51 protein-coding genes and 1 pseudogene (2 of these 52 cut by a window edge) are annotated in these 57,671 nt (G+C 71.6%); 27 read left to right on the top strand and 25 right to left on the bottom strand.

The features are described 5' to 3' along the window. A protein-coding gene (locus ACFOX0_RS11520) for a UvrD-helicase domain-containing protein (RefSeq protein ID WP_377544593.1) crosses the window boundary here: on the top strand, positions 1–1,065 show its 3' portion. The gene continues 2,211 nt to the left of window position 1, outside the view; the window shows 1,065 of its 3,276 coding nt (coding positions 2,212–3,276); its start codon lies off the left edge, out of view; the stop codon is at positions 1,063–1,065. Positions 1,066–1,138: 73 nt separating this feature from the next. On the opposite strand, the gene ACFOX0_RS11515 is transcribed toward ACFOX0_RS11520, so the two are convergent. After that, positions 1,139–1,942 carry a prepilin peptidase gene (locus ACFOX0_RS11515; RefSeq protein WP_377544591.1) on the bottom strand — a complete coding sequence of 268 codons (804 nt, stop codon included), beginning with the start codon at positions 1,940–1,942 and terminating at the stop codon, positions 1,139–1,141. A gap of 516 nt (positions 1,943–2,458) precedes the next feature. Here ACFOX0_RS11515 and ACFOX0_RS11510 point away from each other — a divergent pair. The 3 genes from ACFOX0_RS11510 to ACFOX0_RS11500 all read left to right on the top strand — a co-directional run bounded on the left by ACFOX0_RS11510 (position 2,459) and on the right by ACFOX0_RS11500 (position 5,327). Next, positions 2,459–2,974, top strand: coding sequence for an LppU/SCO3897 family protein (locus tag ACFOX0_RS11510; protein ID WP_377544890.1), 516 nt, complete (start codon positions 2,459–2,461; stop codon positions 2,972–2,974). 45 nt (positions 2,975–3,019) lie between these two features. Further along, complete coding sequence (locus tag ACFOX0_RS11505) at positions 3,020–3,946, top strand: LppU/SCO3897 family protein (RefSeq protein WP_377544589.1); 927 nt, start codon at positions 3,020–3,022, stop codon at positions 3,944–3,946. A 130-nt stretch (positions 3,947–4,076) separates the two neighbouring features. Continuing rightward, positions 4,077–5,327 (top strand): ATP-binding protein, encoded by a 1,251-nt coding sequence (locus tag ACFOX0_RS11500; RefSeq protein WP_377544587.1) that lies wholly within the window; start codon positions 4,077–4,079, stop codon positions 5,325–5,327. Positions 5,328–5,370: 43 nt separating this feature from the next. On the opposite strand, the gene ACFOX0_RS11495 is transcribed toward ACFOX0_RS11500, so the two are convergent. Beyond that, positions 5,371–5,910, bottom strand: coding sequence for a GNAT family N-acetyltransferase (locus ACFOX0_RS11495; protein ID WP_377544585.1), 540 nt, complete (start codon positions 5,908–5,910; stop codon positions 5,371–5,373). A 124-nt stretch (positions 5,911–6,034) separates the two neighbouring features. Here ACFOX0_RS11495 and ACFOX0_RS11490 point away from each other — a divergent pair, with 124 nt between their 5' ends. Both ACFOX0_RS11490 and ACFOX0_RS11485 read left to right on the top strand, forming a co-directional pair. Next, positions 6,035–6,580: a DoxX family protein gene (locus ACFOX0_RS11490; protein WP_377544582.1), complete on the top strand. Its 546-nt coding sequence runs from the start codon at positions 6,035–6,037 to the stop codon at positions 6,578–6,580. A 273-nt stretch (positions 6,581–6,853) separates the two neighbouring features. Further along, positions 6,854–8,290, top strand: a complete 1,437-nt coding sequence (locus ACFOX0_RS11485) for a glycosyltransferase 87 family protein (protein WP_377544580.1) — start codon at positions 6,854–6,856, stop codon at positions 8,288–8,290. 18 nt (positions 8,291–8,308) lie between these two features. Here the strand turns inward: ACFOX0_RS11485 and ACFOX0_RS11480 are convergent, their stop codons facing one another. The 4 genes from ACFOX0_RS11480 to moaC form a co-directional block, all read right to left on the bottom strand. After that, entirely contained in the window at positions 8,309–8,749 is a 441-nt protein-coding gene (locus ACFOX0_RS11480) for a molybdenum cofactor biosynthesis protein MoaE (RefSeq protein ID WP_377544577.1), read from the bottom strand. Continuing rightward, positions 8,746–9,993 (bottom strand): molybdopterin molybdotransferase MoeA, encoded by a 1,248-nt coding sequence (locus ACFOX0_RS11475; RefSeq protein ID WP_377544575.1) that lies wholly within the window; start codon positions 9,991–9,993, stop codon positions 8,746–8,748. Before ACFOX0_RS11475 ends, ACFOX0_RS11480 begins: the two co-directional genes overlap by 4 nt. 116 nt (positions 9,994–10,109) lie before the next feature. After that, positions 10,110–10,580, bottom strand: coding sequence for a MogA/MoaB family molybdenum cofactor biosynthesis protein (locus tag ACFOX0_RS11470; protein ID WP_377544573.1), 471 nt, complete (start codon positions 10,578–10,580; stop codon positions 10,110–10,112). After that, positions 10,577–11,071: a cyclic pyranopterin monophosphate synthase MoaC gene (moaC, locus tag ACFOX0_RS11465; protein WP_377544571.1), complete on the bottom strand. Its 495-nt coding sequence runs from the start codon at positions 11,069–11,071 to the stop codon at positions 10,577–10,579. The genes ACFOX0_RS11470 and moaC overlap by 4 nt, the downstream gene beginning before the upstream one ends. Positions 11,072–11,569: 498 nt before the next feature. Between moaC and ACFOX0_RS11460 the strand changes: the two genes are divergently transcribed. The 6 genes from ACFOX0_RS11460 (at position 11,570) to ACFOX0_RS11435 (ending at position 17,627) form a co-directional block, all read left to right on the top strand. Next, positions 11,570–11,737: a hypothetical protein gene (locus ACFOX0_RS11460; RefSeq protein ID WP_377544569.1), complete on the top strand. Its 168-nt coding sequence runs from the start codon at positions 11,570–11,572 to the stop codon at positions 11,735–11,737. 67 nt (positions 11,738–11,804) lie between these two features. Further along, positions 11,805–14,330: a putative bifunctional diguanylate cyclase/phosphodiesterase gene (locus ACFOX0_RS11455; RefSeq protein WP_377544568.1), complete on the top strand. Its 2,526-nt coding sequence runs from the start codon at positions 11,805–11,807 to the stop codon at positions 14,328–14,330. Beyond that, positions 14,327–15,649, top strand: coding sequence for a glycosyltransferase 87 family protein (locus tag ACFOX0_RS11450; RefSeq protein WP_377544566.1), 1,323 nt, complete (start codon positions 14,327–14,329; stop codon positions 15,647–15,649). The genes ACFOX0_RS11455 and ACFOX0_RS11450 overlap by 4 nt, the downstream gene beginning before the upstream one ends. 60 nt (positions 15,650–15,709) lie before the next feature. Continuing rightward, a complete protein-coding gene (locus ACFOX0_RS11445) occupies positions 15,710–16,345 on the top strand; it encodes a phosphoribosyltransferase (protein WP_377544564.1) in 636 nt (211 codons plus the stop codon). Between the two features lie 66 nt (positions 16,346–16,411). After that, complete coding sequence (locus ACFOX0_RS11440; RefSeq protein ID WP_377544562.1) at positions 16,412–16,858, top strand: TFIIB-type zinc ribbon-containing protein; 447 nt, start codon at positions 16,412–16,414, stop codon at positions 16,856–16,858. Positions 16,859–16,937: 79 nt separating this feature from the next. Then, positions 16,938–17,627, top strand: a complete 690-nt coding sequence (locus ACFOX0_RS11435) for a maleylpyruvate isomerase N-terminal domain-containing protein (protein ID WP_377544560.1) — start codon at positions 16,938–16,940, stop codon at positions 17,625–17,627. A gap of 39 nt (positions 17,628–17,666) precedes the next feature. Here the strand turns inward: ACFOX0_RS11435 and ACFOX0_RS11430 are convergent, their stop codons facing one another. Then, positions 17,667–20,363 carry a replicative DNA helicase gene (locus ACFOX0_RS11430; RefSeq protein WP_377544557.1) on the bottom strand — a complete coding sequence of 899 codons (2,697 nt, stop codon included), beginning with the start codon at positions 20,361–20,363 and terminating at the stop codon, positions 17,667–17,669. Between the two features lie 1,201 nt (positions 20,364–21,564). Between ACFOX0_RS11430 and ACFOX0_RS11425 the strand changes: the two genes are divergently transcribed. After that, positions 21,565–22,905 (top strand): hypothetical protein, encoded by a 1,341-nt coding sequence (locus ACFOX0_RS11425; RefSeq protein WP_377544555.1) that lies wholly within the window; start codon positions 21,565–21,567, stop codon positions 22,903–22,905. A gap of 89 nt (positions 22,906–22,994) precedes the next feature. Here ACFOX0_RS11425 and rplI read toward each other — a convergent pair whose 3' ends face one another. From rplI to ACFOX0_RS11400, 5 genes are all read right to left on the bottom strand, one after another. Beyond that, positions 22,995–23,444, bottom strand: a complete 450-nt coding sequence (rplI, locus tag ACFOX0_RS11420) for a 50S ribosomal protein L9 (RefSeq protein WP_377544553.1) — start codon at positions 23,442–23,444, stop codon at positions 22,995–22,997. 14 nt (positions 23,445–23,458) lie between these two features. After that, positions 23,459–23,698, bottom strand: a complete 240-nt coding sequence (rpsR, locus tag ACFOX0_RS11415) for a 30S ribosomal protein S18 (RefSeq protein ID WP_377544552.1) — start codon at positions 23,696–23,698, stop codon at positions 23,459–23,461. Positions 23,699–23,739: 41 nt separating this feature from the next. After that, a complete protein-coding gene (locus ACFOX0_RS11410; RefSeq protein ID WP_377544550.1) occupies positions 23,740–24,282 on the bottom strand; it encodes a single-stranded DNA-binding protein in 543 nt (180 codons plus the stop codon). 86 nt (positions 24,283–24,368) lie between these two features. Continuing rightward, positions 24,369–24,659, bottom strand: coding sequence for a 30S ribosomal protein S6 (gene rpsF, locus ACFOX0_RS11405; RefSeq protein WP_377544888.1), 291 nt, complete (start codon positions 24,657–24,659; stop codon positions 24,369–24,371). A 290-nt stretch (positions 24,660–24,949) separates the two neighbouring features. Continuing rightward, entirely contained in the window at positions 24,950–25,369 is a 420-nt protein-coding gene (locus ACFOX0_RS11400) for a hypothetical protein (protein ID WP_377544547.1), read from the bottom strand. 440 nt (positions 25,370–25,809) lie between these two features. On the opposite strand from ACFOX0_RS11400, the gene ACFOX0_RS11395 reads away from it, so the two are divergent. Both ACFOX0_RS11395 and ACFOX0_RS11390 read left to right on the top strand, forming a co-directional pair. After that, positions 25,810–26,586 carry a deoxyribonuclease IV gene (locus ACFOX0_RS11395; protein ID WP_377544544.1) on the top strand — a complete coding sequence of 259 codons (777 nt, stop codon included), beginning with the start codon at positions 25,810–25,812 and terminating at the stop codon, positions 26,584–26,586. Between the two features lie 10 nt (positions 26,587–26,596). Continuing rightward, the gene (locus tag ACFOX0_RS11390) at positions 26,597–28,669 is read left to right on the top strand and encodes a hypothetical protein (RefSeq protein WP_377544541.1); all 2,073 of its coding nucleotides are present in this window, start codon (positions 26,597–26,599) and stop codon (positions 28,667–28,669) included. A 182-nt stretch (positions 28,670–28,851) separates the two neighbouring features. On the opposite strand, the gene ACFOX0_RS11385 is transcribed toward ACFOX0_RS11390, so the two are convergent. The 3 genes from ACFOX0_RS11385 to ACFOX0_RS11375 all read right to left on the bottom strand — a co-directional run bounded on the left by ACFOX0_RS11385 (position 28,852) and on the right by ACFOX0_RS11375 (position 33,937). After that, on the bottom strand, positions 28,852–30,339 hold the full coding sequence (locus ACFOX0_RS11385) for a glycosyltransferase family 87 protein (RefSeq protein ID WP_377544539.1): 1,488 nt from the start codon (positions 30,337–30,339) through the stop codon (positions 28,852–28,854). Between the two features lie 104 nt (positions 30,340–30,443). Further along, positions 30,444–33,263, bottom strand: coding sequence for a transglycosylase domain-containing protein (locus ACFOX0_RS11380; RefSeq protein ID WP_377544538.1), 2,820 nt, complete (start codon positions 33,261–33,263; stop codon positions 30,444–30,446). A 197-nt stretch (positions 33,264–33,460) separates the two neighbouring features. Then, positions 33,461–33,937 (bottom strand): DUF5318 domain-containing protein, encoded by a 477-nt coding sequence (locus ACFOX0_RS11375; RefSeq protein WP_377544536.1) that lies wholly within the window; start codon positions 33,935–33,937, stop codon positions 33,461–33,463. 191 nt (positions 33,938–34,128) lie between these two features. Between ACFOX0_RS11375 and ACFOX0_RS11370 the strand changes: the two genes are divergently transcribed. Together ACFOX0_RS11370 and ACFOX0_RS11365 are read left to right on the top strand one after the other, a co-directional pair. After that, a complete protein-coding gene (locus ACFOX0_RS11370) occupies positions 34,129–34,779 on the top strand; it encodes a PadR family transcriptional regulator (RefSeq protein WP_377544533.1) in 651 nt (216 codons plus the stop codon). Between the two features lie 23 nt (positions 34,780–34,802). Next, on the top strand, positions 34,803–35,882 hold the full coding sequence (locus ACFOX0_RS11365) for an inositol-3-phosphate synthase (protein ID WP_377544886.1): 1,080 nt from the start codon (positions 34,803–34,805) through the stop codon (positions 35,880–35,882). Positions 35,883–35,934: 52 nt separating this feature from the next. On the opposite strand, the gene ACFOX0_RS11360 is transcribed toward ACFOX0_RS11365, so the two are convergent. The 3 genes from ACFOX0_RS11360 to ACFOX0_RS11350 are packed head-to-tail and all read right to left on the bottom strand — an operon-like array spanning position 35,935 to position 37,042. Further along, the gene (locus ACFOX0_RS11360) at positions 35,935–36,321 is read right to left on the bottom strand and encodes a hypothetical protein (protein ID WP_377544530.1); all 387 of its coding nucleotides are present in this window, start codon (positions 36,319–36,321) and stop codon (positions 35,935–35,937) included. Beyond that, positions 36,318–36,524, bottom strand: a complete 207-nt coding sequence (locus ACFOX0_RS11355) for a ribbon-helix-helix protein, CopG family (protein ID WP_377544528.1) — start codon at positions 36,522–36,524, stop codon at positions 36,318–36,320. The genes ACFOX0_RS11360 and ACFOX0_RS11355 overlap by 4 nt, the downstream gene beginning before the upstream one ends. A gap of 38 nt (positions 36,525–36,562) precedes the next feature. Continuing rightward, positions 36,563–37,042 carry a methylated-DNA--[protein]-cysteine S-methyltransferase gene (locus ACFOX0_RS11350; protein WP_377544526.1) on the bottom strand — a complete coding sequence of 160 codons (480 nt, stop codon included), beginning with the start codon at positions 37,040–37,042 and terminating at the stop codon, positions 36,563–36,565. A 194-nt stretch (positions 37,043–37,236) separates the two neighbouring features. On the opposite strand from ACFOX0_RS11350, the gene ACFOX0_RS11345 reads away from it, so the two are divergent. After that, positions 37,237–37,767: an NfeD family protein gene (locus tag ACFOX0_RS11345; RefSeq protein WP_377544524.1), complete on the top strand. Its 531-nt coding sequence runs from the start codon at positions 37,237–37,239 to the stop codon at positions 37,765–37,767. 9 nt (positions 37,768–37,776) lie between these two features. Further along, positions 37,777–39,297: a flotillin family protein gene (locus ACFOX0_RS11340; RefSeq protein ID WP_377544522.1), complete on the top strand. Its 1,521-nt coding sequence runs from the start codon at positions 37,777–37,779 to the stop codon at positions 39,295–39,297. A gap of 79 nt (positions 39,298–39,376) precedes the next feature. Here ACFOX0_RS11340 and ACFOX0_RS11335 read toward each other — a convergent pair whose 3' ends face one another. Beyond that, positions 39,377–40,951, bottom strand: coding sequence for a CCA tRNA nucleotidyltransferase (locus ACFOX0_RS11335; RefSeq protein ID WP_377544520.1), 1,575 nt, complete (start codon positions 40,949–40,951; stop codon positions 39,377–39,379). A gap of 124 nt (positions 40,952–41,075) precedes the next feature. Between ACFOX0_RS11335 and murJ the strand changes: the two genes are divergently transcribed. The 7 genes from murJ (at position 41,076) to ACFOX0_RS11300 (ending at position 49,729) form a co-directional block, all read left to right on the top strand. Then, the gene (gene murJ, locus ACFOX0_RS11330; protein ID WP_377544518.1) at positions 41,076–42,833 is read left to right on the top strand and encodes a murein biosynthesis integral membrane protein MurJ; all 1,758 of its coding nucleotides are present in this window, start codon (positions 41,076–41,078) and stop codon (positions 42,831–42,833) included. A gap of 312 nt (positions 42,834–43,145) precedes the next feature. Continuing rightward, entirely contained in the window at positions 43,146–44,759 is a 1,614-nt protein-coding gene (locus tag ACFOX0_RS11325; protein WP_377544516.1) for a protein kinase family protein, read from the top strand. Positions 44,760–44,832: 73 nt separating this feature from the next. Continuing rightward, a complete protein-coding gene (gene sigM / locus ACFOX0_RS11320) occupies positions 44,833–45,660 on the top strand; it encodes an RNA polymerase sigma factor SigM (protein WP_377544884.1) in 828 nt (275 codons plus the stop codon). Next, the gene (locus ACFOX0_RS11315) at positions 45,657–46,748 is read left to right on the top strand and encodes a hypothetical protein (protein WP_377544514.1); all 1,092 of its coding nucleotides are present in this window, start codon (positions 45,657–45,659) and stop codon (positions 46,746–46,748) included. The genes sigM and ACFOX0_RS11315 overlap by 4 nt, the downstream gene beginning before the upstream one ends. A 183-nt stretch (positions 46,749–46,931) precedes the next feature. Continuing rightward, complete coding sequence (trxB, locus tag ACFOX0_RS11310; protein WP_377544512.1) at positions 46,932–47,888, top strand: thioredoxin-disulfide reductase; 957 nt, start codon at positions 46,932–46,934, stop codon at positions 47,886–47,888. Positions 47,889–47,924: 36 nt separating this feature from the next. Further along, complete coding sequence (gene trxA / locus ACFOX0_RS11305) at positions 47,925–48,248, top strand: thioredoxin (protein ID WP_377544511.1); 324 nt, start codon at positions 47,925–47,927, stop codon at positions 48,246–48,248. 317 nt (positions 48,249–48,565) lie between these two features. Next, positions 48,566–49,729: an N-acetylmuramoyl-L-alanine amidase gene (locus tag ACFOX0_RS11300; protein ID WP_377544509.1), complete on the top strand. Its 1,164-nt coding sequence runs from the start codon at positions 48,566–48,568 to the stop codon at positions 49,727–49,729. A gap of 97 nt (positions 49,730–49,826) precedes the next feature. Here ACFOX0_RS11300 and ACFOX0_RS11295 read toward each other — a convergent pair whose 3' ends face one another. Continuing rightward, positions 49,827–50,486: a GNAT family N-acetyltransferase gene (locus ACFOX0_RS11295; protein ID WP_377544507.1), complete on the bottom strand. Its 660-nt coding sequence runs from the start codon at positions 50,484–50,486 to the stop codon at positions 49,827–49,829. 358 nt (positions 50,487–50,844) lie between these two features. On the opposite strand from ACFOX0_RS11295, the gene ACFOX0_RS11290 reads away from it, so the two are divergent. After that, entirely contained in the window at positions 50,845–52,161 is a 1,317-nt protein-coding gene (locus tag ACFOX0_RS11290; protein ID WP_377544505.1) for an aminotransferase-like domain-containing protein, read from the top strand. 686 nt (positions 52,162–52,847) lie between these two features. Here ACFOX0_RS11290 and ACFOX0_RS11285 read toward each other — a convergent pair. The 5 genes and pseudogenes from ACFOX0_RS11285 to ACFOX0_RS11265 form a co-directional block, all read right to left on the bottom strand. After that, positions 52,848–53,445, bottom strand: a pseudogene (locus ACFOX0_RS11285) (hypothetical protein); the annotation flags it as partial. 388 nt (positions 53,446–53,833) lie between these two features. Further along, positions 53,834–54,862, bottom strand: coding sequence for a ParB/RepB/Spo0J family partition protein (locus tag ACFOX0_RS11280; protein ID WP_377544503.1), 1,029 nt, complete (start codon positions 54,860–54,862; stop codon positions 53,834–53,836). Between the two features lie 27 nt (positions 54,863–54,889). Further along, positions 54,890–55,996, bottom strand: coding sequence for a ParA family protein (locus tag ACFOX0_RS11275; protein WP_377544882.1), 1,107 nt, complete (start codon positions 55,994–55,996; stop codon positions 54,890–54,892). Positions 55,997–56,858: 862 nt separating this feature from the next. Then, positions 56,859–57,629, bottom strand: a complete 771-nt coding sequence (rsmG, locus tag ACFOX0_RS11270) for a 16S rRNA (guanine(527)-N(7))-methyltransferase RsmG (RefSeq protein WP_377544501.1) — start codon at positions 57,627–57,629, stop codon at positions 56,859–56,861. A 7-nt stretch (positions 57,630–57,636) separates the two neighbouring features. Further along, a protein-coding gene (locus ACFOX0_RS11265; protein WP_377544880.1) for a Jag family protein crosses the window boundary here: on the bottom strand, positions 57,637–57,671 show its 3' end. 484 nt of this gene lie beyond the right edge of the window; the window shows 35 of its 519 coding nt (coding positions 485–519); its start codon lies off the right edge, out of view — the gene reads right to left on this strand; its stop codon occupies positions 57,637–57,639.

Raw genomic sequence — 57,671 nt, 5'->3', positions numbered from 1 at the left:
GACCAGGCGATCTACTCGTTCCGCGGCGCGGACGTGACGTACTTCCTGCGGTTCTCCCAGGACTTCGTGGACGCCCGACTGGTCCGGCTCACCCGGAATTACCGCTCGTCGGCGCCGATCCTGGCCGCCGCCGTGCAGGCCATCGCCCCGTCCTCGCTGGTCCGCGGTCGCCGGTTGGACCCGGCCCGGCTGGACCTGGAGGCACCGCTGGTCGGGCTCTACCCGGCGGGTTCGGTGGCGGACGAGGCGGACTTCGTCGTCCGTACGGTCGACGATCTGGTCGGCGGGCTCTCCCACCGGTCGATGGACGCCGGCCGGGCCGACGGCCGGACCAGCACCGTCTCGTTCGCCGACATCGCGGTGCTGTACCGGACCGACGCGCAGGCCGCGCCGATCGTCGACGCGCTGCACCGGGCCGGCGTCCCGGTGCAGAAGCGGTCGCACAACCGGTTGCGGGACCGGCCCGGGGTGGCCGCGATCGCCCGGGAACTGCGGCACGCCGACGGTCTGTCCGGCTCGCTGGCTGCCCGGGTCCGGCTGACCGGGCAGGTGCTCGCCGAACGGTTCTCCGCGCCCACCCTGGACGCGACCGGCGGGGTCGGACCGGACGACATCTGGTCGGCGGTCGAGGTGCTCACCCCGCTGGCCCGGCGCTGCGGCGACGACCTGCCGGCGTTCCTCGGCCAGTTGGCCACCGGCGCCGAGGTGGACGCCCTGGACCCCCGGGCCGAGGCCGTCACGCTGCTCACCCTGCACGCCGCGAAGGGTCTGGAGTTCCCCGTGGTGTTCCTGGTCGGCTGCGAGGACGGCCTGCTGCCGTTGCGGTTCCCCGGCACGGACAACGACGACGAGCAGGTGGCCGAGGAGCGGCGGCTGTTCTTCGTCGGGATGACCCGGGCCCAGGACCGGCTCTACCTGAGCCATTCCCGGCGCCGGTTGCGGCACGGGCGGGACGCCGACTGCGTACCGACGCCGTTCCTGTCCGCCATCGACGCCGGCCTGCTGGAACGGCTCGGCGAGAGCGAACCGCGTCGCCCGAAGGACCGCCAACTCCGCCTGCTCTGACTGCTCGTGTCGTGGCCTCCCAACCGCTCCTGTCGCGGCCGTGGCCCGGTCGACCGCCGTACCCCGGACCCGGTCAGCGGCCGAGCGCCACGGCGAGCAGGGCGCCGGCGAGCAGCGCCGGGCCGAGCGGCAGCGGCTGGTCCCGGCGCGACCGGCCGGTCGACAGCAGCACCACGGCGGCCACCCCGGCCAGCAGGTGCGGCAGCAGCAGGCCGAGCAGCAGCACGTCCCAGCCCAGCCAGCCGAGCAGCAGGCCGAGCACCCCGGCGAGTTTCACGTCGCCGAACCCCAGCCGGGAGCCGGGCGCCAGCGCCAGCACCAGGTGGCCGGCCGCGCCGGCCAGGCCGGCGAGCAGTCCGCGCAGCGCCGGGCCGGTCGCGCCCGACCACCCGGCCGCACCGGCCAGTCCCCCGGCGGCCAGCACCAGCGCGCCGCCGACCAGCGGATCCGGCAGCCGCAGGCAGGCCAGGTCGACCCCGGCCAACGGCACGCCGACGGCGGCCACCGCGAGGAACGCCGGCAGCGCCGGCTCCCCCGGCAGTACGGCGGTGAGCACGCCGAACGACAGCCCGCCGGCGAGACACGTCACCCCGCTGGACGGGCCGGCCCGGACCCGGCAGGCGGGACACCGGGAACCCACCCGGAGCCACCCGGACGGGCCGGGCCGGAAGCGGTGGGCGCAGCGCGGGCACCCGGACCGGGGCGGCGTCCCGGCCGGCACCGACAGCCGGAACACAACCACCGGGGCGAGCGCCCCGAGGACGACCCCGAGCGCGACGGCGGCGGCGAGTGCCACGAGTGTCCCGGCCGGGACCGGTGCGGTCGGCCAGTCCGTGAGCGGTACGCCGGCTGCGGCCGGCGGCGTGACACGCGGCACAGTCGCGGACAGGATGACGGGCTGCGCGACGACCACGGGACGGCAGACTAGCGCCCCCGCGCAACACCCGGCGACGACTCCGATCCGGACGGTGATCCGGGTGGGCCGTTGCCCCACCGGAGAGGGCTTGAGCGGGGGTGAGCGGAGTAGCCCGGCCACGCTACGGTGACCTGAGCGCTGTCCACCTTCGGGTGGCTGAACCTCACCTCGTGCGGGAGAACGTTCATGTCGAACTACGGTCCGCCCGGCGGGCGGTACTCCGGCGAGCCTCCGGAGCCGTACCCGGGAGCGTCCGGGCAACCGTGGACCGGGCGGCACTCCGACGACCCGTACGGGCAGCCGGCGGACCCGTGGGGCGGCCGGGAGCGGGGGAACACCACCGACGACCGCTGGGACCAGGGTGACTGGGCGGCGACGGCGGGCGGCGAACCCGACCCGCCGGACGATCACCGTTCCTACCCGCCGGTCGGTCACGCCGGCTACGGAGCGAGCCACCGCTACGAGCCGCAGTACCCGGTGGAGCCGGATCCGGACTGGCAACCGGACGAGCGGGAGCGCGCCGGCCGCCGACGCCGGGCTCCGCTCGTCGCGTCGGTGGTGGCGTTGGCCCTGCTGGTCGTCGGTGGCGGTGCCGCCGCGGTCTACTTCGTCGGCCGCCGGGCCAGCCCGGACCGGACCGCCGGCGGGGCCACCGGTACCACCGGCGAACCGGCGACGACGGCGGGTGCCAGCAATCCCGCGCCGGAGCAGTCGCCGGCGAACACCCCGACGCCGGAGCGGTCGACCGACGCCCGGTTCGTCACGGTGGGACAGTGCGTCCGGAACGCGGGCGGCGCGGACGGCAAGCCCAAGCTCGCCATCACGCCGTGCGGACCGAAGACGTACGAAGTGCTACGGCGTTTTGACGGAGCGACCACCGGCAAGCAGGATGCCACGACGAAGTGCTCGAAGGTCGAGGGCTACACGGACTGGTACTTCTTCAACAGCGAACTCGACACGCTCGACTTCGTACTCTGCCTGAAACAGCGCTGATCTCTTAACCCCTCAGTCTGGTCCAACCCCTCAGTCTGGAGAATCATGTCGAGCTACGGACCGCCCGGCCCGAGCCAACCCGAAGACCCGTACAACCCGCAGCAGGGCGGTTACCCACCCCCGCCACCGCCGGGCGGTGGCTACCCGCCGGCGCCGCCGCCCTCGTCGGGTGGGGGTTACCCGCCGCCACCCCCGTCGTCGGGTGGGGGTTACCCGCCGCCACCCCCGCCCGGTGGCGGCTACCCGCCGCCGCCCGGTGGCGGACCGAACGATCCGCAGTGGGCGCAGCAGCCGACCACCCCGTTCAGTACGCAGCCCCCGTCGAGCGGGGTACCGGCCAGCGGCGCGCCGTCGAGCGGGGCACCCAACCCGTACGGCAGTCAGCCCAGCAACCCGTACGGTCAGCCACCGAACCCCTACGGTCAGCCGAGCAACCCGTACGACCAGCCGGCCAATCCGTACGGCGCGCCGGGCGTCCCGGATCCGTACGGCGCGCCGGCGGCACCGCCGAAGAAGTCCGGCGGCGGCAAGATCGCCCTGATCATCGGCCTGGTGGTGCTGGTGCTGCTCTGCGGTTGCGGCGGGATCGGCGTCTGGGCCTACAACAAGTACTCGGCCGAGGGCCCGGACCCGCGGCCCACGCCCAGCTCGTCCTACTCGCCGAGCCCGGAGCCGTCGGCCAGCGACGAGCCGACCCCCAGCCCGAGCGCGGACGACGACAGCAGCTCGGTCACCTTCAAGAAGGGCGACTGCGTGGTCAACGAGGGCAGCGACAGCGACGCCAAGCTGAAGAAGGTGCCCTGCGGTCCGAACACGTACGAGGTGCTGTCCCGGATCCCGTTCACCGCGGACAAGGAGAAGTGCAAGACCGACCCGCTGTTCGGGAACAAGGCGACGGACACCACGTACACCAACGACTCGTCGAAGGACTACCTCGACTTCGTACTGTGCATGAAGAAGCGCACCAAGTAGTCGGTAGCTGAAACTAGGGCCGTCTAGCGAGAACGCTAGACGGCCCTAGTTTTTTGTCGACATGCGACACGCCTTGCCGGATCTACCTGTCTCTAGCCGCACGGCTAGACCGCCCGATACGGTGCGAGACGTGGATCCGGTCCGCAACCCGTACGCGCCCGGCGCCGGCCAGCGCCCGCCCGAGCTGGCCGGCCGCGGCCGGGAACTCGACGTGTTCGACATCGTCCTGGAACGCGTCGCCCGCAGCCGTCCCGAGCGCAGCCTGATGCTCACCGGCCTGCGCGGCGTCGGCAAGACCGTGCTGCTCAACACGCTGCGGTCGCAGGCCATCGGACGGCTCTGGGGCACCGGCAAGATCGAGGCCCGGCCGGACCAGTCGCTGCGCCGGCCGATCGCCGGCGCGCTGCACATGGCGGTCCGGGAACTGGCACCCCGGCACCGCGCCCCCGACCGGATCGAGGAGTTCCTCGGCGTGCTGAAGGCGTTCGCGCTGCGGTCCGGGGAGGGCACCACCGGCCGGGGCAGGACCGCGCCGCGGCTGCGGGACCGCTGGCAGCCCGGCATCGACGTACCGGCGGCCGTCGGCCGGGCGGACTCCGGCGACATCGAGATCGACCTGGTCGAGCTGCTGACCGACGCGGCCGGCATCGCCACCGACGTCGGCACCGGCATCGCCGTGTTCATCGACGAGATGCAGGACGTCGGCCCCGAGGACGTCTCCGGGCTCTGCGCCGCCTGCCACGAACTGTCCCAGCTGGGTGCCCCGCTGATCGTCGTCGGCGCCGGCCTGCCGCACCTGCCCGCGGTGCTGTCGGCCGCCAAGTCGTACTCCGAGCGGTTGTTCCGCTACCAGCGCATCGACCGGTTGGACCGGATCGCGGCCGACCAGGCGCTGTGCGCGCCGGCCGCCCGGGAGCAGGTCGAGTACGAGCAGAAGGCCCTCGACCTGCTGTACGAGAAGTCGGGTGGCTACCCGTACTTCGTGCAGGCGTACGGCAAGGCGACCTGGGACCACGCCCCCCGTACCCCGATCGCGGCGGCGGACGTACGGGTGGCCGCCCCGGAGGCCGAGGCGGAACTGGCTGTGGGCTTCTTCGGTTCCCGCTTCGAGCGGGCCACCCCGGCCGAGCGGGAGTACATGCGGGCGATGGCGGCACTGTCCCTGGTGGATGGCGGGCCGGAGAACCCGGAGCACCGCGACGACATGGACGCCGCGGTGCCCACCGCCGAGGTCGCCCGCTCGCTGGGCCGCAAGCCGGCCAGCCTGTCCCCCGCCCGGGACGCGCTGATCAAGAAGGGGCTGATCTACTCGGGGGAACGCGGGACGGTGGCGTTCACCGTGCCGCACTTCGGTCGCTACCTGCGTACCCAACCGGTCTGACCGCCGCCGGACCGTCCGCCCGGACCCGCCGGGCCGGCCGGCGTCAGACGAGCGACCAGGGGGACGGGTAGGTGACCTCGCCGACGGGTGGCGGCGGCGGGTCGCTCACGTCGGGTGGCAGCACCAGCGCCTGCCACGGTGCGCCGAGGCCGGCCCAGGGGCTGACCAGGCCGAACCGGCTGGCCGGCTGGAAGCCGAAGCGTCGGTAGAAGGCCGGGTCACCGAGCACCACCACCAGCCGTTCGCCGAGGTCGGCCGCGGCGTCCAGGGCGGCCTGGACCACGTCGGTGCCGTAGCCGAGGCGTTGCCGTTCGGGGAGCACCGCCACCGGGCCGAGCGCCAGCGCCGGCACCCGGCCGGGTTCCACGAACACCCGGCTGAGCAGCGCGTAACCGACGATCTCACCGGCCGCCTCGGCCACGATGGACAACTCGGGCAGCCACGCCGGCGTGGCCCGCAGGGCGTCGACCAGCCCCGGCTCGGCCGGCTCGCCCGCGTCGGGGCGGGCGAAGGCCCGGGCCACCACGCGTCGGATCGCCGCACCGTCAGCGGGTCCCTCCGGACGCAGCCGCACAGTCGTCACGCTTCGCGACGGTACCCGTACCGGCCGGTTCCGTGGGGGCAACCTGCCGACGCGGGTCGATCCGGTCCCGGGCAGAACGCGGGTTGCCGGGGTGAACTCGGCACGGACGGGGTATGACTGACCCATGAGACCCGTACGCGCCGCCGCTCGCGTCATGCTGAGCGGCATCTTCGTGATCAGCGGGGCACGCGCCGTGTCCAACCCGGAGGCCCTGGTGGCCAAGGCGAAACCGGTGACCGACCGGGTCTCGCCGCTGCTGGCGAAGGTCGACCCCCGGTTGCCCACCGAGCCCGCGAGCCTGATCCGGGCCAACGGCGCGGTCCAGCTCGTCGCGGGGCTGCTGCTGGCCACCGGCCACGTCACCCGACCGGCGGCCGCCGCCCTGGCCGGCACGTTGGTCCCGACCACGCTGGCCGGTCATCCCTACTGGACCGTCGACGACCCGGCGGAGCGGGCCCAGCACCGGATCCACTTCCTGAAGAACCTCGGGATGCTCGGTGGCCTGCTGCTCGCCGCGGCGGACACCCAGGGTCGGCCGGGTCTGGGCTGGCGGGCCAGCCACGCCGTCGGCAGCGGCCGCCGCTCGGTCCGCCGGGCCGTGCGCTCCGCGAAACGGGACGCCCGCATCGCGGTACGTTCGGCGGCCACCGCACGCCGGCTGCCCGGCTGACCGTACCCGGCGACCCCCGTCACCGGCCCGCGCCGGGCGCTCGAGCCGTTGCGCTGACCTGCGTCTATATCAGGCTGTTGCGGTCCGTTCACCCACCGAGGCCGCGAATCATCTGCAAATACCCGCCGTACGGTAACGCGGTTGAAATGTCGCGAACTAGTGTGGGATCGGACACGGTCGGATAACGCGGGAGGCGGTTCAGTGGCGCGCCGTTCTAGGCTCCCTGCAGGACCTGGGCGGGCAAGACGACATCGGTACGGGGGTGGCCATACCATGCCGGCGACCGTCGGGAGACGGAATGACCGTGTTATCGCCGTACCGGGGGGTGGTTGGTCCCTCGACCGGGTGACCCTCGTCCGGATCGGCATCGTCGCCGGGGCCTGCTGGGCCGCCTGGCTCGCGATCGGCGTCTTCGGCCGGCCGTACAACTTCTTCGACATGAAGGTCTACCACGGTGCGGTCGCCTGGTGGGCCAGCGGCCACGACCTGTACGCCTTCGTCGCGCCCCGGACCACGCTCGGCTTCACCTACCCGCCGTTCGCGGCGCTGGCCATGCTGCCGATGGCGCCGCTCCCGGTCGGCCTCGCCGGCCTGCTCAACGTGCTCGCCAGCGTCGCCGCGCTGACGGTGGTCCTCGGCGCGCTGCTCCGGCCGGTCGCCGCGCGGCTGGACTGGCCGCTCTGGTTCACCGTCGGCCTGGCCGTACCGCTGGCCGCCGCCCTCGAACCGGTCCGCGAGACGCTCGGCTACGGGCAGGTCAACCTGCTGCTCTTCGCGCTGATCATGATGGATCTGATGGCGCTGCGCCGGCGTGCCGGCCGGGTGGGCCGGAGCGACGGGCCGCTGCGCCGGCTGTGGTTCAGCGGCGGTTGGGCGGGCGTCGGCATCGGCCTGGCCACCGCGGTCAAGCTCACCCCGGCGCTGTTCATCTTCTACCTGCTGGTGACCCGGCAGTGGCGGGCGGCGATGACCGCGATCGGCACCGCGGTCGGGGTCACCCTGGCCACCTTCGCGATCGCCGGCCGGGAGTCGACGGAGTACTTCAGCACGATCATCTGGGAGACCGACCGGGTCGGTGCGGCGGACATGACGCCCAACCAGTCACTGGCCGGCGTGCTGGCCCGCCTCTACGACTCGGTGGAGACGCCCGGCCTGCTCTATCTCGCGTTCGCGGTGCTGATGCTCGCGGTCGGGCTGACCCGGGCCGCCAACGCGCACGCCGACGGCGACGAGCTGACCGCCTTCACCCTGGTCGGGCTCACCGCCAACGTGATCAGCCCGATCTCCTGGACGCACCACCTCGTCTTCGTGGTCCCGGCGGTGGTGGTGCTGGTGGACGCCACCCTGCGGCGTCGGGGAGCCAGCCGCGCCCCGGTTCGTCGGGCCGGCGGGTTCGCCGTCGGCTCCGGCGTCAACGGACTACCCGGCCTGCGGGCGCCGATCTGGTTCCCGATGCTGACCGGGCTCCGGCACGCGGTCGCCGCGCTCGGGCTCTACCTGCTCTTCCTGGTCGCCCCGATCTGGGCGTACGAGCACCAGCTACCGGCGGTGTCCCACTACCAGGACGGGCTGTTCGGTGCGCTGATGGAGAACTCGCTGGCCCTCGGGCTGATCGTGCTCGTCGCCGCGCTGCCCTGGCGGCCGGGCGCCGAGCCGGCCTTCTACGCCGAGAGCGCCCGGCTGGACCGCCGGCTCCTGCTGGGCCGCTGAGCCCGGGCCGGCCGCGCGTCAGGGGCAGTTGACCCATTCCTCGCCACCGTCGGCGAAGATCTGGTGCTTCCACACCGGCAGTCGCGCCTTGACCTCGTCGACCAGCCGGGCGCAGGCGGCGAACCCGGCGGCCCGGTGGGCGGTGCTCACCGCGGCGACCAGGGCCACCTCACCGATCGCCAGCGGGCCGAGCCGGTGGGACACCGCGACGGCGTACACGGCCGGGTCGGCGGCCACCTCGGCGGCGACCTGGCGCAGCACCTCGTCCGCGCTGGGGTGGCCCTCGTACTCCAACCGGGTGACCTGCCGGCCGTGGTCGTGGTCGCGGACCACACCCTGGAAGGAGACCACGGCGCCGGCCCGTCGATCGGCCACCGCCGCCTCGTGCGCGGCCAGGTCCAGCGGTTCGGTGGTGACCGCGACGAGCGGCGCGCCGGGTGTCCCGGTCCGCTCGGTCACGTCCGCTCCCCGGGCAGCAGCGGCAGCGGTACGACCGGGACCCGTTGGCCCACCTCGCCCCGCTCGCCGGGTCGGATGACGGCGAACCCGTCGGCGCCGGCCAGGCCGCGCAGCATCGCCGAACCGACGTGCCGGACCGGACGGGCGGTGTTGTCGGCCGGGTCGATCCGAACCAGGGCCAGGTGGGTGTAGTCGCCGCGGCCCGCGATCGGCTCGGCGAGCGTGGCACCCGGCAGGACCGGTGGGCGGCGCCCCTGCAGCCCGGCCAGCAGGGGGGCGACCAGGGAGACCAGGGCGACGACCGCCGACTGCGGGTTGCCGGGCAGCCCGGCGACGAACCGGGCCCGTCCGTCGGTGCCGCGGACCCGGGCCAGCAGCATCGGGAAGCCCGGCCGGACGGCCACGGTGTTGATCACGTAGTCGGCGTCCAGTTCACGCAGTGCCGGATGCAGGTGGTCGACCGGGCCGTGCATCGTGCCACCGGTGGTGCAGACCAGGTCGGCGACGCTCAGCGCCCGCCGCAACGCGTCGACGTGCGCGGGCAACGTGTCGGTCACCGGGCCGAGCACGTCGTCGCCGGTGACCACGCAGCCGTACCGACGCAGCCAGGCCGGCACGGCCGGACCGAGCGCGTCCCGTACCCGGCCGGCGCCGGGCGGGCCGGCGGTGAGCAGTTCGTCACCGAAGACCAGCAGGGCCGCGCGCGGGCCGGGCCGCACGCTCAGCACGTCGTGACCGCAGGACGCCGCGAGGCCGAGCAGCCCGGGGTCGACCGGGGTGCCGGCGGGCACCAGTTCCTCGCCGGCCCGGGCCTCCTCGCCGGGTGAACGCCACTCCGGGGCCGCCCGCAGCGTGCCGGCGACCCGGCCGTCGGCGCCGCCCGTCGACTCCTCCACCCGCAGCACGCCGGTCGCGCCGGTCGGCAGCATCGCCCCGGTCGCGATCTCCACGGCCGTCCCGTCCTCGGTCAGCGGGGCGGGCGTTCCGCCGGCGAGCACCCGGCCCACCGGGCGCCACGGCCCGTCGCCCCGCACCGCCCAACCGTCCACGCTGGAGGTCGGAAAGGCGGGCAGGTCGGTACGGGGGGACAGCGGTTCGGCCAGGGTGGTGCCGTCCGCCTCGGCCAGCGGCAGCACGACGGGGGCGGGCGCGTCCGCCCGACCGACGGCGTACACCCGGGCCCTGGCTTCCGCCCAGGCGACGGGCGCCTCGACGGCCGGCGCGACGGCGGGTTGGGCGCTCACCCGGTGAGCCTACTGGAGGGCGCTCGGTGAACCTTTCTCAACCTCCCCTTGCCGGCCGTCGTCGGCCGAGGTCGGAGGCGGCGCCTGCGCGCCGCGCGGTTCAGGTTGGAAGAGGCTCAGTGGTCGCCGCCGCGCACCTGGTCGACGGCGTGCGCGAGGATCGGTCCGAGCACGGCCAGCCCGTCGCGCGCCCCGCCGGTGGAGCCGGGCAGGTTGACCACCAGCATCCGGCCGACCACGCCGGCCAGGCCCCGGGACAGCGCCGCCGCCGGCACCTTCTCCCGACCGTACGCGCGGATCGCCTCGGCGATGCCGGGGATCTCGTAGTCGAGTACGGCCCGGGTCACCTCGGGCGTACGGTCGGTCGGGTTGATCCCGGTGCCGCCGCTGGTGAGGACGACGTCCACCCCGTCCGCCAGGGCCGTACGCAGCGCCTGACCGACCGGGTCGCCGTCCGGCACCAGCACCGGGTCGTCGACCTCGCAGCCCAGCTCGCGCAGCCCCGCGACCAGCAGCGGACCGCTGGTGTCGGCGTACACCCCGGCGGACGCCCGGTTGGAGGCGACCACGACCCGGGCGCGGATCACGACCGGTCCGCCGGACGGGTCCAGTCGCCGGTCTTGCCGCCCTCCTTGCGGAGCACCCGGACGGCCTCGACGGAGGCGGCCGGGTCGACTGCCTTGACCATGTCGACCAGGGCCAGGCCGGCGACGGCGACGGCGGTGAGCGCCTCCATCTCGACCCCGGTCCGGTCCGCGGTGCGGACCGTCGCGGTGATCTCCACCGTCGTCTCGGCCGGGTCCAGGTCGACGGTCACGCCGTGCAGGGCGATCGGATGGCAGAGCGGGATGAGGTCCGGGGTCCGCTTGGCGCCCATGATGCCGGCCAGCCGGCCGACGGCCAGCGCGTCCCCCTTGGGCAGGCCGTCCCGGCGGAGCAGGTCGACCACCTCGGCGGTGGTGCGCAGCCGACCGGCGGCCACCGCCCGGCGGGTCGACACCGGTTTGCCGGAGACGTCCACCATCCGGGCCGCCCCGGCCGGGTCGACGTGGGTGAGCTCTGCCGCGGAGTCCGTCACGACGGCGAGCCTATCGCCGATCCGACGGGCGGGACGGCCGCCGGTGGGTGGGCGACGCCCGCGGGTGCCGCACCGGCGGTCCACCGGTTGACGTCCCACCCTTCGTATGGGGGAGACTATTCGGCATCCACGCACTTCGCGGTACTGCCGCGGACAAAGAGGAGTACCACCTTCTCCACTTTGAGTGGCCATGGCACGACGGAATGCTTTCACCATAACGGGTAATCGAACCCGAGCCGGTTGCGTGTTCGGTGGGCGATCAGATGGCCACGGGAAAGGGAGCGTCGTCAAGCGCCGTGAGTTCCCATATCGGGACAGAGCGTAGCGATTCCTATTAAGCTTTCTGAATAATGCGCATAGCGACATTTATCGGCGACAAACGGACGCTCCGCGCCCTACTCTTCTCCGTATCGGCACGACCGCAAGGCGCCGATAAAGAGCCGGCCAGGAACACAAAGCCCGGCTCCACCCCCGGAACCAACCAGGAGGAGGCAGGACATGCGCGGCAGCGAGTGGCAGCGGACCAACACCGGAGCTCGGGGCAGCGAGTGGCAGCGGGCCCGCGGAACGCGCGGCAGCGAGTGGCAGCGGAACGCCACCGGAACGCGCGGAAGTGAATGGCAGCGGAACGCCACCGGAACCCGCGGCAGCGAGTGGCAGCGCTGACACTCCGCATTCATCGGGGTACGCTACGAGCGCGAATCAGTACCGCCCGCCAGCGGCGAGGAGGCGCGTGGTCCGGACAGCGCGACGCGACAACGAGACCGATAGGCGCCTGGTGGCGCTCATCGGTCTCGTCGTGTTAGCCGCGGGAGCCTTCGGTGTGCAGGCCGTCGTCGACATCGCGACCAACCCGCCCACCTCCGTCTACGACCTGGCCACCATCGCCGCCCTGGTCTTCCTGGTCGCCGTCGGTACGACCGTCAAGGCCACCATCCGCATCCGGTCGACCAACCACGCTCTCACCTGGACCGAAGCGTCGATCATGGTCGGCGTCGCGGTCGCCCCGGTGTCCTGGGTCGTGCTGTGCACCGGCCTCGCCCTGGCCGTCACGACGGCCAGCCTCCGCCTCTCGGCGGCCAAGACCGCCTTCGGCATCGGCAAGAACATGATCGTGGCGGGGATCGCCGGCGCGGCCCTCGGCCTCACCGGATGGCACTGGGAGCCGGCCAGCGTCAGCCAGATGATCGGCCAACTCGGCGCCACCTACCTGGTCGTGGTGCTGCTGGACGACGTGATCGCCATCCCGGTGATCGCGATCGCCGCCGGCAACCGGATCCGGCACCAGTTCCTCGCCGACCTCGACCTGCGGCTCGCCGGCTTCGCCGTACGGTTCGTCGTCGTGGTCTGCACCCTGGCCATCGTGCGCGTCGACAACCGCCTGCTGCTGGCGGTCCCGCCGCTGGTGCTGAGCCTGCATCTCGCGTACTCGACCCGGGTGCGTTCGCGCGCCGAGCGGCAGGCCTGGCAACGGCTGGCCCGCACCACCGACGCGTTGAACGTCGTGGACATGGATCTCGTGCTGGCCACCGCCGTCGCGCAGGCCGCCGAACTGTTCTCCGCCGACGAGGTCGAGGTCGAGCTGACCGACCCGCCGCGGATGGTCCGCGGCAACAGCGCCGGAGTCAGCTACGACGGTCCGCCGGAACAGGCCCCCCGCAGCGGTCACCTGACGATCCCGGCCCCCCTCGAAGGGCACGACGACCGGGCCGACATCGGCGCCGTCCGGCTCCGGTTCCGGTATCCGGTCAAGCTCTCCGAGCGGGAGCGGTACACCCTCCGGACGTTCGCCTCGTCGCTGTGCACCGCCGTCCGCAACGCGTCCGCGTACGCCGAACTGGCCCGGGTCGCCGCCGAGCACGCCCATGCCGCGACCCATGACGCGCTGACCTCGCTGGCCAACCGGCGACACCTGCTCAGCTGGGGTAACGAGCAGCTCCGGCACCAGCACGCGGACGGCGTGACCGCCCTGCTCCTGGTCGACCTCAACCACTTCAAGGAGGTCAACGACACGCTGGGGCACGCCGCCGGGGACCGCGTACTGATCCAGGTCGCCGACCGGTTGCGGGCCGCGACCCGACCCGGCGACCTGGTGGCCCGGCTCGGCGGCGACGAGTTCGCGGTGATCTTCCGCGGCCTGCCCGCACCCGCGGTGGCCACCCACCGGGCCGAGGCGCTGCTGGCCCAGCTGCACCAGCCGCTCGAACTGGAGGGCATGCGGATCAGCGTCGAGGCCAGCGGCGGCATCGCCGTCGCCCCGAGCAGCGGCGGCATGGAGGAGCTGCTGCGCCGCGCCGACGTGGCGATGTACCAGGCCAAGCGCACCGGCCGACGGATCGCCACCTACGCACCGGCCCGGGACACCGCCGACCTCGGCCGGTTGACCCTCGGCGGCGACCTGCCCCGGGCCGTGGCCGAACACGAGTTCACGGTCGACTTCCAGCCGATCGTCGACCTCGGCACCGGCGAGGTCGCCGCCGCCGAGGCCCTGACCCGCTGGCAGCACCCGGTGCACGGGACGATGGACCCGCTGCGCTTCCTGGAGCCGATCGAGCGATCCGGCCTGCTCTCGGCGTTCACCGAGGCCGTACTCGACCAGTCGCTCACCGCGGTCAGGCTCTGGCGGGACGCCGGCTTCGACCTGCCCGTCGCGGTCAACGTGTCACCACGCAGCCTGCTCGATCCCCGCTTCCCCGGCTCGGTGCTGAGCCGGCTGCGGGCCCACGACCTGCCCCCGGACCGGCTCATCCTGGAACTCACCGAGACCCTGACGATCAGCCAGCTGGAGGTGGTCGACCAGGTGCTCAACCAGCTCCGCGACGAAGGCGTACGGCTGGCCCTGGACGACTTCGGCACCGGCTACTCGTCACTGTCGGTGCTGTCCCGGATCCCGGTGCACGAGTTGAAGATCGACCGGGCGTTCGTGATGGGGATGGAGAACTCCGCCGAGGCACTGGCCGTGATCCGCTCCACCGTCGACCTCGGCCGCAGCCTCGACCTGGCCGTGGTGGCCGAGGGGGTGGAGAGCGAACCGCAGCGACGGGCACTGTGGGAGCTGGGCTGCTCCGCCGGCCAGGGCCACCTGTTCGCCCGGCCGATGCCGGCCGCCCGGCTGCTCGCCGCCCTGCACCAGGGCGCGGGGGGACGGCCCGGCACCCTGGCACCGCCGCTGCACGACACCGGCTCGGTGATCCGGCTCGCCCCCGGCCGGCGAACCGCCGCACGCCGATCGGACCGTCTGCCACACTTGCCCGCGTGAATCCCGCCGACTCGCCGGCCGGCGACCGCCCGCGCCGGCTCCGGCCCTCACGTCTCGCCGACGGCCTCGGCCTCGACCTGCTGCTCTACGGTCTCTCGGCGATCTTCGCCGGGGTCACGGCCGCCACCTCGACCCTGCTGCCGCACCGCGCCTGGGGCGCCGTCGCCGCGCCCGGCTACCTGCTGGCGACCCTCGCGGTGCTTGGTCAACTCCTGCTCCGCCGACACCCCGACCGCCGAGCCACGCTCACCGGCGTTCCCGCCCGAGCCGTCCTGACCGTCGTCACCTGGGCCACCACCGCCGTACTGCCGATGCTGTGGCAGGCCGTCGAGCGCGCCGCCGGGCGGACCGACCGGGCACAGGAGGAGGTGATCGTGGTCGAACAGGCCGGCAGCCGCCTGATCGACCACGGCACCCCGTACCTCGGACACGACGCGATCGCCGCGCTGCCACCCGGCGAACAACTGCTCGGCTACCTGCCGTACCAGCCGGGCATGGCACTGTTCGGCCTGCCCCGGGCGCTCGCGGGAATCGCCTGGTGGACCGACGCCCGGGTGTGGTTCGCCCTGTTCACCGCCGTGGTCCTGGCCGCCGCGGCGACCCTGCTGTGGTCCCACCGGGCGGCGCGACCCGCCGTCGTCCGCGCCGTCCAACTCGCCACCGTGCTCCCGGTCTGCGCGCTGACCCTGGCCACCGGCGGCGACGACCTCCCGGTCCTCGCCCTGTGCCTGCTCGCGCTGAGCCTCTGCGCCGCGGGTCGCCCCGGCCGCGCCGGGCTCACCATCGGCCTCGCCGCCGCGCTGAAGCTCTTCGCCTGGCCGGTCGCGCTGGTCCTGCTCGTGCACGCCGCCACCCGCGGTCGACGTACCGCCGGGCGGCTGGCCGCCGGCGCCCTCGGACTGCCGATCCTCGCGGTGCTGCCCGCGCTGGTGATCGACCCCGGGGCCCTGGCCGAGAACGTCGTCCGATTCCCGCTCGGCCACGGCCTGGTGACCAGCCCCGCCCAGTCGCCGTTCCCCGGCCACCTGATCGCCACCGCGGTGCCCGCCGGCCGGACGATCGCGGCGGCCCTGCTCGTCGCGGCCGGCGTGGCCATCGCCGTCCGACTCGTCCGCCGCCCGCCCCGCCGGGTCGCCGACACCGCGACCATCTGCGGGTACGGCCTGCTCGCGGCGATCCTGCTGATGCCCTCCACCCGATTCGGGTACCTGCTCTACCCGGTGGCCCTGCTCGCCTGGGCGTACGCCGTCCGGCGCGCCGAGCCGCGACCCGAGCCCACGCCCCGGCCCCCCGATCCGGTGACCGCGGCGGTGCGGTGACCGCGAACCTTTATCGGCGGTTATCGGGCGGACCACCCCGGCAGGGCGTACACCTGAGACATGGCGACGACCTACCGGGACCGGGCAGAGGCCGGGAACGCGCTGGCCGAGCGACTCACCCCGCTCGCCGGCCGGCCGGACGTCACCGTGCTCGGCCTGGTCCGGGGCGGGGTACCGGTGGCCGCGGCGGTGGCCGACCGACTGGGCACCCCGCTCGACGTGCTGGTGGTCCGCAAGCTCGGCGTGCCCTGGGCGCCCGAGGTCGCGTTCGGCGCCATCGGGCCGGGCGGCGTCGAGGTGCTCAACGAGGCCTACGCGGCCCGGCTCGACCGGGCCGACGTGGCCGAGGTGGTCCGCCGCGAACGGGCCGAGGCCGACCGACGGGAGCGGCTGTACCGGCGCGACCGGCCACCGCTTGACCTGACCGGCCGGGTCGCCGTGATCGCCGACGACGGGCTCGCCACCGGGGCGAGCGCCCGGGCCGCGGTGGCGGTCGCCCGCCGGCTCGGCGCCGACCGGGTGGTGGTGGCCGTTCCGGTCGGAGCACCGGACGCGTACGCGGCACTGGCCGACGAGGCGGACGAGGTGGTCTGCCCGGAGCGCCCGACCGGATTCGGCGCGGTGAGCCAGTACTACACCGACTTCCACGAGGTGTCCGACGAGGAGGTGCTGACGGCCCTGGGCCCGGCCGACTGACTCAGGGCGCCGACTCGCGCAGCGTTCACTCAGCTAACGTCAAGCATCGCCGGGTACCGTCAGCAGATGCAGATGACCTGCCCAAAATGTCATGGCGACATGCGCCAGTACGAACGCAGCGGCGTCACCATCGATCAGTGCACCGAGTGCCGGGGCATCTTCCTCGACCGTGGTGAGTTGGAGAAGCTCTTCGACGCCGAGGCCAACTGGAGCCGGCAGCAGGCCGCGCAACAGCCCGCGCCCGCACCCGGACCCCCGGCGGGCGCCGGATACGTGCCGCCGCCCCCACCGCCGGCCGGCGGTTCCGGCTACGTACCCCCGCCGCCCCCACCGCCGGCTCAGCCCGGTTACGCCGCCGTACCCGGCCACGGCCAGCCCGGCTACCCGCCGGCTCCGGCGTACGGACAGCCGGCGTACGGCTACCACGGCCACCACAAGCACAAGTCGTACGGGTACCACGGCCACTACAAGCACAAGCGGCGCAAGGGCTTCCTCAACGAGCTCTTCGACTGACCCGCGGTCCCGCCCGCCGGTCCCGCCCGCCGGACGGACGGGGCCGGTACCGGCCGACGCGTCGTGCGAGGCTTTGCGGATGACCGCCACCGCCATGCCCGAACACCGCGCGCTGGCCGAGGCGTACGCCGGGATCTCCCGCGCGGTCGGCGACCTGACCGACGCGGACCTGCAGCGACCCAGCCGGTGTCGGGGCTGGCTGGTGGCCGATCTGCTGTTCCACGTGCTCTGCGACGCGCAGCGCGCACTGGTCGCGCTGGCCAGCCCCGCCGACGGGCCGGCGGACGTGGACCGGGTGACCTACTGGCACGCCTTTCCCGGCAACGGCGATCCCGCGGCGGCGGCCCGGTCCGCCTGGTGGGCCCGTCGGTCGGCGGCCGCCTTCGACCTACCGAGCGGCGTGGTACGCCTCTGGGCGGACACCGCACCGGCCGCGGTACGGGCGGCCGGAACCGCCGACCCGAGCGGATTCGTCAGCACCCAGGGCCACGTGCTGGCCGTACCGGATTTCCTGGCCACGCTGGTCACCGAGGCGGTGGTGCATCACCTCGACCTGATCGTCGACCTGCCGGCGGTCGCCGGGCCGGGCCCGACCGCCACCGCGATCGCGGTCGCCACGATGGACGGTCTGCTCAGCGACGACGCCGTCCGACCGCCGGACTGGTCGGACCCGGACTATCTGCTGAAGGCCGCGGGCCGGATCCCGCTGAACGGCACCGACCGGCGGGTGTTGGGCGACGCGGCGGGCTGGTTCCCGCTGCTGGGCTGACGAGCGAGGGCCCCGGCCCGGTCTCCGGCGTGCGACCGGTTAGACGATCGCCATGTCCACGAAACGCGACAGGTGCAGCTGGGCCGCGACGGTGACCGTGTCGGTCGGTCCATTTCTGTGCTTAGCGACAATAAAGTCTGCTTCGCCCGCTCTGGGGGATTCCTTGTCGTAGTAGTCGTCCCGGTGCAGAAGTATGACAACGTCCGCATCCTGCTCGATGCTGTTGTGGACGGCGATGCCATTGGCGATGAAGTTGTGGGTTCCGAGCACGGTGGCGTCATACACCGGCTGTATCCCGATGGACTCGATGCTGACCACCTCGTCCCAGTACATGTCATTTGTGGCATGCATCTCCAGGCCAGCGTCATCCAGGATCTCAGCGACCCGCGCCAATCGCGCCCTGCTCGGACTGCGCTTCCACATAGCACTGCCGCAGAACTGGGTGTTCATCGCGGCGGCAAACTGCCGATGCGTCATCCCCTGCTCACTGAGCGCGGTGCGCACCCGGCCCCACACCTCCTTCGGAACCGTGTCGCGATTGGTGTTCCGCTTCCGACCGGTCAACCCCGCCAGGCAGGCGGCTGCAGCTTTCGACCGATCACCATGCACGCCGATCTCGCGAAGGAACCGGAGCTGGTCGTCGCCGCCGGAGATCACCAATTGGTAACCGTCGCGATAGCCCGTCTTACGCACTGTCTTGATGTGGGTCTGGATTCCGAACCGGAGACACAGGAGAGCGATCTGGTCTACCAGTTGTCGGCTCGTCGACGCATAGTAGATCCGCGCCTGCTCACCCCCTTCGTCCCACCAGACGCAGCCGTCAGTGGCCCAGAGGTGATGAAGAAAGGTCGCGATCTGACCTTTGGGCAACGCGAACACCGCGTCCGGGATGAACTTCTCGTGGCTACGCAGACCGAATAGTCCGAGTCCGTCGAGCCACGCCGCGATCGGGTTCCTCCTGCCGCGCGCCAGCCTGAAGGGTGCCGGCAGCCGGAGACTCGTGCAGCGGGCGGCAGCGTGATCATCTCGAATCGGTGTGATCCCGAAGTGGGCCGCCGACTCGGTCACAACCCGTAGGTTTTGCTCATCGGTGCTCGCGTACCGGATTGGCTGCCTGCGTACGAACGATCCGTCGCCCAGCAGGTGTGCCAGCATGACGATCTCGGGCTCGGGCCATTCGATTGTGACCAGAGGGGCTGGCACGTGCCTGGGAGTTGCGATCCGCGAACCCGGTGCGAGGTCGCCGAGTGGCTTCCATCCGTCGAAAGTAAGGAACGGATGGTTCGCGGTTGCCTCCACCGTCCGGCCGGACGCGAGCCGGAGGGTGAACGCCTCCTTCGTCCCGCTGGAGAAGACGCGCGTCATCGGCTTGGCCGTATACCGGAGCTTCTCATCGGCCGACCACACTGGAACCTCGGTCGCACTGGTGGACAGAAGTTCTCCGATGGTCGTCTCTGTCCCCGTGTCCGCCCGGAGGATACGGGTGTTCGCCGTGAGGCAACCCGATTCGCGCAGATCGGACAGCTGGGGTCGCTTGTCGGTGCGCTGCTCCGGGCCACGGTTCAGCTGGCTCACCGCGATCACCGGGCACTCGACCTCCTTGGCCAGCAGCTTGAGGCCACGGGACAACTCGGCGACCTCCTGCTGCCGGCTCTCAGTGCGTTTCGGTGAGCTCATCAGCTGCAGATAGTCGACGACGATCATCTTGAGGTCGTGCCGCTGCTTGAGCCGCCGGGCCTTGGCCCGGATCTCCATCAGGTTCATGTTCGGCGTGTCGTCGACGAACAGCGGAGCCTCGCTGATCTCGCCCATGCACCGGGCCAGCTTGGTCCAGTCGTCGTCGGAGAGCTGACCGCTGCGCAGCACGTGCAGCGGGACCCGGGCCTCGGCGGAGAGCAGCCGCATGACGATCTCGACCTTGCTCATTTCCAGCGAGAAAATGGCGCTGGCGGAATTGCTCCTGATAGCCGCATTTCGGGCAAAATCCATCGACGCTGTTGACTTCCCGAGACCAGGCCTGCCTGCAACGATAATCAGCTGTCCCGGGTGTAGGCCGTTGAGCAGCCGGTCCAGGTCGGTGAAACCGGTCGGCACGCCGGTCATCACGCCGCCCTGGGCGCCGACCGCCTCGATCTCGTCCAGGGTGGGTTGCAGCATGTCGGCGAGCACCGCGAAGTCCTCGCTCACCCGCCGCTCGGTCACCTCGTAGACGGCCTGCTGGGCGAGGTCGACGACGTCGTCGACGTCCCGGCCACCTCCGTCGGCCGAGCCGTAGCCGAGTTGCACGATCTTCGTACCGGCCTCGACCAGCCGGCGCAGCACGGCGCGTTCGCCGACGATCCGCGCGTAGTAGGCGGCGTTGGCGGCGGTGGGCACGCTCGCGATGAGGGTGTGCAGGTACGGGGCGCCGCCCACCCGGCCGAGGTCTCCCGCGTCGGCGAGCGCGGCGGCCACGGTGATCGCGTCGGCCGGCTCACCCCGCCCGTAGAGGTCGAGGATCGCGTCGAAGACGGTGGCGTGGATCGGGCGGTAGAAGTCGTTCGCCTTGAGGATCTCGACGACGTCCGCGATGGCGTCCTTGGACAGCAGCATTCCGCCGAGCACGCACTGCTCCGCCGCGACGTCCTGCGGCGGGGTCTTCTCGTACTGCCCCTCGCGAGGGCCGGGGGTGGGTGCCTGCGGACCTCGGCGGTCCGTCCGCGCGTCGTCCGTGACCGACACGGGCACCCCCTCCACTGCATCCGCTACGACCGAGCATCACCGCCCGGTACGACAAGTTCGTCGGGCCAGCCGGCGGCGGCGATCGGGGACGTCGCGACGGTCGCCACGACCAGACGGTAACGATACGGAGCCCGAGGTCAGCGGCCCAAACGCGGCGGTGGAAGAGTCTCGGGACAACCTGTGGACAGTGCCTACCTGATTGTGTGCAGTCCTGTGCACAACGCTGTGGATAACTACGGGGAAAATTGCTCCACACCCCTCTGACCTGCGAGTACGTCGTCCACACACTGTGCAGGAAAGAATTCTGGGGTGATTAGTCTGGCGTACCGGGGGCAACCTGGGGAGACTGGCTGGTAGCTCTGGTCGTATCATCGACATTGAAGAATCGACTAGTTGACTGATTGCCATTCGGACGCAGAAAGGTCACCCTCCGGCAGTGGACCACCGGGACTGGGGGCGCGGTGATGCCGCCCCACGCGCACGGCAACCCAGCGACGGCTGGGCTGCCGTTCTCCCGGACTCCACGGACGGTCCGACCCCGCCGACCGACGAGGGTTACCGTGTTCCCGGCCGGCGTCGCGCGGCCCACCGCCGGGGCGCCGAATCCGCAGCCCGCTACCTTCCGCCCTGGGCCCGTACCGATGAGCGGGAGCCGGACGCGCGGCCGGTGAGTGGCGGCGGCAGGCACCGCGAGTCCGCGGCTGCGGACCCGCCGGTCAGCACCGCCGGCCGGCGCGCGCGACGGGCCATCGGATCGGCCGGTGATCGGGGGTCGGCGGCCGAGCCGACGAGCCGACGTTCCACCTCGGATACCGGCCGACACGCGATCGACGACGACGGGGCCACCGATTCGGGTGGCTACACCGGTGGCCGGCGGCGGGCGGAGGACCGCGACCGGTCCGGCCGACGCGGTCGGGGCCGCCGCCCGGTCAGCGGCGCCGCCACGGGCGGATCGGGCTTCGACGCGCCCGGCGGACGGTCCACCGACGACATCGACGAGGTGCCCGCAGCGCGCAGCCGGAGCCGACGTCGGGCGGCGGAGCGTGCCCGTTCCGACCGGTCGGATCCGGCCGGGACACGCCACCGGTCGGACGAGCCGGACGAGACCGTCGGACGCGCCCGCTCCGACCGGTCGGGCCGGACCACGAAGCGCGCCCGCCAGGACGAGCCGGACGAGACTCTCGGGCGCCGCTGGTCGGACGAGCCGGAGCCGACCGTGGAACGCCGTCGTCGGTCGGAGGCGGCGGAGGTGGCGGAAGATGCCGCCTGGTCGCGCGGGCAGGCCGGGGCCCGGAAGCGTGCCTGGTCGGACGACGCTGATCAGCCCGACGACTACCCGTGGCCCCGGCGCGCGGAGTCGTCGGAGGACACCGCGGAGGCAGCCGGCAGCCCGTGGCGGGTCGCGGCCGACGGTCACGATCGCCAGGCCCGGGACGAGGGGCCGGACATCGAGGTCGACCAGTTCGAGTCCACCGCCACCCGGCTGACCGCGCGTTGGGTTTCTGACGCACCGGTCGAGTCCGGCCGAGGCGGCAGCGCGGAGGTGAACCGCTGGCGTCGACGGGCGGCGGGCGACGGCCCCTCGGACCGGTTCACCGACACCGGGCAGTGGGAGCGGCCGCCGGGTGCCTTCGCCGACGAGGAGCCGTCCCCGGCGCCGCCGTCGCGGGCGCCGAGGTCGGCGGCGCCGGCACGCGATCCGTACGGCGAGACCGGACAGTTCGACCGGTTCACCGACACGGGTCAGTTCGACCGGTTCACCGATACCGGGCAGTGGGACCGGTTTACCGACACCGGGCAGTGGGACCGGCTCGCCGAGACCACCGGGCAGTGGGACCGGCTGACGGACACCACCGAGTGGAGCCGCGCGCCGGTTTCCGGCGGGGGACGCCGCGATCTCGACGGTCCCGGGTACGACGACGACGGGGAAGGCGAGACATTCTGGTCCGGGACCCGGCTGGCCGGTGACGATCCGCGCTGGATGGACACCCCGATCTCGGCACCCCGCTCACCGGCGGTCAGCTTCCCGAATCCGGCTCGGGTCCGCCCGGCGTCGGGGGCGGGACGTCGCGGAGCCGTGGAGCCGGACTGGCGCCGGTCGGATCCGATCAGTGCCCGCCGGTCGGTCAGCGCTCGCCGGTCGGCAGCCCCGCCTCCGCAGGGACGTGGCCGGACCCGCCGGATCGAGGAAGACCTGCTGCCCGGCGATCGCGGCGGCTATTCGGCCACCCTGCTCTACACCGCTGTCTGGTACGCCGTGCCGGTCCTGGCCCTGTTCGTCTGGCTGGTGACGCTGGACGGCAGCGTGGCGCCGAACTGCGTCACCGACATCGCCGGTGGGGGCTGCGAGTCTCCCCGGCTGCACGCGCTGCGGTCCCTGTTGGGCGGTGCACCGCAGTTCGGGGCGGCCTTCGCGGCCAGTCTCGTCATGGCGACCCTGATGCGGCGGGTGATCAGCACCTGGCGGGCACGCAGCATCGGGCTGGCGGCGGCCGTGATCGGCGGTGGGCTGTCCACCGTGGTGTTCAGCGCACTCAGCAACCAACCGTTGAACTGAGCCGGGCGCGGGTGCGGCGGACCGGCCGGCGGTAACGACGGATGGGGTGCCACACCGTGCGTGTGGCACCCCATCCGTCGTTGCTGGTGTTACTTGGCCTTGACCACGTTGAGGTCGAACTTGGCCGCCACGTCGGGGTGCAGCTTGACCCGCACCGGGTAGGACCCGACCGACTTGATGTGACCGGGCAGTTCCAGGCGACGCCGGTCGAGGACCGGTCCACCCGCCTTCTTGACGGCATCGACGATCTCGGCCGGGGTGACCGAGCCGAAGAGCCGGCCGCCGTCACCGGCGCGCACCGACAGGCTGACGTTCAGGCCCTCGATCTGGGCCTTGACCTCGTTGGCGTGGCCGAGGTCGCGGATCTCGCGGGCCGAACGAGCCCGCTTGATCACCTCGACCTGCCGCTCCGCGCCCTTGGTCCAGCGAATGGCGAAGCCCTGCGGCATGAGGTAATTCCGGCCGTAGCCGTCCTTGACCTCGACGATGTCGCCGGGGGCGCCGAGGCCGGACACCTCCTGAGTCAGGATGATCTTCATTTCGGTGCCTCCCCTCAGCGGGCCGTGGCCGTGTACGGCAGGAGCGCCATCTCGCGGGCGTTCTTGACCGCACGGGCGATCTGCCGCTGCTGCTGGGAGGTGACTCCGGTCACCCGCCGAGCGCGGATCTTGCCGCGGTCGGAGATGAACTTGCGCAGCAGCGCGGTGTCCTTGTAATCGATATAGGTGATCCCGTCCTTGTCGAGCGGGTTCACCTTCTTCTTCGGCTTGCGAAGTGCCGCAGCCTTTGACATTGCTCGTGCTCCTGGCTTGCGATCTCTGGCGTTCGATGCCATTAGAACGGGGGCTCCTCGTCGAAGTTTCCGCCGCCCGAACCAGAGCCCGAGGAGGCTGGCGCTGCCGTGGCCCAGGGGTCGTCGAAGTTTCCTCCGCGTCCCTGTCCACCGCCACCACCCTGGCCTCCGCCGGAGGCACCGAAGCCGCCACCACCGGAGCGGGACATCTTCTGCACCTTCGCCGTGGCGTACCGCAGCGACGGGCCGATCTCGTCGACTTCCAGTTCGATGACGGTGCGCTTCTCACCCTCACGGGTCTCGTACGACCGCTGGCGCAGCCGACCCGAGACGATCACGCGGGCGCCCCGCTGGAGCGACTCGGCGACGTGCTCCGCCGCCTGCCGCCACACCGTGCACGCCAGGAAGAGCGGCTCGCCGTCCTTCCACTCGCCGGAGGCCTTGTCCATGAACCGGGGCGTCGAGGCGACCCGGAACTTGGCGACCGCCGCGCCGGACGGGGTGAAACGCAACTCGGGGTCATCGGTCAGGTTGCCGATGACCGTGATGGTGGTATCTCCTGCCATGACCATCTCCTCGCGCACTCGTCAGTCGTTGTCGGTACAGGTTCTCAGAGCTGTACGACAGCGCCGACGAGGCTGAATCCGGGCGGACCGGGTTGGAATGCGCGTCAGCGCGTTTCCGGCCGGATGACCTTGGTACGCAGCACCGACTCGTTGAGTCGGAGCTGCCGCTCCAGCTCTGCCACCGCCTCAGGCGAAGCCTGCAGGTCGATGACGGCGTAGATGCCCTCGGCCTTCTTCTCGATCTCGAACGCGAGGCGCCGGCGGCCCCAGACGTCGAGCTTCTCGATCGAGCCACCCGCGGTCCGGATCACGTTCAGGTACGTGTCGAGCGACGGGGCGACGGTGCGCTCCTCGAGGCTGGGGTCGAGGATCACCATGATCTCGTAATGACGCAAGACGTGCTCACCTCCTATGGGCTTGGCGGCCACGGTCCTTCCGTGGCAGGAGGTCGTGCGTCGTCGTACCGCGTGGCTGGTCGGGGGGACCCGGGGCCGACACGGACGACCGGACCAGGATACCCGGCGGTCGCGCCACACCCGCAGGCAGGCGGCCAGGTCGGGAATCGCCTGATCGATTGGGCCGCGGGGCGCCCCCGTCCGCATTCTTTGGGTGGGACCTGGGGAGGAACGACCACACCGATGAGGTTGGACGGCAGGCGCCCCGCGGAGCTTGGTATGTACTTATGTTACGCCACAACAGCCCGACTTGCACGTTGAGTGGCAATCGCCCGAATTGCACCAGCGAGCACCCCTACCAGGCACACCGAGGCGGTCAGCGCGAGCAGACCGATGGGGCCACGGTCGCGTACCGGTTCGACGGCCCCGCCCACCACCTCGGCGGCCGGACCGCGGGCCCAGGCCGCCGGCGGGCCGCCGTCCTCCGCCGCGCCGGCCCGCGCGGCAGGAGCCGTCGTCGGCGCCCGGGACGTCGCCGGCACCACCATCACCCGCACCGTGGATTCGGCGGTCAGGCCACAAACCGGCCGGAGCACTAGCCGCACCGGCCCGCGATGGAACAGCACGTCGGCGGCGGCACCACCGGGAAGATCACCCTGCGGTACGCCGTCCAGCGCCAGTCGGGCACGACGTCCCGTGTCGTTGACCACCCGGAGGGTGGCCTCCGCCGACACGGTGACCGTTTCCCGATCAGCCGAGGCCCGGCACCGCAGGCCCGTCCGTCCGGAGCCGAAGGACAACTCCTGGCCACTCTCCCGTACCGCTGATCGGGGCCGCTCACCGGCGACCGCGATCCCGGGGAGCAACGGTGGCGCACCGGCGAACAGAGCGGCAACCGCGACGGTGGTACGGGGGTGGCGAAGCAAGGACGGCACTCTCTCCTCAATCCGGATCCGCTCGGGCGGTGCGCTGCTCCACCCGCGTCGATGGTGGGGTGGGAACTTCACCCGGGTAAACGAGCCGGTGGCGCGACGGTGACGCGGACCGCCGGAATTCCGTGGCCGGGAAAGCCGGGCCGAGCCGCGGAGAAACCGGACAAGCCGCCGGACGCGACCACGCCGGCGGCGCGGCGCGACGTAGGCTCGCCTTCATGCGTATCGGAGCCCACGTCGATCCGACCGACCCGCTCGACGCGGCCGTCGGCCGCGAGGCGGAGACAGTCCAGTTCTTCCTCTCCGACCCGCAGGGCTGGAAGAGCCCGGAACCACGCGCCGACGCCGAGCAACTCCGGGCGGCCGACATCGACGTCTTCATCCACGCTCCGTACGTCATCAACGTGGCCACGCTGAACAACCGGATCCGGATCCCCAGCCGCAAGCTGCTTGTCGCGCACGCCACGGCGGCCGCCACGGTCGGCGCGAAGGGCCTGATCGTGCACGGTGGACACGTGAACTCGGGCGACGACATCGCGGTCGGCATCGACAACTGGCGCAAGACGTTCGCCTATGCCGCCGAGTCCGGCGGCTTCGCCACCCCGGTGTTGATCGAGAACACCGCCGGCGGCGGCAACGCCGTCGCCCGGCGGTTCGACGTGCTGGCCCGGCTCTGGGACGCCGTCGGCGAGTACGGGGTGGGCTTCTGCCTGGACACCTGTCACGCGCATGCCGGTGGGGAGGACCTGCTCGACATCGTCGACCGGGTCCGGGCCATCACCGGACGGATCGACCTGATCCACGCGAACGACTCGAAGGACGGCTTCGACTCGGGCCGGGATCGACACGACAACCTCGGACACGGCAAGATCGACCCGGAGCTGGTGGTGGCCGTGGTCCGCGCCGCCGGAGCGCCGGTGGTCGTTGAGACACCGGGGGGAACTGAGGGTCAGGCCGCAGACATCGCGTTCCTGCGTGACCGCGTGGGCCGGTAGGGAAAGGTTCATGACGACGGACCAGTCGAGCAACCCCCAGAACACCGGCGCCGCGGCCGCGGCCACCTCCGCGGTCGACGGGAGTCCGGACACGCCCGGCTCACCGCAGGGCGAGGCCGGCCCGAACGGCACCGCCCCGACGAAGAACGCCGGCCCGACGAAGGACGACCACGCCACGTCAAAGGACGGCGCCACGGCGACGAACGGCACCGCGTCGAAGGACAGCGTCGGTTCGACGAGCAGGGAGGCCAAGTCGGACGAGGTGAAGTCGGACAAGGCCGAGGCCGAGGCGTCGGACGTGGCCGAGGCCGATCCGTGGGACGCGTTCGCGTCCGCTCCCGAGGAGCGGATCGGTCGACCGCGCCGGATCCTGCGGGCGACCGGCCGGGCCCTGGTGCACGAGTGGACCCTGGCCGCCCTGGCCAGCCTGGTGCTCGCCGTGCTGATGACCTGGCCGACGCTGCGCTACCCGCTGCACACCATCCCGCAGGACTACTGGGACCCCACCCTGCAGGCCTGGCAGATGGCCTGGTCGGGCCACGCCCTGCTGACCGATCCGGCGCATCTGTTCCAGTCCAACACCTTCTATCCGGAGAAGTGGAGCTTCGCCTTCTCCGACATGCTGCTCGGCTACGCGCCGGCGGGCATGATCGGCAGTGGGCCGCAGGCCGCCCTGCTGCGGTACAACATCATCTTCGTGCTGGCCCACGCGGTCGCCACGTTCGGCGCGTACGCGCTGGTGCGGCAGTTGGGTGCCGGCCGGATCGGTGCCGCGGTGGCGGGAGTCGGCTACGCGTACGCGCCGTGGCTGTTGTCCCAGGCCGGCCACCTGCACATCGTCTCCAACGGCGGGATCCCGCTGGCGCTGGCCATGCTGGCCAGGGGCCACGGCTGGTCCATGCGGCACGGCTACCGCCCGGACCGCCGGCACGCCGGCTGGGCGCTGGCCGGCTGGCTGGTGGCCTCCTGGCAGATCACCCTCGGCTTCGGCATCGGCCTGCCGTTCGCGTACATCCTGGGTCTTCTGGTGCCGGTCACCGTCCTCACCTGGTACGCCCGGCGGCTCTTCGTCTGGCGGGCCAAGCGCCCGTTCGGGTGGCGGTTGCTGCTCGCCGACCTGGCCGGCGGCCTGGTCTTCGCGGCCACCGGCGCGCTGCTGGCCATCCCGTTCTTCAAGGTCGCCGAACTCCACCCGTACGCGAAGCGGTCGGTCGGCGATCTCGAGGTCTTCTCCCCGCCGGCGGGCAGCTTCCTGATCGCTCCGGCGGAGTCGCGGATCTGGGGGTCCCTGCACGAGCCGGCCCGCGCCACCCTGACCGCGCAGGCCGAGATGACGCTGCTGCCCGGCTACGTCCTCTACGCCCTGGCGATCGCCGGCCTGTTCTTCTCGATCTGGACGGTGCGTCAACGGTTGCTGCTGCTGGCCGGCACGGTGCTGATCTTCCTGTTGTCGATGGGCACCGAGTTCTTCGGCGGGCGGTACACCTACCTGCCGCTCTACGACCACCTGCCCGGTTGGGAGGGCCTGCGGACTCCCGGTCGGCTGATGCTGTGGGGCACTCTGCTGCTGTGCGTGCTGGCGGCCGGCTCGGTCAGCGCCCTCGCCGACCGGGCCCAGCAGCTCGCCGCCCAGCGCATCCCGTCGTGGCCCGGCCCGTGGCTGCGGCTGGCCACCCTGGTCCCCTTGCTGTTGGTGCTGGTCGAGGGCTTGAACGCCACCCCGCACCCGGTCGTCCCGCAGCAGCCGGCCGCGCTGCGCACCGCGGACGGGCCGCTGCTGGTGCTGCCCAGCGACCAGGGCACCGACCAGAACGTGATGCTCTGGTCGACCACCCGGTTCCAGCCCGTGGTGAACGGCGGCAGCGGCTTCCTGCCGACCGGCCTGGCGAAGACCCGGCAGGCGGCGGAGAGCTTCCCCGACCGCGCCAGCGTCGACTACCTGCGCGGGATCGGCGTCAAGACGGTGGTGGTGCTGCGCGACCGGGTCGCCGGGACGCCCTGGGAGGCGTCCGTCGACCTGCCCGTCGAACCGCTCGGCATCCAGCGCGAGGACGTCGGCGACGTGGTGGTCTACCGGCTGTGACCGACCGCTCGGGTGCCGGCCGGACGGCCGGCACCCGGCGACCGGGACGGGGCGGGAGCCGGGCCGGACGCGAACCAGGTGCTGGTGCCCGCCGCGTCGGCGGTGCTGACCGAGCCTTTCGCCGAGCCGCGATCTTCCAGGCCGCCCGCCGGTCCCCGGTCCCCCAGGCGTCCCCGACCCGGCTACGGGGTGACGACGGCGGGTCCGGTCGGGCTGTCCGATCGGGCCCGCCATCGGCGCAGCCAGGACGCGTCGGGTGCCTCGTCGAGGACGCCGCCGTCCGGGTCGTCGGCATAGGTGGCCCGGACCGCGTCGCGCTCGGGCCGCAGCACGTCCCGGATCACCAGGCCGCACAACACTGCGACGGTGACCAGGCGCAGCAGCGCCGCCAGCACGAAGACGCCCTCGGGGATGACCTGCTTGCCGGACGCCCCGAGCAACTCGCCGTAGAAGGCGAGGAAGTAGCACACCTCGGCGAACTGCCAGGCCAGGAAGGCACCCCAGCGCGGCCGGGCGAGCACGGCCAGCGGCAGCAGCCAGAGCACGAACTGCTGCGACCACACCTTGCTGAAGATCAGGAACGCGGCGACCACCAGGAAGGCGAGCTGGCCGAGCCGCGGTCGGCGCGGCGCCAGAAACGCCAGCGCGGCGATCCCGACGCAGGCCAACGCGAACAACGCGTACGTGAGGTTGTTGAGGGTCGGGTCGACGTGCCCGTTGAGCCACTGGAATGGACCCTGGTCACCGGGCGCCCCGGTGTTGAACCGGCCGTCGAAGTAGCGGCCGATGTACCAGAAGGTGCCCCAGTCGATCGGCCTGGTGGTGTTCAGGTCGAAGAACCGCTTCCAGTTGTCCCAGTAGGGCAGGGCGACCGGCAGGTTGACCGCGACGATGGTGACCGCGGCGACGCCGACGGTGGTCAGCGCCGCCCGTACCCGGGCCGCGCGCAACGCGAGCAGCAGGATCGGACCGAGGATGAACAGCGGCCACAGTTTCGCCGCGGCGGCGAGCCCGAGCAGGATCCCGGCCGGCACCGGTCTGCGCCGGGCCCAGGCGTACAGGCCGAAGGCGGCCAGACCGACGGCGAGCAGGTCCCAGTTGACGGTCGCGGTCAGCAGCAGCGCGGGGGAGAGCGCGAACAGCGCCGCGTCCCAGGGTCTGCGCCGACGCAGCGCGAGGATCATCGCCACGGTGGCCACCGCGAGCGCCCCGAGCACCAGGGCGTTCAGGTTGTAGAACCACTGGCCCTGGTTGATGTCGGGGTGGCTCTGCCCGAGACTGTGCACCGGCAGCCCGAGCGCGCCCATGAAGTAGCCGGTCACCACCGGGTACTCGACCGGGTGGTCCCGATAGGGCACCGCGCCCTGGTTGAGGTTCTCGGCGTAGTAGAGCGCCAGCACATCGGTGTAGCAGAACCGGGTGTACTGCACGTTGTTCGCCCAGGCACCGTTCTGGCAGGGTGACTTCTGCACCCAGTGCAGCGCCAGGGTCAGGCAGGTCAACGCGAGCACGATCCGGGCCGCTGTCCAGAACCGGCCGGCGGGGCGCGCGGCGTGCTCGCCGAGCGGGCCGCCGATCGCCTGGGCCAGGCCGTGGACGAAACCGTCCGACCGGGACGGATGCTCGACCCGCTGGGACTCGTCGATGTCGGTCGCTGGATGCGTGCTCATGAACAGGCATCCTGCCGTACCGGGCCGGGATTCGGGAGACGCTGGTACGAAGACGCGCCGACCGCCGGAGGAGGTCTCCGGCGGCCGGCGCGCTCACCGCGTGGTCAGCCCTGGTTTCTACCCGGTGGTGTACTGGGCAGCACACCGGCGCCGGTACCGCCGGGGAAGCCCCCGCCGCCGTTGTTGTTGCCCCCGCCGCCGTTGTTGTTGCCGCCCCCGCCATTGTTGCGGCCGCCGTTGTTCCCGCCGTTGTCGCAGAAGCCCGGGATCGGGATCGTACAGCTCGAGTTCGGATTGTTCTCCTGACTGGGCGGCGCCGGCTTCACGCCGTCGCCGGCGCTGTCGTCACCGACGATCTGGACGTTCTCCGGGAACTTCTTGATCTCCTGGTCGGCCAGCGCCTTGTTCATGAACTTCTGCCAGACGTCGGCCGGCACGTTCGCGCCGTACAGTTCCCCACCGCTCTTGGTGAACAGCGCCTTGCGCTTACCGGCGTTGCCGACCCAGACGGCGGTGGCCAACTGCGGCGTGTAGCCGACCATCCAGGCGTCCGCGTTGTGGTTACTCTTCTCGTCGAGCTCCCAGGTGCCGGTCTTGCCGGTCACCGGCCGGTTGTCGTCCAGCCCGTGGTTGATCTGCTTGGGATACTTCTTGAGCACCTCGGTGACGTTGTCGGCCACCTCCGGCTTGATCCGCTGCTCGAGCTTGAGCTTCTCGCCGCTGTTGGGGATCGCCTGCCAGGCACCGGTGTTCTCATTGATCTTCTCGACCCGGAGCACGAAGTGTGCCTTGGCGTACTTACCCCGGGCCGCGAAGGTCGCCATGCCGTTGGCGTGGTCCAGCACGGTGACGCCGTACTGGCCGTAGGAGACCACGTTGAAGAACGGGTCGGGCGAGACCTCCTTGCCGGACTTCTTGGTGATGTCGATCGCCTTCGGCGGGTTGTCGGCGCTGGTCCACATGGTGGTGATGCCGGCGTCGCGCGCGGTGTCGACGATCTTGTCCGGGCCGATCTTCTCCGAGATGTGGTAGAAGGGCACGTTGAACGACTTCAGCGTCGACTCCTCCAGCGTGCAGCTCTTGCCGCAGCTGGCCTTGAAGTTCTCGTTCGCGTTACGGATGACCAGCTTGCTGTTGGGCACATGGTAGTTCGCCGAGTCCCAGTACGACTTCGTCGAGATGCCCGCGTTGATGGCCGCGGCCAACGTGTAGACCTTGAACGACGAGCCCGGCGGATGACCACCGGTGACGTTGCCCGCGGTGTCGACGTTCTTGCCGGCGTAGTCGAAGCCCGCGCCGCTGTCACCGCCGTAGTAGGCGAGCACCCGGCCGGTCCCCGGCTGGACGGCGACCAGCGCCGCCATCATGTCCTTCTGCTGGGTGCTCATCACCGAACCCTTGGTGCCCCGCCGGGCCGCGGCGATCGCCGCGTCCTGCATCTTCGGGTCGATGGTGGTCTTGATCCGGAAGCCCGCGTCCCGGCAGGCCGGCTTGCCGTCCTTGGGTTCGGCACCCGGGACGCAGAGCCCCTGCTCGGCCAGTTCCTGCATGACGTAGTTGACGACGTTGCCGTACGGGGTGTCGACACCGACCATCGAGTTGCCCGCCTTCGGCGCGATCAGCGACTTGGTGGGGTACTCGGTCGGCTTCTCCTCGGGCTTGAGCCAGCCCTTCTCCACCATCCCCTGCAGGACGTAGCCCCACCGGTCCTTGGCCGCCTCCGGGTTGACCGCCGGGTCGAAGCCCTTGTGTCCGGTCGCGCTGTCCGGCACCGGCTGCTTGATCACCCCGGCCAGTACCGCGCCCTCGGCCACCGTCAGCTTGCTCACCGACTTGCCGAAGTACGCCTGCGCGGCGGCCTCGATCCCGTACGCGCCCCGACCGAAGTAGATCGTGTTCAGGTAGTGCTGCATGATCGTGTTCTTGTCGTACTTGTCGTTGAGCTTGGAGGCCATGATCGCCTCCCGGATCTTCCGACCGTACGTGTCGTCCTGCAGGTTCGCGAAGGCGTTGCGCGCGTACTGCTGGGTGATGGTCGACGCGCCCTGCTTGCTGCCGCCGGTGAAGTTGTTCCAGGCGGCCCGGGCGATGCCGGTGTAGTCGACGCCGGAGTGCTCGTAGAACTTCCGGTCCTCGGCCGAGGCGACCTCGTGCTGCACGAACTCCGGGATCTGGTTGATCGTGACGAACTGGCGGTTCTCCTCGCCGAGTTTCGCGATCACCTTCTTGTAGTCGTTGGCGAAGATCGTGGTGGACAACGGCAGCGGCACGTCGTCCGGCAGCACCACGTTGGTGGAGTAGTAGGTGAACCCGACGACGCCGGCGCCGATCATCATGATGAAGACCGCGAAGGACGCGATGATCAGGTTGAGCCGCTTGCGCTTCTTGGCGCGGGCGATCGCGTCCGGGCCACCGGCACCGCGTCCGGTACGTCCCGGACCGGTCGGGCCGCCCGGGCCACCGGGACCGTCGTAGTCGGCCGGTGGGCGACCCCACGCGTCGTCCGAAACCGGCCGGGCCCGACCCACGCTGGCCCTACCGGCGGTGCCGACCGACGCGGAGCCCACCGAGGCGCGGCCCGTGCCGGCCCGACCGGCCGGGCGGCCGTAACCGCCGTCCGCGCCGGCGCCCGGGGCGCCCGCGCCGGAGACCGAGGCCCGCCCGCCGACCCGGGCCCGTCCCGCGCCCGACGGGGCGGGGCTGCCGGGTGCCGGGCTGACCGGGGCGCCACCGACCGAGGCGCGACCGCTCGATCCGCCCTGTCGGGGCGGCCGGGCCGAGCCCGAGTAGCCGCCGGCCGACGGGTATCCCGACCCGTCGTCCCGGGGCTGGTAGGAGTCGTCCGGTGCCGATCCGGAACCGCCGTTCGAGCCGGGGATCTGGGCCCGACCGCGCGGAGAACTGGGGTCGCCGTACGAGTTCATTCCTCACACCCTGCCGGTCGCGGTGTGGCGCGTTCCGCCATCACCGGGTTGCCGTGAGTTGGGCCACGCGCTGCCGAGCGGCCGGGGGGACCGGCCGGCGTGGCGCAACATCGTGACTTGCCGGACATGTCCGGTTGACTGGATGCCATCCATGACGTCGATCGCGGAACGCATGCTACCGATCGGACGGCCTGGGTTCACCGTTGCGCCTCGCGCCGTCGTCGATGGACGGGTTCGCCGCCACCGGGCGGCACAGCGGCGGCGGCCATCGCGGCGCCGTCGCCGGTCACGTCGTCGGACGGACCGGCCAGTCCGTCCCGCCCGAGCAGGAACTGCTCGATGAGGTGGTTCCAGGAGCACGCCTGGCACACCTCCACCACGAACACCTGGAACTCACGCAGAGTCATGGCGAGGCCGGGCAGTTCCGCCCGGCTGCGCGCCTGCCCGGCCGACTGCCTGAGCTCGTCGCCGTAGATGTAGTGCACGTGGGTCAGGTTCTCCTGACGGCAGACCGGGCAGCGGTGCTCGGTCGGCTCGCCGTGGAACCGGGCGGCGTTCTTCAGGTACGGCGACGCGTCGCACACCTCGTGCACGCCGATCCGACCGGAGAAGACCTCACGCAGCAGCGCCCGCTTCTTGAGCGAGTAGTCGACGAGCTGGCGCTGCGTACGCATGGGCAGAAGGGTACGCGGTTCCGTCAGAGGTGGCGACCGCCGTCACGTGGGGTGAGCAATTTCCTGGCATTGCGTGAACCAGCTCACGAGGTTTGCCCGGTCCCCCGGTGAGGTATTAACGTGCGATGTATCGGGCCGATACATCGCCCGACGTTATCGGGCGGTGTCCGAGGGTAGGGGAGGTAGAGCACGTGCTCGAACTCGCCATCCTCGGTCTTCTGCAGGAGTCCCCGATGCACGGCTACGAACTCCGCAAGGAACTCGTCGCCAAGCTCGGCGCCATCCGCGCGGCGATCAGCTACGGGTCGTTGTATCCCACGCTTCGTCGGCTTCAATCCGCCGGCTGGATCACCGAGGCGTCCGACACACCGGCCAGCGCGGACGAGATACCGGCGCTGACCAGCCGTCGGGGGCGGGTGGTCTACAAAATCACCGCCGACGGCAAAGAGCGCTTCGCGGAACTGATCGCCCAGGCCGGCCCGGAGACGTACGAGGACACCGGTTTCGGCGTGCACTTCGCGTTCTTCGCCCGGACCGACCAGGACACCCGGCTGCGGATCCTGGAAGGCCGCCGCCGCAAGATCGAGGAGCGGCGCGAGGGCCTGCGTGACGTGCTCGGCCGGGCGGCGTCCCGGCTGGACGCCTACACGCTCGAACTCCAGCGCCACGGCCTGGACGCCTGCGAGCGGGAGGTGCGCTGGCTGGAGGAACTGATCGCCAACGAGCGCTGCGGTCGTCCTCCGCACACCGGCCCGGCCACCGGCCAGGATCCGGCAACAGATCGACAAGACAACAGCCCGTTTCCGCCTGGGCAGTCCAGGGATGAGCAGGAGCGGCCGTGACAGAGAAAGAGGAGGCAAACGCGATGGGCTCCGTCCGCGTCGCCATCGTCGGTGTCGGTAACTGCGCCTCGTCCCTGGTTCAGGGCGTGGAGTACTACCGCAATGCCGATCCGCACGACCGCGTTCCCGGTCTCATGCACGTCAGGTTCGGCGACTACCACGTCTCCGACGTGGAGTTCGTCGCCGCGTTCGACGTCGACGCCAAGAAGGTCGGGATGGACCTGGCCGAGGCGATCGTCGCCAGCGAGAACAACACGATCAAGCTGTGTGACGTACCGCCGACCGGCGTGACCGTCCAGCGCGGTCCGACCTTCGACGGTCTGGGCCAGTACTACCGCGAGATCATCGAGGAGTCCGACGCCGAGCCGGTCGACGTGGCCCAGGCCCTGCGCGACGCCCGGGTCGACGTGGTGGTCGCCTACCTGCCGGTGGGCTCCGAGCAGGCGGACAAGTTCTACGCCCAGGCCGCCATCGACGCGGGTTGCGCCTTCGTCAACGCGCTGCCGGTCTTCATCGCCTCCGACCCGGAGTGGGCGCAGAAGTTCACCGACGCCGGCCTGCCGATCGTCGGCGACGACATCAAGAGCCAGGTCGGCGCCACCATCGTGCACCGGGCGCTGGCCAAGCTGTTCGAGGACCGCGGGGTCGAGCTGCTGCGCACGTACCAGCTCAACTTCGGCGGCAACATGGACTTCATGAACATGCTGGAGCGCAACCGGCTGGTCTCCAAGAAGATCTCCAAGACCCAGTCGGTCACCTCCCAGATCCCGCACGAGATGACCAAGGGCGACGTCCACATCGGCCCGTCCGACCACGTGCCGTGGCTGGACGACCGCAAGTGGGCGTACATCCGGCTGGAGGGCCGCTCGTTCGGCGACACGCCGCTGAACGCCGAGCTGAAGCTCGAGGTCTGGGATTCGCCCAACTCGGCCGGCGTGATCATCGACGCCGTCCGCGCCGCGAAGATCGCCCTGGACCGCGGCATCGGCGGCCCGATCCTGTCGGCCTCGTCGTACTTCATGAAGTCGCCGCCGGAGCAGTACGCCGACCACGCCGCGCACCAGGCCGTCGAGGACTTCATCGCCGGCAAGACCGAACGCTAGAGATCAGCCACCGTCGAGGGCCGGGTCCGCACGGACCCGGCCCTCGCGCCGTTCAGTCCAGCAATCCAAGGTACGGGGACAACCGGAGAGCGATTTCATCGACTGAATCGATCTCGCCGCTCACCATCGCGTCGGTCAGCGCCATCCGGTCTTTCGATGGCATGTCGAGGGTGAATCCAGACCTCTGCAGCAGAACACGCATCGCGGCCCAGCCCAGTCCGGCATTCCACGCTTCCAGCGGGCGCCACATGGTCAATCCGTGCAACAACGCCGCCGCCTTGTCGAGCGACGTCGGATAGACCGATCGCGCGACCAACCTGGCGTGTGGTCGAGCCGCCGCCGCAACCAGGATCCCGGCGTCGCGGACTCGGTTCTGCTGCCCTGTCCACTCCGCCAACAAAGTCAACAGGTCCTCGGCATCGGGCCAAGGGCTGCTCACCGGTCGCCGAGCATCTCGAAGAACTCGGCATCCTCGGCGTAGACCTTGCGAGCCGCCTGGCGATTCCACTCATCGCGCTGGTGTCGATCAAGGTACGCCTCGATAGCCACCTCAACTGTCTTGTGCATCGAACGATGTTCCGCCTCGGCGAGTTCGCGGAGTCGTCGCTCGACGTCGGACTTGAGGGTCAGGGTGAAGGCCATACCAAAGTTGTATAGCCCTTTGCGCCGCCGGTCAACCGTCACGACCACGCGCGTTGGAAGGCGATCGTGGCTTCCAACTCCAGCAGGCGACGTTTGCGGTCCAGGCCGCCGCCGAAGCCGACCAGCTTCCCCCCGGCGCCGACGATCCGGTGACAGGGCACGATGACCGGGATCGGGTTGCGGTTGCAGGCCACCCCGACCGCCCGTGCCGCGCCGGCGTCGCCCAGGATCGCCGCCACCTCGCCGTACGTCGTCGTCTCGCCGTACGGGATCCTGGTCATCTCCCGCCAGACGGCACGCTCGAAGTCGGAGCCCCGACGGACGGACAGCGGCAGCGTGAAGCCGGTCAGCTCACCGGCGAAGTAGGCCCGCAACTCGGCGACGACGGCGCGCAGCAGTTCGTCGTCCGGCTCGGCGACCGCCCCCTCGACCGGGCCGAAGTTCGCCCCGCAGACTCCGGTCTCGTCGACGCCGACGGAGAACTCACCGATCGGCGAGTCGAGCACGGTCCACAGCATGACCTCATTCTCCCCGACCCTCCCGACACTCCCAGCTCCGCGCCCGGCACTCCCAGCGCTCGGCGCTGCGGTCCCCGTCGACGCCGTGCATCTGGAGCGTCCTGGCGTGCACGCCGGCCCGGATGGCCTGAATCGCGGTAACGACCGACCGAGCGGCCGGATACGGGGTTGCCCCAAGCCTCTACCCTGCAGGTATGGCTACGGGGACGCTCATCTTTCTGATCATCGGCGGGCTGGGCGTCGTCGTGCTCGGTCTCGGGTTGCTCGGCGCGGAGTTCCTCCATTTCGGACATCCCGATGTCGACGGACCGGTGTCGCTGGAGGCGGTCGCCGGCTTCGTCGGGGCGTTCGGCTTCGTCGGCGCCATCGCCAACGAGCTGCTCGGCTCCCGTACCCCCGGGTTGATCGTCGTGGCGGCGGTCGTCGGGCTGCTCGCGGCGCTGCCCACGGCGTGGCTGGCCATGCGGCTCGCCCGGGCGGCACGGAACATGCCCACCGACGCCACGCCCACCCGGGCCGACCTGGTCGGCGCGCTCGGCGTGGTGGTCACCCCCATCGCGGCCGGCGGCTACGGCGAGGTGCGGGTCCGCGTCGGCGGAGCGCCGGTCAAGCTCAACGCCCGGTCTGACAAACCCCTTCCGCTCGGCGCCCAGGTCTTCGTGGTCGATGCGCCGAGCGACACCAGTGTGCTGGTCGAAGAAACCCCCATCATCACCTCTGACTGAGGAGTCGCATTGACCTCTCTCTTCGTCGCCATCGGCGGCGCGGTCCTGCTCGTCGTCCTTCTGATCATCTTCATCCTGTCCCGGATCAAGGTCGCCGGGCCGAACGAGGCGTTCATCGTCACCGGCCGCAAGGGGCGCACCACGCAGAGCGCCGACGGCATCCGGTCCACCGACATGTCCGGCCAGAAGGTCGTCATGGGCGCGTCGGTCTTCGTCCTGCCGATCGTGCAGAAGCTCCAGTCGCTCGACCTGTCCAGCCGGCGGATCCACGTGGAGATCCAGGGCGCCGTCAGCAAGCAGGGCATCCGGGCCAAGCTCCAGGGCGTGGCGATCGTCAAGGTCGGCGGCACCGAGGACGCCATCCGGGCCGCCGCCCAGCGGTTCCTGCACCAGCAGGCCGAGATCGACGAGTTCACCCGGGAGGTGCTGGCCGGCGCGCTGCGGTCGATCGTCGGCCGGCTCACCATCGAGGAGATCATCCGGGACCGGGCGGCGTTCGCCAGCGCGGTGGCCGAGGAGGCCGAGCACTCGATGACCAACCAGGGTCTGGTGCTCGACACGTTCCAACTGCAGGACATCTTCGCCGAGGGGTCGTACCTGCAGGACCTGGGTCGGCCGGAGGCGGCCCGGGTGCTCAAGGACGCGGCCATCGCCGAGGCCCGCGCCCGGCAGGCCGCCGAGCAGGAGCGGTTACTGGCCGAGGAGGCCATCGCCGAGGCCAACCGGAACCTGTCGCTGAAGCAGGCCGCGATCCAGTCCGAGATCGACGCCGCCAAGGCCAGGTCGGCGGCGGCCGGTCCGCTGGCCCAGGCCGAACGGGACCAGGCAATCCTGTCCGAGCAGCAGAAGGTGGCCGAGCGCAACGCCGAGCTCAAGCAGCGCCAGCTGGACACCGAGGTGCGCAAGCCGGCCGACGCGGCCCGGTACAAGGTCGAGCAGGAGGCCGAGGCGGCCCGCAACGCGGCCGTGCTGACCGCCGACGCGCAGCGCCAGGCGACCATCGCCGCCGCGCAGGCCGCCGCCGAGCAGGCCCGGCTCACCGGTGAGGGCGAGCGGGCCCGCCGGGCCGCGCTGGCCGAGGCGAACGCGATCGAGGGCGCCAAGGAGGGCGAGGCCGAGCAGCGTCGCCGGTCCGCCATCGCCGAGGCGGTCGAGCGGGAGGGTCAGGCCGAGGCCGCGGCGACCCTGGCCAAGGGTCAGGCCGAGGCCGAGGCGATGGCCCGCAAGGCCGAGGCATTCGCCGCGTACGGCGAGGCCGCCGTGCTGGACCTGCTGGTCCGGGTGCTGCCGCAGGTGGTCGAGGCGGCCAGCGCGCCGATGAGCAACATCGACAAGATGACCGTCATCTCCACCGACGGCGCCTCGTCGCTGACCAAGTCGGTGGCCGGCAACGTCGCCCAGGGCCTGCAACTGGGTTCCGACCTGACCGGGATCGACCTGGCCGGCCTGCTCGCCAAGCTGGGCGGGGCCACCTCCGGTGAGAACGGCAAGCCGGTGGTGGACGGCAGGACCGTGGACACCACCCGGTAATCCGGGCCGAGAAGAGATCGCCGCTCCCGGTTTCGGGGCGGCGATCTTTTTCGGTACGGACCGACCCAGCGGGGTCAGGTCAGTCGGTGATTCCCTGTTCGCGGGCCCAGCGCCGCAGCTCGGCCTCGGCCTCGTCGCGGTCCAACGGGCCGCGCTCCAGGCGCAGCTCCTTGAGATGCCGCCAGGCCCGCCCGACGACCGGCCCCGGTGGTACGCCGAGCAACTCCATGATCGCGTTGCCGTCCAGGTCGGGGCGGACCCGGGCCAGGTCCTCGTCGGCCTGGATCCGGGCGATCCGCTCCTCCAACGCGTCGTAGTCCTCGGACAGTTGCCGGGCCTTGCGCCGGTTGCGCGTGGTGCAGTCGGAACGGGTCAGCTTGTGCAGCCGGGACAGCAGGTCACCCGCGTCGGTGACGTACCGGCGCACCGCCGAGTCGGTCCACTCGCCCCGACCGTAGCCGTAGAACCGCAGGTGCAGCGCCACCAGGTCGACCACCTGCGCGGTCACGTCCTTGGGGTAGCGCAGCGCTTTCATCCGTTGCTTGGTCAGCCGGGCGCCGACCATCTCGTGGTGGTGGAAGCTGACCCGGCCGTCCGGCCCGACCGCCTTGGTGGCCGGCTTGCCCACGTCGTGCATCAGTGCGGCCAGCCGCAGGACCAGGTCCGGCCCGGTGGTTTCCGGGTCGGCCCGCTCCAGCGCCACGGCGTTGTTCACCACGGTCAGCGTGTGCTCGTAGACGTCCTTGTGCTGGGCGTGCTCGTCGATCTCCAGCTTCAGCCCGGACAGCTCCGGCAGAAACCGGTCGGCCAGCCCGCTGTCCACCAGCAGCCGCAGTCCCGTGACCGGCTCCGCGCCGCAGAGCAGCTTGCTGAACTCGTCCCGGATCCGCTCCGCGGTGATCCGGTCCAAATCGCCGGCCATGGCCGCCATCGCGGCCCGGGCCGCCGGCTCGACGGTGAAGCCCAGCTGCGCGGCGAACCGGGCCGCCCGCAGCATCCGCAGCGGGTCGTCGCCGAACGACTCCTGCGGCGTTCCGGGGGTACGGATCAGCCGGGCGGCCAGGTCGGCCAGCCCGCCGTACGGGTCGGTGAACCGATGGTCGGGCAGACTGACCGCCATCGCGTTGATGGTGAAGTCGCGGCGCTTCAGATCGTCGGCCAGGTCGGTGCCGTACTGGACCACCGGGTTGCGGGTGACCCGGTCGTACGCCTCGGCCCGGAACGTGGTGATCTCCAGGCGCAGGCCGTCGCGCTGCGCGCCGATGGTGCCGAACTCCCGGCCGGTCTCCCAGATCGACTCGGCCCAGCCTTTGACGATCTTGATCGTCTGGTCCGGGTGGGCGTCGGTGCAGAAGTCCAGGTCGTTGCCGAGCCGACCGAGCAGCGCGTCCCGGACCGAGCCCCCGACCAGGTGCAGTTCGTGGCCGGCCCGGGCGAACCGGCGGCCCAGCTCGTCGGCGATCGGCGAGACGCGCAGCAACTCGGCCACGGCGTTGCGCTGCGCCGCGGTCAGCCGGGCCGCGTTCGGGACACCGGCGTCGGCTGCGCTCGGAGCGTCGGTGTCGGAGCCGGCCGCCGACGGGACGGTGCCGTCGGAGCCGCTCGGAACCGGCGTGGATCGACGGGCAACCGGAGGTACGGATGTTTCGGACATGGGACCGCCAGCTTATCGGTCCGACCTCCCGCTCGGGCGCCCAGGTCGGCCGTGCCGGAATTGACTAAGGTCTGCACCAGTGCCGGCGGGTGTTCGATCCGCCGTACCCCTTTGGAGGCTGAAGATGAGCGGCCGGATCTACCGGAGCGGGAACGCGCAGGACGGCACTCCCGGCCTGTCCGGCGACGCCAGCTTCATCGCCGCCGAGCCGCTCAACCAGCCCGCGGTCGAGGCGACCACCCCGCCGCCGGAGCAGGTGTCCGAGGGCAGCGCCGCGGCGAACAGCACGGTGATGGCGATCGGCAGCCTGGTCAGCCGGGGCACGGGCTTCATCCGGAACCTGATGATCGGTGCCGCCCTCGGCGCGTACGCGGTCGGCAACGCGTACACCACGGCCCAGTTCCTGCCAAACCAGATCTACGAGTTCCTGCTCGGCGGGGTGCTGAGCAGCGTACTCATCCCGGTGCTGGTCCGTCGGCGCAAGGTCGACGCCGACCGGGGCGAGGCGTACACCCAGCGGCTGCTCTCCTTCGCGGTGATCACGCTCGGCGTCGCCGCGCTGATCGTCGCGGCCGGAGCCTCCTGGTTCACCGCGATCTACGCCGGTGGCAAGTCGGGCGACTACCAGGGCCTGGTCACGAACCTGTCCTACCTGATGCTGCCGATGTTGTTCTTCACCGGCCTCAGCGCGCTGGTCACCGCGGTGCTGAACACCCGGGGGCACTTCGCCGCGCCGATGTGGGCGCCGATCCTGAACAACCTCGTCGTCATCGGCGTCTGCGCGCTCTACATCGCGGTCTACGGCGCCACCGAGATCCAACCCGACCAGATGTCCGTCGACCGGATCCTGCTGATCGGTGGCGGCACCCTGCTCGGCGTGGCCGTGCAGGCCGCCGGCCTGCTGCCGGCGCTGCGCAAGGTGGGCTTCCGGTGGAAGTGGCGGCTGGACTTCCGGGCGCTCGGCCTGCGCGAACTGGGTCGGCTCGGCGCCTGGATGATCTGCTACGTCGGGGTCAACCAGGTGGGCCTGTTCGTGGTGGTCAACCTGCTCACCCGGGCCGCCGGCGAGACCACCGGCGGCCAGAAGAACGCCGGTCTGCTCATCTACAACAACGTGTTCCTGCTGCTGATGATGGCGCACGGCATCATCGCGGTCTCGATCATCACCGCCCTGATGCCGCGGATGAGCGCCGCGATCGCCGACGGCCGATACGCCGACATGACCGCCGACCTGTCCCGGGGCACCCGGATGGTGACGGCCGTGCTCGCCCCGATCGCGGTCTGCTACGCCGTGCTCGCCGGCCCGATCTCGGTGGTGGTGTTCCGGTACGGCGCTTTCACCGGCGAAAGCGCCACGCTCACCTCGACCGTGCTGCTGGTCGCCGCGGTCGGCCTGATCCCGTTCGCGGTGAGCCAGCTCTTCACCTTCGCCTTCTACGCGCTGCCGGACACCCGGATGCCGGCGCTGATCAACATTCCGGTGGTGCTGCTGCGGGTGCTGGTCCAGGTCGGGCTCTTCGCCGCGTTCTCGGCCTCGTTCGCCGCGGCCGGGATGATGCTCGGCAACGCGATCTCCTTCGTGGCTGCGGCGGTCATCTCGGCTATCCTGCTGCGCCCCCGGGTCGGCCCGATCGGACTGGGCCGGATCGGCCGGACGATGGGCAAAGTGCTGGTCGCCTCCCTCGGCGCCGCGCTGGTCGGGTGGCTGGTGCTGAAGGTGCTGCCGGGTGATCCGGCGCGGCTGAGCTGGGCCAGCGCGTTCGTCCGGCTGGTCGTCGCCGGCGGGGCGATCGGGCTGAGCTACCTCGGTCTCGCCGCCGTGCTGCGGATCACCGAGATCACCGAGGTGGTGGGCATGGTGCGCCGCAAGCTCGGACGCTGATTCGCCGGTGTCGCCCGCCCGAGCGACTCTGACCACTGGTAGCGGCGGTGTGACGAAGAGCCACGCCCCCGCCGGGCAACCGGTGGAAACCGCCCGATAGATTGTCAATCACACCTGCGAGCAACACGGATTACCAGGTCGTGGGCCGCCTGAGCCGCCCCAACCCGTGGCTTACCGGCGGTTACGACCGGAAGATGACATGTCGGCGAGGAGCTGAACCCGGGTAAGGTCGCTCTCGGCGGGTGCCGGGAGCGCCTAGGCTATGAGGGTGCGCTCGCCGGCCGGCTCCTTCGACGGCAGAGCGGAACGCACATGCCCAGCAGTACGGGTCCATCGATCGACACAATCACCGAGGGAGGACGGGTGACGCAGGTCGGCGAGGGTCAGGAGGCGGACGAGATCACCCCGCCGGCGACGACCTTCGGTGCACCCGCCGTCGGTGAGGTGCTCGCCGATCGGTACGAGCTTGCCGAGCACATCAACAACGACAGCGCCGGCCGGCAGGTCTGGCGCGGGATCGACGTGGTGCTCCGCCGTCCGGTCGCCGTCGTGCTGCGCCACCCCGGTGGCGACTCCGCGATGGAGATGCTCCAGGCGGCCGTCACCGCCAGCCGGGTGATCCACCCCAACCTGGTCGGTGTCTACGACGCGATCGACGAGGACGACCGTGCCTACGTGGTCCGGGAGTGGGTCGACGGACGGTCGCTGCGGGAACTGGTCGCCGAGGACGGCGTACTCGACCCGGCCCGGGCCACCAGCGTGGCGCACGCCGTCTCCGGCGCGGTCGCCGCCGTACACGCCACCGGCATGGTGCACGGCAACGTCCACCCGGGGACCGTGATGGTCGGCGACGACGGGCGGGTCGTCCTGGCCGACGCCCGCGCCGACATGGCGGACACCACGGAGACCGACGTCCGCGCGATCGGCGGCGTCCTCTACTTCGCCCTGACCGGCCACTGGCCGCACAGCGAGGCCCGGCTGACCGGCGGCACCGAGGGCCGCGGTCGACTGGCCCTGCCCGACGCCCTCCGGGACGGCGGCAACCTGGTCGCGCCCCGGCAGGTCCGCGCGGGCGTACCGGCCTATCTTGACGACCTGACCATGGACCTGCTCGACAGCACGATCGAGCCGCCCTCCTCCGACGTGTTGGCCGCCGAGTTGGGCCGGCTGGACGTACCGCAGGAGGAGCACTACCTGGAGAGCGCGGGCACCCTGCGGTTCACCTCCGGCGACGAGGACCCGCCCGGTCTGGTGCCCACCGGTCGCCGGAAGATGCTCCTGGGGGTGGCCGGCCTCCTGGTCGTCGCCCTGGTCGGTCTGCTGATCGGGATCAACGCGCTGAGCGACAAGAGCGGTGGGACGGCCGGCGAGGCGGGTGGCCCGACCCCGGCCCCGGGCACGACCGGTCCGGCCGGTGACGGCGGGGCCCAGTCGCAGAAGCCGCAGAAGATCGCCATCTCGGCGGACCAGGTACGGGTGATCGACCCGTTCGGCGACCGCACCGAGCTGCGGAACGTCGAGAAGACGGTGGACAACAACCGCAACCAGGGGTGGGAGACCCAGAACTACCGGAGCAACTTCGGTGAGTGGAAACCGGGCATGGGCATCCTGATCGACCTCAAGCAACCGCGGGCGCTCAGCTCCGTACAGGTCGAACTGTCCAGCCCCGGTGCCACCGCCGAGTTGTTCTCCGGCACCAGCGCTCCGACGCAGAGCAGCAAGGCCGCCGACCTGCAGGTGAAGAACGCCTTCACCACCCGGATCGGCGAGCCCTTCGAGAACTACAGCGGCTCGACGATGACCTTCACCGGCTTCCAGCCGGGCACGAAGTACCAGTACCTGCTGTTCTGGATCTCCAGCCTGCCCAGCGACGGCAGCGGCGGCTACCAGGTCGGGGTCCAGGAGATCACGGTCGCCGGGACGTGACCCGGTGACCGGTTCCGCGTCGCCGGCACCCGGGACCGCACCCGGCACCACCGGTACGGACACCACCCCGGGCATGTCACCGCCCGGGGCGGGACGGCCGACCGGGCGCAGTGACGCCGACCTGCTGCGGGCCCACGTAACCGGCGACCGGGATGCGTTCGCCGAGCTGTTCCACCGGCACCGGGACCGACTCTGGGCGGTGGCGCTGCGCACCCTGGCCGACCGGGAGGAGGCGGCCGACGCCCTGCAGGACGCCCTGCTGTCGGCGCACCGCGCCGCGCCCCGGTTCCGCGGCGACTCGGCGGTGACCACCTGGCTGCACCGCATCGTGGTGAACGCGTGCCTGGACCGGATCCGGCGCCGCCAGGCGCGCCCCACCGTGCCCCTGCCGGACGGAGCCCGGGCCACCGACCACGGTGCCGGTACGGGCTGGGGCGGCACCGAGCCGGCCGCTCCCGCCCCCGATCACGACACCGCCCTGGTGGTCCGGGAGGCCCTGGCCGGCCTGCCGGTAGAACAGCGGGCCGCGTTGATCCTGGTGGACGTTCAGGGCTACCCGGTCGCCGAGGTGGCCGAGATGCTCGGCGTCGCCGAGGGAACCGTCAAGAGCCGGTGCGCCCGGGGACGGGCCAGGCTCGCGATGCAGCTCGGTGACCTGCGGCCCGGGCGGCAGACCGGTTCCGCCGCCACCGCCACGACGTCCGACCGGCGGACGAACTCCGCCCCCGCAGCGAGGCCCGGCCGGCGGATGGACTCCGCCACGGCGGCGACGCCCGCCCGGCCCGGTGCGGGCGGGCCCGCCGACGTGCGTCCGGTCACTCCCGGGAACCGTGTCTCCGACGGCGACGTCCGATCGGGGTCAGCCCCTGGCGGGCCGGACAGCAACCTGGAGGACCAGTGACGACGGGCCGATTCGGCGCGGTCGACCTCGACCTGCTGGCGGACTACGTCGGCGGCGTGCTCGACGGCACGCCAGAGGAGACCGTGGTGGACCGGCTCGTCGCCGAGGACCCGGCCTGGTCCGAGGCGTACGCGCGGTTGGTTCCGGCCGTCGGAGCGGTCCGGGACGGCCTGGCCGCCTGGGGCGCCACCGATGCCGTGCTGCCGACCGAGATCGCCGACCGGATCTCCGCCGCGCTCGCGACGGCCCCGCCCGTGGCGCCCGTCGCTCCGGTCGATCAGGCCGCCCCCGCCGAACTGACGTCGCCCCTCGATCAGGCCGCGCCCGCCGCACCTGCGCCGCCCGGGAGGCAGGTCACGCCCGGCGAGCAGGCCGCGCCCGTCCAGCCGGTCGGCGCGCCGCGTCGGGTGCCGAGCCAACCGGGCGGTCGCGGGCTGGTCGTCGTACCCGGTGGGAAGCCGGACACCGGCGGACCGACCCGGCGGTCGGGACGGCGGCGCTGGTCCCGGTTCGCCGGTCCGGCCGCCGCCGCCGCGGCGGTGGTGGCCCTCGGCGGGGTCGGCGTGAGCCAGCTGATCGACCGCGGCGGCGCCGACCGGGCCACGACCAGTGCCCCGGACGCCGGTTCGGCGGCCGACACGAAGGCCACCGCGCAGGCCGGACCGGCCGCCGGTGAACGGCCCCGGGCGTTGCTCGGCCCCGCCACCGACCGACCGCTCGCCACCGGCACCGACTACACGGCCGACCGCCTGGCTGCCCAGGTCGACGGCGTCGCCGCCGCGCCCAAGAGCACCCGGGACGGACCGGGCGTCGCCGCGGAGGAGGGCGGCCGGCTGGCCACCCCGGGGAACCTCCAGCGGCTCGCCGACCGCGCCGCGCTCACCGCCTGCCTGGACGCCGTGGCCGCCGAGCACGGCGCCGGCACCGTGACGGTCCAGCTCGTCGACTACGCCACGTTCAACGGCACACCCGCCCTGGTGGTGCTCTTCACCGACCAGGGACCGGACCGTTGGGCCTGGGTGTCCGGGCCCGAGTGCGGCGTGCCGGGCTCCGGTGCGGACACCCGCTATCAGACCCGGGTAGGCTGAGCCGACCCCTTGACAGTCGTTTGACCGGCCACGTGACGTGACCCACCGGATGCCCGACTCGGGAATTCCCGGTTCGTACGATGGCGTTCTGCTCATCAGTTGCCGAGTGTCTGAACCGGTCGGTCGCTCGGACCGCCGTCGGTGCGCCGCACCGGTGGCGAACACACACATCGGGAGACGGCAGTGGACGAGGTCCGCAACCTGATCATCATCGGCTCTGGGCCGGCCGGATACACGGCCGCGGTCTACGCGGCGCGCGCCAACCTCAAACCGCTCATCGTCGAAGGTGTGCAGTCCGGCGGCGCCCTGATGACCACCACCGAGGTGGAGAACTTCCCCGGCTTCCCGGACGGCGTCATGGGTCCGGAACTGATGGACTCGATGCGCAAGCAGGCCGAGCGGTTCGGCGCCGAGTTCCTCACCGACGACGTCACCCGGGTCGAACTGGTCGACACCGGCGTGGTCGGCTCCGACGCGCTGCACACCGTGTACGTCGGCGAGACCGCGTACCGGGCCAAGGCGGTCATCCTGACCACCGGGTCGGCCTGGCGGCCGCTGGGCGTCCCGGGCGAGCAGGAGTACCTCGGCCACGGCGTGTCGTCCTGCGCCACCTGTGACGGCTTCTTCTTCCGCAACCAGCACATCGTGGTGGTCGGCGGCGGCGACTCCGCCATGGAGGAAGCGACCTTCCTCACCAAGTTCGCCGAAACCGTCACGATCATCCACCGGCGTGACGAGTTCCGGGCCAGCAAGATCATGGCCGAGCGGGCGCTCGCCAACGAGAAGATCCGGGTCGAGTGGAACAGCGTGGTCGAGGAGGTTCTCGGCGCGGACGGTAAGGTCTCCGGGGTCCGGATCCGTAACGCACACACCGGCGAGTCCAAGGTCATGGACGTCACCGGCGTGTTCGTGGCCATCGGCCACGACCCGCGCAGCGAGCTGTTCCGCGGTCAGGTCGAGCTGGACGACAGCGGCTACGTACGGGTCCAGGCGCCGAGCACCCGGACCAGCGTGCCCGGCGTGTTCGCCGCCGGTGACCTGGTCGACCACACCTACCGCCAGGCGATCACCGCGGCCGGGACCGGCTGTTCCGCCGCCCTGGACGCCGAGCGGTTCCTCGCGACGTTGGAAGAAGACTGAACAACTCAAGACAAGACCCGCAAGGAGGGGCTTTCCGTGGGAGCAACAAAGGCTGTCACCGACGCCAACTTCGTCAACGACGTACTGCAGTCCGACAAGCCGGTGCTGGTGGATTTCTGGGCGGAATGGTGCGGACCGTGCCGTAAGGTGGCTCCGCTGCTCGAGGAGATCGCCGACGAGATGGGTGACAAGGTCACCATCGTCAAGCTCAACATCGATGAGAACCCCGAGACCGCCATGGCCTACCGGGTGATGTCGGTCCCGACGCTCACGGTCTTCAAGGGTGGCCAGCCGGTCCAGTCGGTCGCCGGCGCCAAGCCCAAGGGGGACCTGGTGCGGATGATCGAGTCCGCCCTGTAACTCCCGACGTACCAGCCCTCGGTGCCCGCGTCCGCTTTCCGGACGCGGGCACCGGTCTTTCCATGGTCCTCCGGCGTGGTCCTTTGGCGTGGTCGTGGCGGCGGTCGACCGGAACGACCGGCCCGAGCATCGGGACGGGCCGTCGGCCGGGCGGGCGTACCGGCAACCCGGGGCGCCGGCCCGGTCGTCACGGTAGGCTCCGGATCGTTCCTCCGCACCGGCTACCACCTGCCGGTTCCCGCCCGCCGGGGCGGTCGGCACCCGGGTACGACATGAGACCGGCCGACCAGCCGCAGACACGCACAGGGAGGTCGTCCGTGCGTCCGATCCGACGTGGTGACCGTGGTGCCGCGGTCCGGGAGATCCGGGACATCCTGGCGGCCCTGGACCTGCTCGTCGACGGTGGGCGGCAGGACGACGAGTTCGAGTGGGAGACCGAGCACGCGGTCCGCGCCTTCCAACAGAGCCGGGGCCTGAGCGTGGACGGGCGGGTCGGCGCGGAGACCTGGCGGGCCCTGGACGCCGCCCGCTGGCGGCTCGGCGCCCGGACGCTCTACCACGCGGTCCCCGACCCGCTGGCCGGCGAGGACGTCCGGGCACTGCAGGAGCGCCTGCTGGAGATGGGGTACGACGTGGGGCGCGCCGACAGCCTCTACGGTGCCCGTACCGCCCGCGCCGTCGCCCAGTTCCAGCGCGAGGTGGGCCTGAAGGCGGATGGCTCCTGCGGGCCGCAGACGATGAACGCGCTCCGCCGGCTGGGCCGCAAGGTGGTCGGTGGCCGCCCGCAGTGGCTGCGCGAGGTGGACGCCTTCGGCCAGTCCGGACCAGACCTGGTCGGCAAGGTCATCGTCATCGACCCCGGGCACGGTGGTTCCGATCCCGGTGTCGTCGTGCCCGACGGCGCACTCCGCTGGACCGAGGCCGACCTGGCGTACGACCTGGCCACCCGGCTGGAGGGCCGGCTCGCCGCCGCCGGGATGCGGGTGCACCTGACCCGTGGACCGGCCGCCGCGGTGGCCGTGTCCGACCTGGCCCGGGCCGAGACCGCCAACGAGCTCGGCGGCGACCTGTTGATCTCGCTGCACGTGGACGGGCACCACAATCCGGAGGCGGACGGCGTGGCGACCTACCACTACGGCACCGGCAACGGCGTGACCTCGACCGTTGGCGAACGGCTGGCCGGCCTGGTGCAGCGGGAGATCGTCGTGCGTACCGGGATGCGGGACTGTCACATCCACGCCAAGACCTGGGAGCTGCTGCGGTTGACCCGGATGCCGGCGGTACGCGTCGACGTCGGTTACCTCACCTCGCCGGTGGACCGGGCCCGGTTGGTCGATCCCCGGTTCCGGGACCGGGTCGTCGAGGCGGTGGTGGCCGCCGTGCAGCGGATGTATTTCCCGGTCGAGCGGGACGTGCCGACCGGCTCGATCGACGTCAGCGAACTGCGGGCGGCGGTGGTCCCGGCCGGCCGGCCGGACTGACGGCGGTTCCGCTCCGTCGGCGGTTCCGCTCCGTCGGCGGTTCCGCTCCGTCGGCGGTCCCGTCCCGTCGGCGGACCGTTCCTCGCCGGTCGCCGGGTCAGCCGACGGTCGAGCGGGTGGCCGGTCGTACCGGACGGAGCAACGACTCGGGACTCATCGAGCCGAGCAGCTTCTCCAGGGCGTACTCGACGTCCGACTTCCAGGACAGGGCGGTCCGCAGCTCCAGCCGCAGCCGCGGATAGCGCGGGTGCTGCCGGACGGTCTTGAAGCCGACCGAGAGGAAGAAGTCGGCGGGGGCCAGGCACTCCCCGCCGCCGTCACCCGACTCGCCGAACTTCGCGTCGCCGAACGCCTCGATGGCCTTGATCCCCCGTTTGGTGAGATCGCGGGCAACGCCCTGCACCAGCATCCGGCCCAGTCCGCCGCCGGCGAAGGCGGTGACGATGTGCGCGGTCGTCAGCAGGGCCGCGTCCGCGGACACCGGCGAGGTGGGAAAGGCCATGGAACGGGGAAGGTAGGCGGGTGGCGCGTACATGACGAAGCCCGCGGGCATCCCGTCGACGTAGACCAGCTTGCCGCAGGAACCCCACTCCAGCAGGGTCTGGGAAACCCAGGCTTCCTTCTCCAGGCCCGGGTCCCCCGCGGCGCAGGCCCGGTCGGCGGCGACGGGATCCAACTCCCAGTAGACGCACCGCCGACAGGGGCGGGGTAGATCCTCAAGCGTGTCGAGGGTCAGGCTGACCAGACGTCGCGACATCGGCGCATCCCCAAAAGCTCGGAAGGGAGGCCGACCAACGCCCGGAAGTTCTCGGCCCGACCGCCGCGCCCCCGACGTGCGATCGTACGCCCGAACATCGTCGTACGGGAGAGGATGGCGACTTTGCCGGCGGACCTGCGGCGCGTCACCCGCCCGACCGGCGACCCTCCGGGCACCGCCGCCATCGGCCGGACGATGCCCGGGTGGCTCTCGACCGGTGTCTTCATGATCCGGTCCGCGATGTGGACCGGAGCGCTCCGAACGGGCCAAGACCGGCGATGACGGCTTAGGATCGAGCGATTAGCGGCGTGCCGCACCCAGCGGTGGCCCGCCAGCGATCCGTGATCGAGGTGAGGGCATGACCGGCACGACGCTCGACGACTACACCGACCGCTACGCCCGTCGGGTGCGCGGGATGACCGCGTCGGAGATCCGAGCGTTGTTCGCCGTCGCCAGCCGGCCCGAGGTGGTCTCCCTGGCCGGTGGTGCGCCGTACATCGCCGCCCTGCCGCTGGACGCGGTCGGTGAGATGCTCGCCAAGCTCGGTGCCGAGCAGGGCACCACGACCCTGCAGTACGGGATCGGCCAGGGCACCCTGGACCTGCGCGAACGGATCTGCGAGGTGATGGCGCTGTCCGGCATCGACGCCGGCTGCGGCGCCTCGCCGGAGGACGTGGTGGTCACCGTCGGCGGCCAGCAGGCGCTCGACCTGGTCGCCCGACTGTTCCTCGACCCGGGTGACGTGGTGTTGGCCGAGGGGCCCACCTACGTCGGCGCGCTCGGCGTCTTCCAGGCCGCGCAGGCCCAGGTGGTGCACGTTCCGATGGACGACGACGGGCTGGTGCCGGAGGCGCTGGAGGCCACCATCGCCGCCGTCGCCCGGTCCGGACGCCGGGCGAAATTCCTCTACACGATCCCCACCTACCAGAACCCCGCCGGCGTCACGCTCACCGACGAGCGCCGGGAGCGGGTGCTCGACATCTGCGAGCGGGCCGGCCTGCTCGTGGTGGAGGACGATCCGTACGGGCAGTTGGGCTTCGACGGTGATGCACCGGCGCCGTTGCGGGCCCGGCGTCGGCACGGCGTCTTCTACCTCAGCACCTTCTCCAAGACCTTCGCGCCCGGGCTACGGGTGGGCTGGATCCTCGCACCGCACGCGGTCCGCGACAAGCTGGTCATAGCCAACGAGGCGCAGGTGCTCTGCCCGAGCACGTTCGCCCAGGCCGCGGTCTCCACCTACCTCGCGACCATGCCGTGGCGTGAGCAACTCAAGATTTACCGCGAGGTCTATCGCGAACGCCGGGACGCCCTGCTCGACGCGCTGGCCGACCTGATGCCCGAGGGCACCACGTGGACCGAGCCGCAGGGCGGGCTGTTCGTCTGGGCTACCCTGCCGGACGGCCTCGACGCCAAGGCCATGATGCCGAGGGCGATCGCGGCGCGGGTCGCCTACGTACCGGGCACCGGCTTCTACGCGGACGGCTCCGGGCGCGCGAGCATGCGGCTCAACTACTCCTTCCCGGCGCCGGACCGGATCCGTGAGGGGGTCCGGCGACTCGCCACGGTGCTGGAACAGGAGATGGCCATGCGTCGGGTCTTCGGAGCCGTCGGTGGAACGGGCGCCGGCCGTCGGGGACGACCCGGCGCGGATGCGCCGGGTCCCGACTTGGCATGATCCCGGCATGAGCGGCCGCGACGCCTGATCCTCCCGGCTGGTGTGGGGCGAGCCTTCCGCCAAGGCCGTTCTTGGGGCCCGGACTGGGTCGCGCCGCCGCACAACCGGTTCCCCGAACTCGGCACGGAACGCGTGCGCTACCGGCCGTCGAGATCGTCCCCGAGACTGCGGGTACGACCCCCCGCGCGATACACCGCCGGATCTCGCTGCCGCCGCTGGCCGTACTGACGGCCGGTTGGGACTTCGGTCGGGCCCAACTCTTGTCGGTCGCGCCGTGTGCCGCAGCGGTTGAACCGGCCGAGCGACCATGCCATCGCCCGGCCCGCCCCGCCGCCGATCTCGCTCCACGGCCGAAGCACAGCGGTGGGCGGTGTTTCACGTGAAACGCCGCCCACCGCTGTGCCCGGTCGAGCCGCAGCGCGCGCCACGACTACCGGGTCGGCTCGGCCGGCATCTTCTGGGCAGGTTGTCTGCCTGCCGGCCAGGTCGTCAGCCCGCCGGGCGCGCGGAGTGGCCAGCCGCAGACCCGTCCGTCGTCGAGCCGTCGGAGGTATCCGACCTCTCGTCGTCGAGTGACCCGTCGGGGTCTTCGAAGTCGCCGTTGATCTCGTCGTCGATTGCCTCCACCACCGTCACGGCCGGGGTGGCCAACGGTTCGGCGGTCTCACCGGCCGGAATCACCTGCTCGGTGAAGCTTGCCGGCGCCTGCCACTGGATCCGAGGCGGCTCGGCGAGTGGACGTCCGCCGAACTCTGCCAGCCAGGCCGCCACGAGGGCTAGATTTTCCCGCCACTGTGCCTCGGCGATGGGCGGCAGGATGGCGTCCCACAGCGACAGGAAGGTGCCGCGCAACTGGAGGCGTCCGTACGGCCTGGCGAGGAACCACATGTGCAGGTGCGCCGAGCCGTCGCCCCAGCGGTTCACGTGTACGCGGGCCACCCCGTCGAGCGAGCGGATGGCGCGTTCCAGCCGGACCGTCATCACGCCGAGCTCGGCGGCGAGCAGGTTGGGCAGATCACCAAGATCTAGATGGGACCTCGATTCGAGGATGAGGACCATGGGCAGGCCGGTCGGCCGGTCCATGGCTCGTACCCGCCAGCGATCGCTGACCCAGATGTATGCCTCGTCTGAGGCGAGGCACGCGGTGCAGTCGGCCGATCCTTCGCCCTTCCGATCCGGTTCCACCGGAACCGGATCGGCGAGGTCCTTGACGCGGATTTCACCCTCGAAGGGGAAGGAAGGCCACTTGACGAAATCAGGAACAGAGGGAGGGGTGTGGGGCACGACGCTGACCCTAATCGAGTCTGCCGTCCCTGTCCCTACTCTTCTTCGCCGGTTCTGCCGGCCGTCCGGCACGCCGTATCGGACTGCGTCCCACGTCGTTATCCACAGGCTGACACCCGCTTCTACGCGCTGTTTCACGTGAAACGGCGCGACCTGTGGACAAACCCTGTGGATTACCGACGGGGCCGGCGTCCGTCCTTGAGGCGCTCGATCACCCGGGCCGGGATCGCTCTCGCTCCTCGGCCATCCGATCCGGCATCCGCCGGTCCTTGGTGATCGGGCGCCGACCGCAGGCCGTGTTTCACGTGAAACCCCCGCCCCACGGGAGACGGCGCCGGCTCCGGGGTTTCCGGGCCGACGCCGTCATGGTTCCGTCAAAGGCAAGCGGTCAGCCGTTCGGTGCCTCGCCGTCCATCCCGATGAGGCCGACGATCCGCTCCAGGTCGTCCACGGTGGCGAACTCGATCGTGATCTTTCCCTTGCTCCGCCCGATGTCCACCTTCACCCGGGTGTCGAACCGGTCCGAGAGTCGGTCGGCAAGATCGGTCAGTCCGGGCGCCTGCGGCTTCGCCCTCCGCTTTGCCGGCTGGCTCTTGGCCGGTCCTTCCTCGGCCGCGAGCTTCGCCAGCTCCTCGGTCACCCGGACCGAGAGGCCCTCCGCCACGATCCGGTGCGCGAGCTTCTCCTGGGCCTCGGCGTCATCCAGACCTAGCAGCGCGCGCGCGTGCCCCGCCGACAGGATGCCGGCGGCGACCCGGCGCTGCACCTGGGCCGGCAGGTTGAGCAACCGCAGGGTGTTGGAGATCTGCGGTCGGCTACGCCCGATCCGGCGGGCCAGTTCCTCGTGCGTGGCCCCGAACTCCTCCAGCAGCTGCTGATAGGCCGCCGCCTCTTCCAGCGGATTCAGGTTGGCCCGGTGGATGTTCTCCAGCAGGGCGTCCCGGAGCATGGCGTCGTCCTTGGTGTTGCGAACGATCGCCGGGATGACCTCCCGACCGACGGCCTGCGCCGCCCGCCACCGCCGCTCGCCCATGACCAACTCGTAGCTGTTGTCGTCGAGTTGGCGTACCACGATCGGCTGGAGGAACCCGACCTGCTCGATCGAGGTCTTGAGTTCTTCCAGAGCGTCCTCGTCGAAGACCTGACGCGGCTGTCTGGGGTTGGGCATGATCGAGCCCACCGGGATCTCGGCGAACCGAGCCCCCGGTACCGGTGCCAGTTGGGGGCCTGGATCCGACGCCGGCTCCGAAGCGGACGTTGGCTCGACGGACGACGGGGACGACGGCGTCAGCCCGCCGTGCGGAACCTCCGGCGCGTCCGGGGCCGTCGCCGTCGCGACACCGCCCGTCGGCACCGGCGCGGTGGGGATCAACGCCCCGAGACCCCGCCCCAGTCCTCCTCGCGGACGGTTCTTCATGCCACGCCTCCCACCACGTAGTCCGGCCTAGGCATTCCGGCCGACCGGTTCTTTGACCCCGCGCTCCGCGATCTCCTGGGCGGCCTCGAAGTAGCTCGTCGCGCCCCGCGAACCGGGATCGTAGGTCATGACGGACTGGCCGTAGCTGGGTGCCTCGGACACCCGGACGTTTCGCGGGATGACCGCCTGCAGCACCTTGTCACCGAAGTGGTTCCGGACATCCTGCTCCACGGCGTCGGCCAGCCGGGTACGCCGGTCGTACATCGTCAGCAGGATCGTCGAGACGTCGAGGGCCGGGTTGAGGTGCTGCTTCACCAGGTTGATGTTGTTGATCAGCTGGTTCAGTCCCTCCAGCGCGTAGTACTCGCACTGGATCGGAATGAGCACCTCCTGCGCGGCGACCAGAGCGTTGACCGTCAGCAGGCCGAGCGAGGGCGGGCAGTCGATGAACACGTAGTCGAACTGATCGGGATGCCCGGTGATCGCCCGGGACAGCCGCGACTCGCGAGCCACCACCGAAACCAGCTCGATCTCGGCGCCGGCAAGGTCGATCGTCGCCGGCACGCACCAGAGATTGGGGATGCCCTCGACCGGCTGAGCCACCTCCGCCAGTGGCGCGCCGTCGATGAGGCAGTCGTACACGTCCGGAACGCCGGTGTGATGCGGCACGTTCAGACCGGTCGAGGCGTTGCCCTGAGGATCGAGGTCGACGACGAGGACCCGGTTGCCGTGCAGGGCGAGGGCCACCGCGAGGTTCACAGTCGTGGTGGTCTTGCCCACCCCGCCCTTCTGGTTGGCGACGCACATGACCCGTGGATGGTCCGGCCGCGGCATCGTCACCTCGCCGCTCGGGTTCAGGATTTGCACGGCGCGCATTGCCTCCATTGCCAACGGCGGGTCGTCGCTTACCCGAGAGTCGGTTTCACGTGAAACGTACACGGCGGAACTGGCTTGGTCGTCCATGGTCACCCCGACCGTCGGAGAGGGTTGTGGTTGACTGCCCGGCGCGGCGGACCGGGACCCGGCGGCGTAATCGGCAGCCGCCACTCCGCCATTCTGCGCCGCTGCCGGCCGATGTCCAGTCACGGCCGGGTCGGGTCCCACCGGTCGGTCAGGACGGCTCGGCGCGGGCACCTCGCCCTGCCGGTGCCCGTGCGGCGTCGCCGCAGTCCGCCGGCCGGTCGCCGCCGGCACCGCTGATGCGGCGCGCCGGTCCGACGAGGGCTGGGCCGGCCCGCTCGCCGCCGCCTTCCCGGGCAGCGCAGCCTCGACCGAGGGCCGCTGGGGTAGCACGTCGTCGGCCGGGGGCCGCCCGGCCGGCGCGGCGAACGGGTCGACCGGTGGGACGGGTACGGCCACCGACCGACCCGTGCCGGTGGGTCCCGGTGGGGTCGGCTGATTCTGGACGGCAGCAAGGAAAGCGGGGCTACCCGGTCCACCCGTCGGCCGGGACACGGCGGCCCCGGCGGCCGAGGCCGGTCCGGCGCTCGGACGCGGCGCCTCGGCGGCTCGGCGGCGCCCGGTCGAGTCGACCTGGCGGTTGGCGGACCAGTCGAGGTCCGCGTGGACCGGGCCCGGCGGCTCCGTTCCGTTCCTGGGTCGCGGTACGGCCTGACCGGTGGCCGTTCCCTCCGGTCGGGCCAGCCTGACCCGACCTCGGACGGCCGGGCGGCCGGAGTCGGTTTCACGTGAAACAGTGCGATCGGTCGACCGGTGGCCGCCGGGGTCGGTTACCTCTGGCTCGTCATACCTACCGTTGTCATGCACCGTGTCATCCCTGCCCGCTTCGGATGGGGTTCGGCAAAGGCGGCACTCGCGCTCGCGCCTTTCGGACGCCATGTGTGAACACATCTCGCGGCGGGGTTGATGCCGTCCGCGTCGGCTCGGTCCACAATATCGGCGCGCGGCCAGCCTACGGCTCCCGGGCGGTTCAGACCACGGCCATGCGTGCCGCGAGTCACGATGACGCGGCGTCGGGCCGTCACGTACCGGATCGTCACCGCCGTCGTGGTCGGCCAGTGCGCGGTCGGCGGCTCGGCTGCCGGCCGGCAGCACGCTCCCGGACGATCTCCACCACGATGGTCGGTGGGTCGATCAGGCCACGGCCGCACCGGTGCACCACCGGTGACCCGCCGCCCAGTTCCCGCACCGCGTCCCGGTGCTCGACGACCTCATCCGCGGCGGAGGAACCCTTCAACGCCAGCAGTCGGCCGCCGACCGCCGCCAGCGGGAGGCACCACCCGGCGAGCCGGTCCAACGGCGCCACCGCCCGGGCGGTCACGATGTCCGCCGGCGACGAGCTCGCCGCCGCGTACTCCTCCGCGCGGGCCCGGACCACCGTGACCGAGTTGGTCAGCCCGAGCGTCTCCACGGCCTCGGTGAGGAAGGCCGTCCGTCGGGCCAGCGGTTCGATCAGTACGACGGAGAGGTCCGGCCGGGCGATCGCGAGCACCAGTCCGGGCAGTCCCGCGCCCGACCCCACGTCCAACACGCGGCGGCCGGCCGGGATGAGTTCCGCGACCGCCGCGCAGTTGAGCAGGTGGCGGTCCCAGAGCCGGGGTGTCTCCCGTGGACCGATCAGGCCCCGCAGCACACCGTCCCCGGCCAACAGTTCGGCGTAGGCCGCGGCCAGTGGCTGCCGGTCGCCGAACAGGGCCCGGGTCGCGTCGGCCAGTTCGACCGGCACCGGTACGTCGACAGCGGAAGGCCCGGGCGGCCGTACGCCACCCGGGCCCGAGTTGCCGGAGACCTCGAAGTCGTCCCTCATGATCCGCTCAGTCGGCCGGGCGCACGACGATCCGCCGGCTGG

It is taken from the genome of Micromonospora zhanjiangensis, assembly GCF_042650605.1.
Taxonomy (GTDB): domain Bacteria; phylum Actinomycetota; class Actinomycetes; order Mycobacteriales; family Micromonosporaceae; genus Micromonospora_J; species Micromonospora_J zhanjiangensis.
This window is presented reverse-complemented; position numbering and strand designations above follow the sequence as displayed.

Excerpts from the sequence above, each read along its gene's own strand:
- ACFOX0_RS11505 (WP_377544589.1), top strand. The coding sequence starts at position 3,020 with ATGTCGAGCTACGGACCGCCCGGCCCGAGCCAACCCGAAGACCCGTAC.
- ACFOX0_RS11490 (WP_377544582.1), top strand. The coding sequence starts at position 6,035 with ATGAGACCCGTACGCGCCGCCGCTCGCGTCATGCTGAGCGGCATCTTC.
- ACFOX0_RS11485 (WP_377544580.1), top strand. The coding sequence starts at position 6,854 with ATGCCGGCGACCGTCGGGAGACGGAATGACCGTGTTATCGCCGTACCG.
- ACFOX0_RS11460 (WP_377544569.1), top strand. The coding sequence starts at position 11,570 with ATGCGCGGCAGCGAGTGGCAGCGGACCAACACCGGAGCTCGGGGCAGC.
- ACFOX0_RS11445 (WP_377544564.1), top strand. The coding sequence starts at position 15,710 with ATGGCGACGACCTACCGGGACCGGGCAGAGGCCGGGAACGCGCTGGCC.
- ACFOX0_RS11440 (WP_377544562.1), top strand. The coding sequence starts at position 16,412 with ATGCAGATGACCTGCCCAAAATGTCATGGCGACATGCGCCAGTACGAA.
- ACFOX0_RS11435 (WP_377544560.1), top strand. The coding sequence starts at position 16,938 with ATGACCGCCACCGCCATGCCCGAACACCGCGCGCTGGCCGAGGCGTAC.
- rplI (WP_377544553.1), bottom strand. The coding sequence starts at position 23,444 with ATGAAGATCATCCTGACTCAGGAGGTGTCCGGCCTCGGCGCCCCCGGC.
- rpsR (WP_377544552.1), bottom strand. The coding sequence starts at position 23,698 with ATGTCAAAGGCTGCGGCACTTCGCAAGCCGAAGAAGAAGGTGAACCCG.
- ACFOX0_RS11395 (WP_377544544.1), top strand. The coding sequence starts at position 25,810 with ATGCGTATCGGAGCCCACGTCGATCCGACCGACCCGCTCGACGCGGCC.
- ACFOX0_RS11390 (WP_377544541.1), top strand. The coding sequence starts at position 26,597 with ATGACGACGGACCAGTCGAGCAACCCCCAGAACACCGGCGCCGCGGCC.
- ACFOX0_RS11385 (WP_377544539.1), bottom strand. The coding sequence starts at position 30,339 with ATGAGCACGCATCCAGCGACCGACATCGACGAGTCCCAGCGGGTCGAG.
- ACFOX0_RS11380 (WP_377544538.1), bottom strand. The coding sequence starts at position 33,263 with ATGAACTCGTACGGCGACCCCAGTTCTCCGCGCGGTCGGGCCCAGATC.
- ACFOX0_RS11375 (WP_377544536.1), bottom strand. The coding sequence starts at position 33,937 with ATGCGTACGCAGCGCCAGCTCGTCGACTACTCGCTCAAGAAGCGGGCG.
- ACFOX0_RS11365 (WP_377544886.1), top strand. The coding sequence starts at position 34,803 with ATGGGCTCCGTCCGCGTCGCCATCGTCGGTGTCGGTAACTGCGCCTCG.
- ACFOX0_RS11355 (WP_377544528.1), bottom strand. The coding sequence starts at position 36,524 with ATGGCCTTCACCCTGACCCTCAAGTCCGACGTCGAGCGACGACTCCGC.
- ACFOX0_RS11350 (WP_377544526.1), bottom strand. The coding sequence starts at position 37,042 with ATGCTGTGGACCGTGCTCGACTCGCCGATCGGTGAGTTCTCCGTCGGC.
- ACFOX0_RS11345 (WP_377544524.1), top strand. The coding sequence starts at position 37,237 with ATGGCTACGGGGACGCTCATCTTTCTGATCATCGGCGGGCTGGGCGTC.
- ACFOX0_RS11335 (WP_377544520.1), bottom strand. The coding sequence starts at position 40,951 with ATGTCCGAAACATCCGTACCTCCGGTTGCCCGTCGATCCACGCCGGTT.
- murJ (WP_377544518.1), top strand. The coding sequence starts at position 41,076 with ATGAGCGGCCGGATCTACCGGAGCGGGAACGCGCAGGACGGCACTCCC.
- ACFOX0_RS11325 (WP_377544516.1), top strand. The coding sequence starts at position 43,146 with ATGCCCAGCAGTACGGGTCCATCGATCGACACAATCACCGAGGGAGGA.
- sigM (WP_377544884.1), top strand. The coding sequence starts at position 44,833 with ATGTCACCGCCCGGGGCGGGACGGCCGACCGGGCGCAGTGACGCCGAC.
- ACFOX0_RS11295 (WP_377544507.1), bottom strand. The coding sequence starts at position 50,486 with ATGTCGCGACGTCTGGTCAGCCTGACCCTCGACACGCTTGAGGATCTA.
- ACFOX0_RS11290 (WP_377544505.1), top strand. The coding sequence starts at position 50,845 with ATGACCGGCACGACGCTCGACGACTACACCGACCGCTACGCCCGTCGG.
- ACFOX0_RS11280 (WP_377544503.1), bottom strand. The coding sequence starts at position 54,862 with ATGAAGAACCGTCCGCGAGGAGGACTGGGGCGGGGTCTCGGGGCGTTG.
- rsmG (WP_377544501.1), bottom strand. The coding sequence starts at position 57,629 with ATGAGGGACGACTTCGAGGTCTCCGGCAACTCGGGCCCGGGTGGCGTA.